Origin of the sequence: Paracoccus sp. S4493, from assembly GCF_000967735.1 — a bacterium.
Lineage (GTDB): Bacteria > Pseudomonadota > Alphaproteobacteria > Rhodobacterales > Rhodobacteraceae > Paracoccus > Paracoccus marcusii.
In genome coordinates this window covers 1-42,283 of the sequence record NZ_JXYF01000045.1, presented here as the reverse complement: position 1 = coordinate 42,283, position 42,283 = coordinate 1, and the positions used below count along the sequence as shown (strand labels likewise).

Genomic DNA, 42,283 nt, shown 5'->3' with positions numbered 1-42,283 from the left:
CCGTCTGCGCCATGCGCAGGTTCTCCTGCGTCAGCAGGAACAGCGCGTCCAGTTCGCGGAACCCCTCGCCTGAAAAGCGCAGGCCCAGGCCGATCTTCTTGGCCACCTCGGGGGACAGGCCCCGGTCGATGATGTCGCCGATATGTTCCAGGTTGATGACGTAATCCAGGATGTCGATGGCCTGCCGACGCTCGGCCTCGGTCGCGTCGCCGGTCAGGCGCGACAGATAGTTCTTGACCTGCTGCTGTCGCCGGTCGACCTGATCCTCGATCGCGCGGACCTCGGCCAGGGGGGCGGGATCGTGCTTGCGGAACGCCGCGCGGGTCTGGGCCAGCATCCGCTCGACGCTGTCGCCGATGTCCAGAACCTCGCGCCGGGCGCCGGTCAGGGCCAGAGGCGGCGCGTCCAGAACCTGCGCATCCAGCCAGCGCGGCGCGGTCGAGGCCGCATGCGCGTCCTGCGGCATCAGCACCGCCACCAGACGGCAGACCAGCCCGTTGAAGGGCCAGATCAGCGCCGCCAGCGCCAGGTTGAACGCCAGGTGGGCACTGACCGCCAAGGGCCCCACGGCCAGGGGCATGGCATTCAGCGCGCCCGCCGCCAATCCCGCCAGCGGCAGCGCGATCAGGCAGCCGATGGCGCGCACCGTCAGGTTACCCAGCAGCACCCGCCGCGCGGCGATGTCCAGCGTGGCCCCCGCCAGCACCGGTGCCATCGCGCCGCCCAGGTTCGCGCCCAGCACCATGACCACCGTCAGGTCGGGCGGCAGCAACAGCGACCCGATCAACAGAACCGCCGCCAGCGATGACGAACACAAAAGCGCGATCCCCGCCGCAAAGGCCAGGGCCACGGGCCAGGCCTGATCCAGCATCGGCAGGAAGGCGGCCATCTGCGGAGAGGCGCGCAGCGGCGCGGTCGCCTGGTCCAGCAACGTCAGCGACACCAGCATCAGCCCTACGCCGATCAGCGCCGTGCCCACCCCCGACGTCACCGTCGTGCCCCGGCGGCGCAGGCCGTAACCCAGCAGAACAAGGACCGGCGCGACCGCGGTGATGTCGGTCGACACGATCACCGCCGTCATCGCCGTGCCGACATTCGCGCCCAGCAGCACGATCTGCGCGCGGCGGGTGGCGATCATCTCTCGCTGGACGAAGGACGCGGTCAGCAGGGCGGTGGCCGTCGACGATTGCAGACCCAAGGTGGCGACAAGCCCCGATGCGAAGGCCCGCAGCCCCGTGCGCGTGCCCGCGCCCAGGATCAGCTTCATTCGCAGGCCGAAGGCCTCGACCATGCCGTCGCGCACCAGTCCCAGACCGAACAGCAACAGCGCCACCGCGCCTGCCAGCTGCAGGAAACCCAGAATCGATGCCATGTGCCTTTACCATCCCTTTCAGGGCTGCCCGCGCGGGCCGTCACAGATCCGACTTGAAGCCGCCCCTTGCATCCTGTGAAGGGGATAACGACGCAGCGGGCGCCGCTGTTGCACAAAGCGCACAGGATTTGGGCCGATGCCATGCCGCGCGGCAGGCGGGCACGCCATGGGGCAGGCCGGGCGCGCGCCGACAACCGCAGGGCGGCATATCCCTTTGAGGAAGCCGCGCCGCTCTGATATGGACGGGGTCACGACACAGGAAACCCGTGCGGCCATGAACAGCCTGTCCCCCGATCTTTCGTTCCGCTGGAAATCGAACGCGACGCGGACCATCGTCACGACCGTCAAGAACGAGGGGCCGTTCCTTCTGGAATGGCTGTGCTATCACCGGCTGATCGGGTTCAACCGCTTCGTCATCTATTCCAACGACTGCACCGACGGCACGCACCAGATGCTGCAGCTGCTGGACCAGGCGGGGATCGTCATCCACTTCGACAACAGCGACCTGATCGCCGGCCTGCCCGACGACCCGCAGCGCCGTGCCTATGCCCGCGCCATGGCCCTGCCCGAAGTGACGGGCAGCGACTGGATCGCGGTGCTGGACGGGGACGAGTTCTTTCACGTCAACACCGGCGACGGCACCGTGGACGCGCTGTTCGCGGCCCTGCCCGACCGCACCGACGCGGTCGCCGCGCAGTGGCGCATCTTCGGCAATGGCGGCGTGATCACGTTTAGGGACGAGCTGCAGATCCGCCAGTTCACCATGGCCTCGCCCACGGACATTCCGTTCACGCACAGCCAGTTCGCCATCAAGACCATCTTTCGACCGCTGCCGGTGCAGCACCTGGGCGTCCACCGACCGGTCTTCAAGAACTTCTACGGCCTGCCCGCGCATCCGCTGCTGATCGTGAACGGCTCGGGAGAGGACGTGACCCGCGACCTTCTGCGGCAGCGGTGGACCACCTCCCCGAAGATGGCGGGGTATGATCTGTGCCACGTCAACCACTACATGATCCGCGCCAGCGAGGTCTTCCTGATGAAGCGCTGGCGCGGCACCGCCAACAGCGCGGATGCCGACCGGATCAACTTCGACTACTATGACCAGCACAATCTGAATGTGGTCGAGGAGACCGGCATCACCGCATGGGCCGACCGCGTGGCGCAGGCGCGGGCCGAGCTGGTCGGGCTGATGCCCGCCCTGGGCGCGCTGCATGCCGAGGCGGTGGGCCGGTTCCGCCGCCAGATCGATGTCCTCTCTGCACAGCTGCTGGCCGAGGCGCCGGACCAGCACGCCCGCCTGTTCGACCCCGCGGTCCTGCAGGCCGAGACCGAACGCCGCCAGGCCGAACTGGCCGCCCGCCGTGCGCGGCAGGCGTCGATCGCGGCCGCCCCGCCCCCGCCGCCCCCGGCCAAGCTGCCCGCGCGCCCGGTGATCGCATCGGCCATCCTGCTGGCACCTCTGCCGGACGGCCCGCCGGTGCCGACCATGCCGCTGCTGTCGATGACGCCCTGGGCCACCATCCCCGAGACGCCCGAACCCGCCGCCCCCGCCGATCCACCCGCCCCCGAGGTGCCGCCGCAATGGCTGGTCGACCTGCGGCGCTCGCCCTACCGCCGGGGCTTCTACCACTCCGAGGAGGAGTTCGCGGCGCTGCACGTCGAACGCGAACGGGCGCATCTGTTCGTCAGCTTCGACAACCTGTCCCAAGTGAGCCAGGACCAGATCGACCGCGAGGCCTGGGGATACGAATTCGCGCGCAAGTCGGGCTGGTCCCAGCTGGGCATCTTCGCGTTCCGCGCCAACTGGTTCCGCAATCCGACGCTGTTCGCCTATCTGCGCCAACTGCGCGACAACGGGCTGTTCGCGCGCTATCAGACGGTGACCTTTGCGGGAACCTCGATGGGGGCCTATGCGGCCTGCGCCTTCTCCTCGGTCGCGCCGGGGGCGCAGGTGATCGCCTTTTCCCCACAGTCGACGCTGTCCCCGGCCCTGGTCCCGTGGGAGGCGCGCTTTCCCAGCGGCCGCGCCGCGGACTGGAGCGGCGATTTCGCCGATGCCGCGGCCGAGACCGCCTCCGCGCGGACGGTCTTTCTGGTCTATGACCCGACGGAACCCGCGGACGCCGCCCATGCGGACCGGTTCACCGGGGACAACATCGTGCGGCTGCGGACTCCGCGGGCAGGCCACAAGACCGCGCTGCGGCTGCGCCAGACCGACATGCTGTCCACGGTGGTCCGCGGCCTTGCGACGCGCACGATGGATGCGGCGGCGTTCCACGCCCTTTATCGCCAGTCGCGCCTTCAGCCGTGGTACCTGGACACGCTTGGCCAGCGCCTGCAGGCGCGGGGCCGGACCGCCTGGCTGCGGCGGCTGTCCGACATCGCGGCCCGCAACGGCCGGCCCGGCATGGCCAAGGCGCTGGAGACGCGCGCCGCCGCCCCCGTGCCGCACCCGTCCTGACCCACGCCGCAACCGAAAGCGCCCGCATGCCCCGCAAGACCGCCCCGCAGCCTCAACCCGTCCCGGCCGGCCCGGACATCGCGCTGCACATGCTGATGAACGACAGCGCGCCGGTCCTGCTGGACTGGGTGCTGCATCACCGTCACGCGGGCTTTCGCAGCATCACCGTCCACGGCGACGGCGCCAACGCGCAGGCCACGACGCTGGCCCAGGCCCTGGCCGCGGCAGGCCTGATCGACTTCGTGCCCACGACCCGTCCCGGCATCGCCCATGACAAGGCCCGCCAGATCCGCGCGCTGGACCTGGCGCTGGAGACGGCGCTGCGCGATCGCCACGATCACCTGCTGTGGCTGGAACCGGACGATTTCGTCATGATCGACACCGGGGCCGGCACCCTTGCCGACCTGGCCCAGGGGCTGGAACGGTTCCCCGACCTCCTGTCGCTGACCGTTCAGGTCGCGGGCGGGTCGGGTCAGAACCGCTATGCCGATCTGCCGCTGGTCGAGCGCTTTCGCCGCGGCACCGGCGGGGCGGCAGGGCGGATGACGGTGGCCACGCCCCTGCGCACGATCTTTCGCCCGCAGCTGGCCCGTGGGCTGAAGCCCGCGCGCCCCACGCTGAAGCCCAAGTTCGCCCGCGGCAAGGAGCCCGTGACCTGGTTGAACGGCGCGGCCGAGGACGTGGCCGACCGCTATTTGCAGAAGGGCTGGATGACGATGCCCGACCAGCCGGGGCTGGGCCTGGCGCATGTCATCGCCTTCATGGCCCAGGACCGCGAGACGTTCCTGCTGCGCCGCACCGGGGCGGGCAAAACGCTGCCCTTCGTCACGCCCGACCACCTGCGCATGACCATCCAGCAGTATCAGCGCCTGAACTTCACGATGGCCGATACCGGTCCTGACCAGGCGTTCGTTCAGGCCCACCGCGCGCGGCGCGCCGAGTTCCTGGCCAGCCACCCCAAGGTCGCGGCGCGCCATGCGGCGGTGGTGACCGAATTCGCAGGGCGGCTGGACCGCCTGCTGGCGCATCAGGACCCACAGGCGGCCAGGATCATCACCGCCTTCGTCGAGGGGCGCCCGATCCAGGGCCTGGCCTTCGACTGGTCCGTGCCCTTTGGCGTCGCCGCGACGCCCCCCGCCCTGTCCGAGATGGATTCGGCTTGGGCTGAACGCCTGTCCCGCCCCACCGAGGAGGATGCCCCGCCGGAGGAGGACTGGGACGACACCGATGACGACACCCAAGGCCACGACGCCGCGCCCCAACAGCCCGGCACCGCCACCCCCGACGGCGCGCCCCAGATCGCGGCGCCCGCGTGGCTCAGCGACTTGCGGCTGTCGGGACAGGCGCACGGATTCTATCATTCGATGCCCAATTATGCCTGCACCTACGTGGCGCGGTCGCGCGAACATCTGCTGGTGTCCTTCGACAACCTGGCGTCGGTGCGCGAACACCCGGTGACCCGCGAACCCTGGGGTTACAAGTTCATCCGCAAGGAGGGCTGGTCGCATATGGGCATCCTGTCCTATGTGCCCGGATGGTTCCGCGACGCCGCGCTGCACCGCTATCTGATGTCGCTGCGCGACAGCGGCTTTTTCGAACAGTTCGACCAGGTGACGCTGTTCGGGACGTCGATGGGGGGCTATGGGGCGGCGGCCTTCGCCTCGTTGGCGCCTGGATGCCGGGTGGCCGCGTTTTCGCCCCAGTCGACGCTGTCGCCGCGTCTGGCAGGATGGGACCAGCGCTATCCGACCGGCAAGCGGGCTGACTGGACCGGACCGTTCGCCGATGCCGCCGCCGAATCGCGCAGGGCGTCCCAGGTCTGGCTGTTCTATGACCCTGCGATCGACCATGACCGCCGCCACGTGCAGCGCTTTGACGGTCCGAACGTGACGCGGGTGCCGCTGCGCCATGCCGATCACAAGACGGCGCTGATGCTGCGCAACGGCCGCGTGCTCAGCGACGTGATGCGCGACATCGCGACCGGCCGGGCGACCCTGCCGCGGATGATGCAGCACTACCGCGCCTGTCGGCACCTGCCCGACTATCTGGCAGGCGTCCGCGCGCGGGCCGAACGCGGCGGCGACCCCGCCCGCGCCGCGCGCCTTGACCGCGCGATCGCGCGCCTGGCACCCTGATCAGAGACCTGCGCCGTGATCCCGTGAAGGCGGTGATGAACCGGCCGCCGGACCCTGATCGGATCCTTCTGTCGCGCATGCCGGTCCGCGGGCAAAAGATGGGCGGATGCGGCAAGCAGTGGATCTCAAAGCACCCGCCTTGCTGTCTGGCGGTTGCATGGCACACGTCTGGCAGAAGGGAGGCGGCCGCGACGATGATTTGCCCTGTGGCATGCTGATCTGCTTATCTTGGCCGGCACATCAATGACATGGCCCTGGTTCGGCGTGACATCCCTTGGAGAGGGAAAGCCCAGGGCCATGATCGTCACCGTCACGCGCCACGGGGTTGGTCTTCACCGCAGCCCGGGATCGAAAGCACCTGCCCCTGTCTGATCGGCACAGCCATGGCAGCGACAGGCCTTCCAAGAAGGGGTTCGACCACGCGGTTCGAAACTGACCCTATGTTTCACCTTGGCGGCAGAGCCGTCGATCTGCTGACCAACGTCGCACCTGAGGCTTGCCTTGCGCCCCGCCTGCCGGCTGTGGGTGACAGCCTCGGACCTGCGCAGGACCGGTCAGCCCCAGGCTTTACCGGAACGCGGTCCAGCCCTGGTGCCACCGCAGGATCGTGGTGACGCCGCAGGCCGCGGCAAAGATCCAGGCCAGCAGCGGAAAGGACGCGGGAACCAGGCACATCGCCAGGAACAGGACGATCGTCTCGAACCCCTCGGTCAGGCCGCCAAGGTAGTAGATGCCCTTGGTCGGAAAGGCCGCCGCCCGGTCGCCGCGCCGGGCGGCGATGGCGGCAAAGGCCAAAAACGACGATCCGGTCCCCACGAAGGCCGCGATCAGCACCGCCGCGGGCAGCGCGTTGGCCGCGGGATCGTGCAGCGCGAACCCCACCGGCACCAGCGCATAGAAGACGAAGTCCAGCGCGATATCCAGAAAGGCGCCGCGGTCGGTCGGGCCCTGGATGCGTGCGACCGCGCCGTCCAGCCCGTCCATGATCCGGTTCGCCGCGATCAGCACCAGCGCCGCGGTCCACCACCCCAGGGCCAGCGCGGCCACCGCCAGCAGACCCACGGCAAAGCCCACGATGCTGATGGTGTCCGCCTTGACGCCGCGGGCAGCCAGCATCTGCGCCGGGTGCCGCAGGGCCGCGCGCTGCAGCGGTTGCAGTCGGGCGTCGATCATCCGCGCCTCCATCGATGATAGCGTTCGACCAGTGCCAGCAGGCGCGGGTTCACATGGGCGCGCCGCCAGGTGCCGGCGACCGCCTTGTTGGCCTCGGCCCAGGTCGGATAGATGTGGATCGTGGCCAGAATTTTGTTCAGGCCCAGGCCGTGCTTCATGGCCAGGACGAACTCCGCGATCAGGTCACCGGCGTGATCGCCCGCGATGGTCACGCCCAGGATGCGGTCGCGCCCCGGCGGGGTCAGCACCTTGACGAAGCCGCGCGCCGCCCCGTCGGTGATGGCGCGGTCCAGGTCGGCCAGGTCATAGCGGGTGACCTCGACCGCGATGCCCCGGTCGCGGGCCTCGGTCTCGGACAGGCCGACGCGGGCGATCTGCGGATCGGTGAAGGTGGCCCAGGGGATCACGCGGTCATCGACCCTGAACCGCCTGAGGGTGCCGAACAGCGCGTTGACGCTGGCGAACCAGGCCTGGTGGGATGCGGCATGGGTGAACTGGAACGGTCCGGCCACGTCGCCCGCCGCCAGGATGTGGGGAAAGCGGGTCTGCAGGAAGGCGTTCGTGACGATGGTGCGGTCGGTCTCGATCCCCAGAAGGTCCAGTCCGAACCCCTCCAGCCGGGCGCTGCGGCCCACGGCCACGATGATCTGGTCAAAGCCGATGCGGCGGGCCGCGCCGTCCCGTTCGACCTCGATCCACCTGCCCCCGTCGATGCCGCAGCGGATCGCGCGGTGCCCGGTCAGCACCGTCACCCCGTCGGCGCGCAGGGCGTCCGCGACCAGGGCCGACACCTCGGGGTCCTCGCGCATCAACAGGCGGGGGGCCATCTCGATCTGGGTGACGTCGGACCCCAGCCGCGCAAAGGCCTGCGACAGCTCGCAGCCGATCGGCCCGCCGCCCAGCACGACCAGCCGCCGCGGCGCGTGGTCATGATCCGCCAGCCGCGACCACAGCGTCTCCGAGGTCAGCGGGTCGACCAGGTCCAGCCCCGGCAGCGGCGGCATGACGGGCCGCGCACCGGTCGCGATGATGATCGCCCGCGTGGTCAGCCGCCGCTCGGCGCCCTGCGGGTCGGTGACCGCGACCGTCCAAGGGTCGATCAGGCGGGCGTGGCCCTGCAGCACATCGACCCCCAGCCCGGCATAGCGGTCAACGCTGTCATGGGGCGCGATGTCGGCGATGATCCGGTGGATGCGGTCCATGACCGCGCGAAACGGGACCGCGGGCGGTGTGTCGGCCAGCCCGAAGCGCGCGGCATGGCGCATCTGATGCGCCAGGGTCGCGCTGCGGATCAGCGCCTTGGACGGAACGCAGCCATGGTTCAGGCAGTCGCCGCCCATCGCGCCGGCCTCGATCAGGGTCACCTTGGCCTTGGTCGCCGCGGCGATGTAGGCCGAGACCAACCCGGCCGAACCCGCGCCGATCACCACCAGATTGCGGTCGAACCGCCGGGGTCGGGTCCATCCGGCACAGACGCGACGGCGGCGAAGGATGCCCACGATGGCGCGGGCGATCCACGGAAACACGGCCAGCGCCGCGAAGGACGCCAACAGGGGCGGCGACACGATCTCGGACAGGCTGTCCAGTGCGGCCAGCTGCGTGCCCGCGTTCACATAGACCGCGGTGCCCGCCAGCATGCCAAGCTGGCTGACCCAATAGAACGTCCGGGTACGGATCGGCGTCAGGCCCATCAGCAGGTTCGTGGCAAAGAACGGCATCACTGGGATCAGCCGCAGCGAAAACAGATAGAACGCCCCGTCCCGTGCCAGCCCGGTCTCGATCCCCCTGGCACGCGCGCCCAGCCGCGCCCGCACCCAGTCCCGCAGCAGGTACCGCGCCGCCAAAAAGGCCAGCGTCGCCCCGATGGCCGACGCGAACGAGACGATCACCAGCCCCACCCAGAACCCGAACAGCGCGCCCCCGGCCAGCGTCAGCCAGACCGCGATCGGCAAGGACAGCGCGGTGATCGCGACATAGGCGGCGGCGAACAGCGCCGCGACCAGCACCGGCCGCTGCTGCTGATACTCGGCCACGGCGGCCAGATGCCCGCGCAGCGACTGCAGCGTCACGTCCTGACCGCCCAGCAGCCACGACCCGGCCAGCACAAGCACCGTGATAAGGATCAGCAGAACGGGTCTGGTCACGGCATGTCCTTCCTCACGGCCTCGGGCCACCTATCCGACAGGTCGTCAGGATGCCCGAAGTCTTACCGGACCGCCGCGACCCGCCCGGTCACGTCCCCGTGTACACGCGGCCCCGTCATCTCCGTCGGAGCCGGATGGGTCTTTTGGCCTGTCATGTCCACACCTGAAGACACGGCTGGTCAATAGCGGCTCGATCCGATGCATCTACGGAACGGTAACGCCCGGCGGAAACCGGCCTCCAATGCCCCTTGGCATGACCGATCACGCCCCTGCCCGGCCCCAACGCGCTGCGATGGTCTGCGCCAGTCCGGCAAGGTCGGGGGCCGTCACGTCAGGCTGCGGCACGCCCGGCAGCACCAGCGCCGCGTTCACGCCATGGGTCACCAGCGCGCCCTTGCCGCCCAGCGCCTGCATCCCGATCGTGTCCCAGACATGGCAGGCCACCAGGCACAGATCGGACAATGGCACCGCCAGTGCCTCGGCCACCAGTTGATAGGTCTGGGGCGCGGGCTTGAAACGGTTGGTCGGCTGGACGCTGAAGCTGGCCTCGAAATGCTGCGCCAGGCCCGAGCGGTCCAGCGCGGTCCCTCCCCCAGAGGGCGGCGAGTTGGTCAGTGTCACCAGACGGAACCCCCTGTCCCGCAGATGGACCAGCGCCGCCTCGGCATCGGGATGGGCGGGCAGCGTGCCCATCGTCCGGCGCAGCGCATCCTCATGCCCCTCGGTGATCGCCACGCCCCTGATCTCTCCGATCATGCGCAGCACCGCGACGGCCAAGGTGCCGAAATCGCTGCGCAGTCCGGTGATTGTCAGGGTCTGGGAATAGAGGATCAGCTGCGCGAACCAGTCGCGCATGACGGCCCCGTCGCCGAAGATGTCATCGAACAGCGGACACAGGTGGTCCAGGTCCAGCAATGTCTCGTTGACGTCAAAGACGAGGATGGGGCGCAGGGACATGGGGGCGATCCTGATCGGTTGACGATCATGCAGAACCATCGGTCGCGATTATCGTTCCTTGCGACTGCCCTTCGGCGAAGTTCTGGCCAATGCAGGTTGGACGCCCCTGCTGACCACCATCGCAGGCGGCAGCCGATGCAGCCTTTCCGGTGGTGAAAGGCGCGCCGTAACCCACGTTTTTTCATTGTCACCCGCATGATCCACTGCGTCTGGCTCTGACCGAACACTTGTCCACGTATGGACGGCACTGGGTGCCGCCGGGTCGGCAAAGGCGGTGCGGAACGCCATCGGACCGTCCATGGCCGGGTCTATCACCATCATTGGACGTTCGTGCCACGCCGGGCCTGGGTTGATCGAGCATCGGCCGTGCATTCGCCTCAGCACCAGAAGGGTGCTGAGACCGTCCGCCATGGCGGTCCCGGTCATCGGCCTGTGGGGCCGCCTCGCCTTTGCCAATCTGCCGCCGCGTAAGGTGTAGGACGGGCGGACGATCAGCCCGAACGTGGTCGATGTACCGCATGCACTGAACATCCGGGCGTTCAACTTGGGCGTTGCGTTGCGTTCCGGGATCGTCGGCATGGTGCAGAGGATGCGGGTCTGACCGCCGCCCCCTGTAACCGTCCAGTGACACGCCAGTCGGGTCTCCATTCCGGATCAGGTGCGATCTCCCTCCCCCGACCACCCGTCCACGCCAAGGTTTGGCAATCCCGGCACGCTCATGCCACAAGGCCCCTGCCGCAACGGGATCGGAAGGGATGCCATGTCGTCGTTCATGCAGCAGATCGCGGGACTGGACGCCGTGGCCCTGGCCCGTCGGCTGATCGGTGCGCGGCTGACCGTCCGCGGCGCCGGCGGGACCATCATCGAGACCGAGGCCTATGCCCCAGACGATCCCGCCTCGCACAGCCATCGGGGGCCGACGCCGCGCAATGCCTCGATGTTCGGGCCGGCGGGCCACGCCTATGTCTATCGATCCTACGGCATCCACCTGTGCCTGAACGTCGTGGCGACCCCCGGCGCGGCCGTGCTGATCCGCGCGCTGGACCCCGACACCGGCCTGGACCTGATGCGCGCCCGCCGCCCCGCCCCCCCGCTGTGCAGTGGGCCGGGGCGGTTGACGCAGGCGCTGGACATCCGGCCCGACGATGACGGCGCCGCCTTCGACGGTCCCGATTTCGGCATCGTCCTGGCGGCGGCGGTGCCCGATCTGCTGGTCGGGCCGCGGATCGGGATCAGCCGGGCGCAGGACCTGCCATGGCGGTTCGGCCTTGCCGGGGCGGCGGGGCTCAGCCGGCCATTCCCGCGGGCGCGCCCGGATCGCTGACGGCGGGGCTGCGGAAAAGACACTGTGCATTCCCGCCGCCCTGCAATACAGATGCGGGCCGACAAACCGTCCAATGCCGGGGATCATCGATGGATTTGCACAGCAGCGACCACCCCAGGCAGGACCACGCGGCCTATCAGGCCGGACAGCATGATTTCCAGTCCGACATCCAGCGCCTGGCCGAGAACGAGCTGGTCGGGACGATCCTGGAGACGGTGATGCTGGCCACGCGGATGCGCTTTGCCGGGGTGGCGCGCGTCACCGCCGACCGGTGGGTCGCCTGCCGCACCGTCGACGACCTAAAATTCGGGATCGCCGCGGGCGACGAGATCGAGATCGGGTCGACCTTCTGCCAGACGGTCCGCAAGACCTCCGAGATGATCATCTTCAACGAGGCGTCGTCCGACCCGGTCTATCGCGACCATCCCATCGCCGCGGCCTTCGGCATCGTCAGCTATGCCTCGGTGCCGATCTTTCGCGGCGACGGCAGCTTCTTCGGCACGCTGTGCGCCATCGACACCGAAACCAAGGACGTGAACAACGCCCGCACCGTCGCGATGCTGAAGATGTTCGCCACCATCATCGGCGGCACGCTGGACACCGCCGAACGGCTGGACGCCCAGGAACGCATGATCGAACAGGAACGCAAGCTGGTCCGCATCCAGGAGGCGTTCACCGCCATCCTGGGCCATGACCTGCGCAACCCCGTCACCGCCCTGCGGTCGGGCATCCGTATGCTCGGCAAGGAGCCGCTGACCGAACGCGGCCGCGGCCTGATCGGGCTGATGCAGTCCTCGCTGCACCGGATGGGCGAGTTGGTCGAGAACATGATGCTGCATGCCAAGGCGCGGCTTGGCGACGGGATCACTGTCGCGGCCACGCCCGACGCCCCCCTGGGCGACGCCATCGCCCAGGTCGTGGCCGAGATCCGTCTGGCCGCGCCCCAGCACCGGGTCACGACCGAGCTGGATTTCGGCGGGCCGGTCTGCTGCGATCCGTCACGCATCGCGCAGGCGGTGTCGAACCTGGTGTCGAACGCCATCAACCATGGCGACGCCGACACCCCGGTGACCGTGCGTGGCCGCCGCACCGACGGCGCCGTCGTGATCGAGGTCCAGAACGAGGGCGAGCCGATCCCTGAGGCCGCCCAACGCGCCATCTTTCAGCCGTTCCAGCGGGGCCGGACCGCCGAAAGTTCCGGGCTGGGCTTGGGCCTGCACATCGCGTCGTCCATCGCGCAGGCGCATGGCGGCACGATCGCGGTCGCCTGCGGGGACGGCACGACGACTTTCAGCCTGACCTTTCCCGTCCTGCCCGCCTGACCGCGCGCGCCATCCGAAACGGTTGCCCCCCGTCGCCCCGATCGGCCATCCTGCCCCCTGACGCAATCGCCAGTCGGGACGATCGATGACCAGACCCCAAGGACGCCACCGGCTGCCCCCCATCGCGGTGATCGCGATCGCGCAGCTGTTCGGGACATCGCTGTGGTTCAGCGCCAACAGCGCGGCAGAGGGGCTGATGCAGGCCTGGGGCGCGACCGCGGCCGATATCGGCCTGCTGACCAATGCCGTGCAGGCGGGCTTCATCGTCGGCACGCTGGTCATGGCGCTTGGCGGCCTGGCGGACCGGTTCGCCGCCAGCGCGATCTTCGTCGTCTCGGCCCTGGCGGGGGCGGCGTTCAACCTGGGTTTTGCATGGCTGGCCCAGGATGTCGCGACCGGCGCGGGGTTCCGGTTCCTGGTCGGGCTGTCGCTGGCCGGGATCTATCCCATCGGCATGAAGATGATCGTCAGCTGGGCGCCCGACCGCGCGGGGCAGTCGCTGGCCCTGCTGGTGGCGATGCTGACGCTTGGCACCGCGCTGCCGCATCTGCTGCGTTCGACCGCGGGGGCGGTGCCGTGGCAATGGGTGGTCGCGACCTCGTCGGGTCTGGCCGTCATCGGCGCCGCCATGATCCGCGCCCTGGGCGACGGCCCGCATCTGGCGCGCCCCGCCCATCGCGGCGGCGCCGGCGCCCTGCGGGCCTTTGCCATCCCCCGGTTCCGTGCCGCCGCCTTCGGCTATTTCGGCCACATGTGGGAGCTTTATGCCTTCTGGACCATCACCCCCCTGCTGGTGGCCGCCACCGGTCTGGCGGACGCCTATCCGGGGCTTGGCGTGTCGGGCCTGTCCTTCCTGATCATCGGTGCCGGGGCCGCGGGGTGCCTGGCGGGCGGCAGCCTGGCCCGTGTCCTGGGCAGCGCGCCGACAGCCCTTGCGGCGCTGATCCTGTCGGGGGCCAGCGCCCTTTGCGTGGTTACGCTCTGGCCGGTGCTGCCGCCGGGCTGGCTTCTGGTCCTGCTGGTGGTCTGGGGCGCCACCGTCGTCGCGGATTCGCCGCAATTCTCGGCCCTCTCCGCGCGCGCCTGTCCGCAGGATGCGGTAGGGGCCTCGCTGGCCATCCAGAACGCCATCGGCTTTGCCATCACGGTCGCATCGATCGCGCTGACGACGGCGCTGTTCCAGCGCATCGGCCCCGCGGCCGTCTGGCTGCTGATCCCCGGGCCCGTCGCGGGTGTCCTAGGCTTCCTGATCGCCACGCGACCCCGGCGCTGAGCCCGGTCACCCCGGCAGGGCAAAGCGGTCGATGCGAAAGCCGTCATGCACCGTGCTGTCCGATGGTCCCAGGACAGCCTGCAGAATGGCCACGGCCCTTGGTCCGTCCAGCGCCTCGTCGGTCGGGCCGGTCCAATTGACGGCGATCACCGGGCCCGTCGCCCGGGCCCGCAGCCAGCCGCCAAGACCGGTGATCTCCTGGGGGGTCAGGAAATACAGCACCTCGGACAGCAGGACCAGATCGGGGCGCAGGTCCGGCAGGTCCTGGGGCGCGCAGCCCTGCAGGACGGTGACCTGCGGCAGGGGGTCCAGCACCTGCCGTGCCGACCGGATCGCGGCGGGGATGCAGTCCATCACCGTCAGGCGGTCGCACCGGTCGGCCAGCCGCCGCGCCAGCGTGCCGTTGCCGCACCCGATCTCCAGCGCGGCCCTGAACGGGCCGTGCCCGATGGCGTCAAGCGTGGCGGCGTACTTGCCGGCCTCATAGGGGCTGGTGCGGTGATCCCAGGGATCGTCGCTGGCGGCATAGAGGCGGGCCAGATGGTCCAGCGTTTCCCTATGGGGCAATGACGATCTCCGGATGGGTCAGGAAATGGGCCTGATGAGTGTCGGTCATGACGAACCCCGTCGGGTCGTCGTCGATCAGCCCGGTCATCTGCGACCTGTGACAGGCCAGCGCGCGCCGCTTGGCCGCCACCGCCGCATCCGAAGCCGCGATCAGCCGGACCTCCGCCGCGCGGTCGGTGAACCGCCCCCAGACCGGATAGAAGGCCAGCGCGAGATCCGCCCGCTTGGCGGTAAGGCGCATGGCAAGACGCGCGACCTGCTGATGATCGACATGCGGGTCGTGTTCCCAGGTCGCAAGCACCAGCGCGTCGGACGCGATCAGCGCCGACACCCGTTCCGCCGCCTGCGCGTCGTCGGGGGCGGCACAGTCGGGATAGCCAAGACATGTGACCCGCGCCGCGGGCGCCAGGATCGCGCAGGCGGCGCGCAGTTCCGCCGCACGCGTCGCGGCCAGCACCGGGGCGGGCCAGCGCCGCGATCCGGGATGCGAGCGCGTGCCGTCGGTCACGCAGATGACGTGACACGGGGCGCCCTGCGCGGCCGCATCGAACAGCAGCGCGCCGCAGCCCAGCGTCTCGTCATCGGGATGCGGGGCCAGGATGACCAGTGGGCGGCCCTGCACCAGCGAAGCGGGCGTCAGCGACGGGGCAGATGCCGCATGGTCCAGAAAGCCGCTCATCCGATCCACCGCCGGTGCAGGTCGGGGTCGGCCAGGATCCGGTCCACCGATGACAGGGCCAGGGCATCCGGGCCAGCCTGCCGCAGGTACAGGCCCAGATCCCGCCGGATGCGGTCGGCCGGATGCGCCGTGGCGAATGACGCGGCCCCCAGCGCCTGGTCCATGTTGGCCAGCAGGGCCACGGCCTCGTCTGTCGTGCGCAGGCGGGCCAAGATCGCGGCCTGGGCATCGGCTGCGGTCGCGGCGGGACGCTCGATCCGGCAGGCGGCCTGGGCCAGCCACAGTCGGGCCGTCTCGCAGGCCGTGATCATGCGGTGCAGGCGCATCGCCTGAAGGGGGGCATCCTGCTGGCCGCGGGCGCGCAGCTGATCGGCGGTCAGGGCCGTCAGCCTGCGCATCGCCCCCAGTTGGACCGCGGCATAGCGCCAGACGCCGCCGTGGAAATGCGGCTCGGTCAAATAGGCGTCGGGCGCGCCCAGGGTCACGGCCTCCGCCACGGCCAGCCCGTCCAGGTCGCAGCGACCCGATGCGGTGGCCTTCATCCCCGACATGTCCCATTCGCCGGGAAACAGCCGCCCGTCCAGCTGGTCGCGCGCGAACATCAGCAGGTGCAGCCCGGCATCCGACCGCACGGTGACGATCATGTGGTCCAGCACGTCCGCACCGCTGGCGAACAGCTTCTGCCCGCGGATGACCGAACCCTCGATCCGCGCGGGGTCAGGACCGTCGGCGCCCCAGATGCCGTAAAGCGCCCCCTGCGCCACGGGCGCGGTCGGACCGTCATGCAGCATCAGCAGCTTGACGGCGTTCACATGCCCCTCGAACAGCCGCCCGGCGGACAGGTTCGCGCCGCCCACCCGCTGCAGCGCGTCAAGCAATACCAGCGGATCACGCGGGTGATGGGCCAAGGTCAGACATTCCGCCAACAGCCCGCTGTCACGCAATGCGGCGGCCAAGGCAGGGCCCGACGGGCCGTCGGGCCCGTCGGGCAGGGCATCGGCGATCATCCGTTCGGCACGGTCGATGGCGTCGGTCATCCGACCACCATCGCGGCGTGCCGGTCGGACCACCGGGCAAAGTCCGGATCGACGGTCCCATCGACCAGCGCCGCCAGATCCGCCAGCCGCGCCTCCAGGTCCGAGGCGCGCAGCGTCGGGCCGGCCGGAACGCTGCGGTCGGGATAGGCGCGGATGGACCCTGACATCGCCTCGTCCCACATCGCGCGCAGCGCGTCGGGCAGGATCATGGCCTGATCGGCCAGCGGATCGGCATCCTGCATCCGATGGCGCAGGCAGGCAGCCATGCCGCCATCGGCGCGGCCCTGCAGTCGCCCGGACACGCGCGCCGTCATATCGCAGGAATAGCGGACGGCCAGCCCATGCGCCTCGGCCCGAAAGACCAGGGCGCGATCCTCTCCGAAATCCAGCGCCGGCAGGCCGCCGATGGCCCGGTACAGATCCGCGCGGATCGCCATCGACGCGCCGGATTCCATGTAATGCGGGGTCTGCGACTGCGCGGACTGGCGCCCCGCCACCTGGTCCAGCCGGTGGCGGACCCTGCGCAGCAGCGCGCTGTAGGCCTCCTCGGCCCGGGTGATGCGCGCGCCCGAAGGGGTGGCCAGAACATGCGGGACGTCGGCACTGATCGATCCGCAGACCAGATCGGCCCCGTCACCCATCGCGTCCAGCGCGGCCCGGATCCAGCCCTGCGCCGGGATCGCGTCGGCATCCGTCGTCATCAGCAGCCCGCCGGTCCTGGCGGCCAGGTCCATCGCCACCCGCCGCGCGCGCCCGGCACTGGCGGTCGATACCGGAAAGGTGACGGAATGCACCGACACCGCCAACGAAGGGCTGCGGAAGGACCGGGCGATCCGTTCGCTGGCATCCGTGCAGTTGTTGGCCAGCACCAGGGCCGTGACGGGCAGATCACAGGCTTGGGCGGCCCCGGCCAGCGCCTCCAGCAGCCGGTGCAACCGCTTGGCCTCATCGCGCACAGGGATGGCGACAGTGACGTGGTGCAGTGTGGGACGGGTATCGTGCCAAGGGGTCATGAGCATCCGTATCGTGCAGGAAGGTCCGGCCGGGGCGGTCGACCGGCGACGGATGCATGACCGGATTGTCCTGCGCATCCGCCTGCAAAACGGACGCATGACAGGGCAGTTCCTGAACCTGCGCCTGATAAAGATCAGGCTTCATGGCATCGGTTCCCTGAAATCGGCGTGATTTCAGCAGGCTATGGACAAGTGCAGGACGGCGACTTTCTTCAGGCGCAGTGTCCCGCCTTCGTTCCATCAGCCGGTGATGGCCTCTCCACCTGTCCAGGCGTCTTCGGCCGCTGTCCTGACCGACCGCAACGGGTGGGACAGGCGAGGACCGACAGGTCTTACCTCAAGCCCCGGTCCATAGCCCCATGCCGCGGCACGCTCTGCCTGCGACGGGGTCATCTGCGGCGCCGATCCGTAGTCCAGATTGCCGTCCCGGACCGTCGCGCCCATCCGGGACGGGGAAAGCGACATGAAGGCGTGAACGGTGTTCACCACCGCCGCGGGCGATGCCACTAAGTCCTCGTACCGGATGACCATGGCCGCGTGCAGGTGGGACAGGTCCTGCTGCATCTGAGAGTGCGCGTCCAGCCAATGGTCGATCAGATGATGGGCTGGTCCATCGACCCATTTCGCGACCGCCGCCGCCACGGCCTCGGGGTGGCGGATGATCAGCAGGAATTGCGACAGCGGGAACAACTGTTGGTACAACCGTGTCCGCGTCAGGTTCACCGGCGACTTCTCGACCCGCCACGGACGATCGCCGTCGAACCATGGGTTCCAGTCGTATTCCAGGCGCAGGCGGGTCTCCAGCCGGTCCAGCGTGTGGCCCTCGGTCAGGTGCTGACGCGGATCGGTCGCGAAATGCATCGGTCGGCCGTGCTGCGCGGTATGGGGGATGGCGCCCTGCAGATAGCACCCCTCGTTCTCGGGCACCGGCGCATCGCTAATTGCAGCCACCGCGTCATGCGCCGCCACCAGCCGCGTCAGAAGCGATGTCCCGGACCGGTGCAGGCCACCGATGAACAGATAGCGGTGAAGCTGCATCAGAATGCCGTTCCCCTGTCGAAATATCGCTTGATCATCTTCAGGCCGAGGTCGTTGAAAGACCCGCGGAGGGCATGCCGGCCCGCAGGTCTTTCGGGATTGCGATGGGTCAGGCCCGGGGGGCGACCTCGCCCTCTTCCTCGCCGTCCCAGTAATGAATGCGCACGGCGGCGACCTTGATCAGCGCCATGCCCGGCGTATCGATGCCGTCCGGAAACCACCGTTCCAGATCGCTCGTCCAATGGTCGGCGAACGTGGCCTTGTCGCGGATGATGCCGGCCTCGCCCTCGACGGCCACGAACAGCGGCGGCGCGCCCAGAATGCCTGCGCGCCCCTGGAACGACAGGGCGACATGGGGGTCGCGTTCGATGTCGGACACGGTACGCGTGTCGTCATAGGTGAAGTAATAGCTGTCGCCATCCCATTCGACATCGGAATTGTTGCTCATGGGCCGGGTTGCAAGCTGACCACCCTCGGTCCGGGTGGTCAGCATGGCAAAGTCGATCTTTCCCATCGCCTTTGCCAGATCGCCTATGGTTCTGTCCGACATGTGAACTCCTGACTGCCGTATCGGCTTCTGGCACATGAACGCGCGGCCGTGGTCATTCGATCCATGCCCCGTGCATCGCGGTGATCCTTCGCGCGATCACCGGCATTCACATGACCGGCAGGGTGCGGCAACCCACGCGCCGGTCGGAGGTTGTCCTTTGCTCCGTTGTCGGAGCCAGCATCAGGAGCATGACGATGACCCCAACCTTTCCAGGGATTGCCTTGGCGACCGCGCTGACACTCGCCTTGGTCGCACCCGTCGCGGCCGATCCGGGCCGCGGGCGCCATCACGACAACGACCGCAACCACGCCCATCAGGGGTGCCCGCCGGGCCTTGCCAAGAAATCGCCGTCCTGCGTTCCGCCGGGTCAGGCAAAGCGCGATGACATCCGCTATGGTCGCGGCGTCGGCGACAGGCTGCGCGTCGAGGACTATGTCCTGGTCCGCGACCTGAACCGTTACAATGTCGAACGCCGAGAGGGTTGGCGCTATTACCGCAGCGACGATCAGTTGTACCGGGTCGATGCCGAGACGCGTCAGATTCTGGCCGTGATCAACCTGGCCCGCGCGCTTTTCAACTGAAGATTGCATTTTATGCATTTGTGAACGGTCCGGTTCGGAACCGCCGATCGGTGCGGCAAGTTTGCACCGCATCATCGGGCAGCATGCCCGAGAGACAGGAGATTACCATGAAAGCGTATCTTGTTCCGACCTTCGTTGCGGCCCTGACGGTGGCAGGGGCCGCCTCGGCGCAGACGATGGCCACCGTTGCCACGGATTTGAACGTCCGGTCCGGCCCGGGCGTCCAGCATGGCGTGATCGGCGCCATCGGCGCGGGGGACGAGGTGTCGGTCCTGGGCTGCATCGACAGCGCGAACTGGTGCCAGGTCAGCGGCGACGGTCTGGAAGGCTGGGCCTATGGCGACTATCTGAACGTCAAGGCGGGCGACGAGGTCGTGTCGCTTTATCCCAACCGCGAGACGGTCGGCGTGACCATCATTGAGGCCCCCGTCGAGGACCCGACCACCGGGCAGGACGCCGCCGTGGGCGGTCTGGGCGGCGCGGCGATGGGTGCGCTGATCGGCGGCCCGGTCGGGGCGGTGGCCGGTCTTGCCATCGGCGGCGCGACCGGAGCTGCCGCAGCCGAGGAGCCCACGACCGAAGTGACCACCTATGTCACGTCGAACAAAGTGGATCCCGTCTATCTGGACGGCGAGGTCGTGATTGGCGCGGGCGTTCCGGAAAACGTGACGATCTACGAGATCCCGGATCAGCCGGATTATCGCTATGCGCAGATCAACGGCCAGACGGTGCTGGTGAACCCGCAGGACCGTCAGATCATGTATATCTATCGCTGACCTTCGCGGAAACGGCGGGCATGGCTGTTGGCTCGTGCCCGCCGGACAGAGTGTTCTGAAAGCGTAGGGCTGACGGTCGCGGCCCATTCACCCAGTCATTGGGTCTACCGGCAAGGGCAATTTCGCGTTTCAGCCTGTCCACGACAGATCGACCACGTCAGCCCGATTTCGCGGAACCTTACAGGTCGCAATCTGAAATCGGCTAACGCCCATCGCCACCGTCCGCTGTTCCACAGTCACCGCTGCGCCCTGATGACGGGCGCAGCGTGTCGTCACATCGCCTCCAGCTGGTCGACCGCTTCCTGACAGGCAGCCTCGTCCCCTTCGGCAAGGGCACGCTCCGCATCGGCGATCAAGCTGTCGCGATCGGGCATGGCCTCGTCTCCCTCGGCCTCTTCCGCGGCGGTCGGTTCGCCTTCCTGCTGCGCCTGGACGTCGCTGCCGGACATGGCGACGGCCGTTCCGGGCTCTGCCTCCGTTCCCTCCAGCGGCGCAAGCGAGCCGTCCTTGGCGATGCCCTCGCCCGAGGCGCTGTCGGCCCCATCGGCTGCGGGCATGTCGGACGACGCATCGGCCGACGCCTCGGGGGCATCCGCCTGGGCGTCATCGCCCGCCGGCTGCTCCAGCGGCGCCAGCGATCCGTCCTTGGCAATGCCCTCGGTCCCGCCTGACGCAGCACCCGCGCTGTCGCCGGTCATCGCGGCGGTATCGGTAAAGCGTGCCAGATCGGCGGCGCAATCCGCCTGCGCCATGCCGGCAAATGCGCAGATCGCGCAGCCGGCCATCCAGGTCATCGAATACTTCATGTCTCGTCTCCCATGATGCAGCGTCTCCTCCTCAGAAGACGTAATGAAGCTCCTGCCTGCGCCCGATGTTCCAGCAGATGACCTATAACGTTTGCTAATCAGCACCTGTCCGGCCGGGCGGTCGGCACCGAACGCCGCAACCCGCCAAGCCGATGAAAGGCAACGGGTTCGGCCGAACGGCGCATGACACAGAGTGCAAAACCTGCCCCAGCAACGCTGACATTAATCAAGTTGCGTGGTCGTTAACCCTGATCTTAGCTGAAACATGTCGTGAACATCGCAATGTCCTACGGCGTTCTCTTTCAGCGGCGGCCCCATGCATTCTCGTCGTCTTGTCGTCATCTCGGATCATTGCAGCGATGGTCCGCCGGTCCCGGTGACGCATCCGGCGCAGATCGACACCATCCTGCCGCCGCCCCCGACGGGACAGGTCTCCGTCACCGGCGGCTATCTGGAACGCCTGCCCTTGGCAGCGATCGCGGCGGGCATCGTCGATACCGCCGAGATCTGGAGCTTTGCCGGGCGCTGCGGCGAATCCGATGCCAGCCTGGGCCTTGCCGCGGGCCGGGCCGATCCGGACCGCCCCGGCCTGACGCGGCGCGTCTTTCGCGCCGATGCGCATGAACCCCCGTACGGATCGGCCGAGGCGGTGCGCCATCTGCAGCAGACCGGCGCGCCCGACATCCTGTGCGTCTGGGGCCTGGGGGTCGGGCACGACATCATGGATGCGGCACGCGGTGCGGTCACCATCTACAATTCCATCGACGCCCCGGCACTGCGGATCCCCGACGATCTGGCGGCGCGGTTCGATCTGTTCCTGACCGGCGCCCCTTGGCAATCGGCCGAAATAAGGGCGCGTATCCCCGGCGCCCGCACGCGCGTGCTGCCCATCGGCCCGAACTTTGCGTCCGACGTGACCTTTCATCCGACCGGTGCGGCCAAGGATCGCGACGTGGTCTATGTCGCCTGCGCGCAGCCCTACAAGCGCCACGACATCCTGTTCGACGCGATGGAGCGCCGCCCCGGCACCACGGCCCTGCTGGTCGTCGGATACGGCGACGACGACCTGCGCGCCGACGCCGACCGCCGCGGCCTGGACGTCGAGATCGTGGGCCCCCCGGGGGTGGATCATGATGCCGTCAACCGGCTGATCAACCGCGCCCGCGTCGGTGTGGTGTGCGGTCAGCATGACGGCGCCCCCGCGATCCTGACCGAATATCAGCTGGCTGGCCTGCCGGTGCTGGCCAATGCGGACCTGGTCTGCGGGCTGGACCACGTGCCTGCATCGGCCGGGACCATCGCATCCCCCGGCGCGCCCTTTGCCGCCGCGCTGGACGGGCTGCTGGCATCGCCGCCCGCCGATCCCCGCCCCGACGCGATCGCCCGATGGGGCTGGCGCGCCAGCATCGCCTGCCTTGGCCAAGACATCGACGCGATCCGCAGCGGTCGCCGGAAGGAGCCGTCATGACGCCCCGCGACCTGTCGCACCCCGCGACGACCGACAAGCCCGCCCTGATCTGCCTGTCGCATCTGCGATGGGATTTCGTGACCCAGCGGCCTCAGCACCTGATGGACCGCTTTGCCCGCGATTACCGCGTGCTGTTCTGGGAGGAGGCAATCCCCACCACGCATCACCTGCCCTATCTGGAGTTCCACGCCTTTCACGGCACGACCGTCCAGGCCGTGCGCCCCCGCATTCCCGACCGCTGGTCGCCCCAGGATCAGGCCGCGGGCCTGGTGGGTCTGTTCGACCAGATGCTGGCCCTGAACGGGATCGTGCGCCCGGTCCTGTGGCTGTACACGCCGATGATGTGGCCCGTCGTGCAGCATGTCGATGCGGCGGCCGTGGTCTATGACTGCATGGACGAGCTGGCCTCGTTCCGCTTTGCGCCGCCCGCGCTGGCCGGGCTGGAGGCCGCGCTGATGGCATCGGCGGATCTGGTGACCACCGGCGGCTGGTCCCTGTGGGAGGCGCGGCGCAACGATCACGCCAATATCCACGCCTTCCCCTCCTCGGTCGAGACGGGGCATTTCGCGACCGCACGGACGGGACTTGCCGAACCCGACGATCAGGCCGGCCTGCCCGGCCCGCGGCTTGGCTGGTACGGGGTGATCGACGAACGCGTCGATCTGGACCTGATCGCGGGACTGGCCGCGGCGCGGCCCGACTGGTCGGTGGTGATGATCGGTCCGGTGGTCAAGATCGACCCCGCCAGCCTTCCCCAGGCGCCCAACCTGCATTGGCTGGGCCAGAAGAGCTACGACCAGCTGCCCGCCTATCTGGCGGGGTGGGACGTGGCGCTGATGCCCTTCGCGATGAACGAGGCGACGCGATACATCTCTCCGACCAAGACGCCGGAATATCTGGCCGCCGGATGCCCGGTCGTGTCCACCCCGGTGCGCGACGTGGTGCGCCAGTACGGCCATCTGCACGCGGTCCGCATCGCCGACGGCCCGGCGGCCTTTGTTGCGGCCTGCGCCGATGCGCTGGCGGATGCCCCGGCCGACACCTGTACCGAGGCCGACGCGGTGCTGGCCCGCCAAAGCTGGGACCTGACGCAGGCCCGCATGGCGGCGCTGCTGGACCGGGCGGTCGACCGACGCCGGCGGCCTGCCGTGCCCCGCCCCCGCCGCGCGCGGCCCCGTCCCGACGTGACCATCTGCGGCGCGGGGTTTGCCGGCGCGGTCATGGCGCGCCAACTGGCCGAACAGTCGGGCAAGCGGGTGCTGGTCGTCGACCGGCGCGACCATATCGGCGGCAACGCCTTTGACGAACGCAATGCCGACGGCCTGCTGATCCACCGCTATGGCCCGCACATCTTTCACACCAACGCCACCGAGGTCGTCGATTTCCTGTCGCGCTTCACCGAATGGCGGCCCTATGCGCACCGCGTGTTGGCCGATCTTGGCGATCGCCGGGTGCCGATGCCGATCAACCGCACGACGCTGAACATGCTCTATGATGCCGGGCTGACCGGCGACGCGGACACCGCCGCCTTCCTGGCGGCGCGCGCCCGGCCCGTGGACCCCATCCGCACCGCGCGCGATATCGTCGTCTCGGCCGTGGGGGACGATCTGTACCGGCTGTTCTTCGAGGGTTACACCCGCAAGCAATGGGGGCTGGATCCGTCCCAGCTGGACCCCTCGGTCACGGCGCGGGTGCCAACGCGCACCGATACCGACGATCGCTATTTCACCGACCGGTTCCAGGCGATGCCGCGCGACGGCTATACCGTGATGTTCGCGCGCATGCTGGACCATCCGGGGATCGACGTGCGCACGGGCACCGATTTCCATGACATCGACCCGGCCGATCGCGGCGCGCTGACCGTCTATACCGGGCCGATCGACGCCTATTTCGGCCACCGCTTCGGCGCGCTGCCCTATCGCAGCCTGACCTTCGCGCACGAGACCCTGCCCCAGCGCCAGTTCCAGCCGGTGGGCGTCGTGAACTATCCCGACCCGGACGTGCCCTTCACGCGGATCACCGAATACAAGCACCTGACCGGGCAGGACCACCCGATGACGGCGATCACCCGCGAATATCCGTCGGACAGGGGCGATCCCTATTATCCCATCCCCTGCCCAGAGAACCAGGCGCTGTTCCGCCGCTATCAGGCGCTGGCCGATGCGGAACCGAACGTGATCTTTGCCGGTCGTCTTGGCAGCTACCGCTACTACAACATGGACCAGGTGGTGGCCCAGGCCCTGGCGCTGCACAGGCGCATGATGGCGGTCCCCGTGCATGCCTGACCGGTTGCTGCTGGTCACCGACAGCGCCGAGCCGTCGGGCGTGGGCGCGCATATGGTCGCCCTGGCCGCCGCGCTGGCGGAGCGGGGCCTGCGCCCTGAGACGCTGTGGCCCGACCATTCGGCGGGCCGCGCCCTGGCTGCGCAGGTCACAGCGGCGGGCGGCATGGCCGCGGTGACGGATACCGGGGCGATGGCCCGGGCGGTCGCGGACTGGGCGGGGCAAGGCCGCGGAACGGTCCATGTGCACGCCGGCATCGGGTGGGAGGGGCACGCCCTGACCCGCGCCGCCCATGCCGCCGGCGCGACCGTGCTGCGGACCGAACATCTGCCCTGGCTGCTGACGGACCCCGATCAGATCGCCGAATACCGCGCCGCGCTGGCCGGGGTGCATGGCGTGATCGCCGTGTCGCGCCAGGCCGCGGACGGGTGGCGCAGGGCGCTTGGCCCGGGAACATCCGTCCGCGCGGTGCCCAACGGCATCCACCACCGCCCCGCGCCACAGGCGGACCGCGACGACCGGATGATCCTCTGCGTCGGTCGCCTGACCCCGCAAAAGGCGCAGCGCGTCCTGTTGGGGGCGCTGGCCCGGCTGCGGCGGGGCGGCGGCGACGCACGGGTCGTGATCGTCGGCGACGGTCCGGGCCGGCTGCTGCTGGACCGCGCGATCCGCCGGTTGGGCCTGCAGGACCATGTGACCTTGGCCGGGCGACGCGACGACGTGCCCGCGCTGATGGCGCAGGCCGGCATCCTGGCCCTGCCCTCGTGGTTCGAGGGGCTGCCGCTGGTCGTGCTGGAGGCGATGGCCGCCGGCCTGCCCGTCGCGGCCAGCCGGATCGGCGGCACCGTCGAGGCGCTTGGCCCCGATCACCCCTGGCTGCACCCGCCGGGCAACAGCCGCGCCCTTGCCGACCACCTGGCCGCGGCGCTGCGCGATCCGCAGGCGCGCGCACGCGTGGCACAGGCGCAGCAGGACCGTTTCACCGCGCATTTCACCGCCGCCCGCATGGCCGGCGACACCCTGGCCGCCTATCGCGCCGCCCGCGCAAGGAAGGAAAAACCGCCTATGGACCGTATCAGACTGGGCTTCATCGGGGCGGGCGGCATCGCGCATCGCCATTTCGGCGTGCTGCAGACCATGCCCGACGTCCAGGTCGTGGCCATCTGCGACACCGACCCCGCCCGCGCGCAGGAGGCCGCAGACCGCATGGGGGCCACGGCCCATCACGATCACGACGCGATGCTGGCCGCGCATGATCTGGACGCCGTCTACATCTGCGTGCCGCCCTTTGCGCATGGGGCGCCCGAACGGGCCTGCATCGCCCGGGGCCTGCCGTTCTTCGTCGAAAAGCCGATCACCCTGGACGTCAATCTGGCCCAGCGGATCGCGGCAGAGGTCGAGCAGGCGGGGCTGATCACCGCCGTCGGCTATCACTGGCGCTATCTGGACACGATGGACGAGGCGCGCGCCCATCTGGCGACCAATCCCGCGCATCTGATGCAGGGATTCTGGATCGACCAGACGCCGCCGCCGGAATGGTGGTGGCGGGCCGACGGATCGGGGGGCCAGGTCGTCGAACAGGCGACCCACATCATCGACGCGGCACGGTTCCTGGCCGGCGACGTGACCGAGGTGTTCGGCCTGTCCGCGCGGCGCGACCGCGACGACTTTCCCGGCCTGACCGTGCCCACCGCCACTGCGGCCACGCTGCGCTTTGCGTCGGGGGCGGTGGCCAACCTGTCGTCGACCTGCCTGATGCGGTGGAACCACCGCGTCGGCCTGCATGTCTTCAGCGACGCCATGGCGATCGAGATCACCGACCACGACCTGATGGTCGACGTGGGCCAGGGCCGACCCGTCCGGCAGGCCAGCGGCGATCCGGTCTGGCGCGAGGACCGCGATTTCGTCGAGGCCGTCATGGGCCGCGAGAACCGCATCCGCTGCGACTATGCCGAGGCGCTGCTGACCCATCAGGTCGCGCTGGCCGTGGGCTGGTCGGCCGAAACCGGAACCCTTGTGCGGATGGAGGGGCTGCGGGCCGACCCGCAGCCCACCTTTTGTCCTGCCGCTGCGGCGGGCGCCGACGATGCCGCATGAACATCGCCACATCCGGTCGCTGGCCATCCTGGACCAGGGCCGTCCGGGCTTCTTCAGCTATGACGAAGGGCCGGCGGGGGACGGGCAGGTTCGGCTGGACCTGCTTTATACCGGGCTGTCGGCGGGGACCGAGCTGACCTTCCTGAAGGGGACCAACCCCTATCTGCACAGCCGGTGGGACGATGTCGCGGGCCGCTTCGTGCCCGGCGAGCCGTCGGCCCGGTTTCCGGTCAACTTCCTGGGCTATATGGAAAGCGCCCGCGTGATCGACGCGCGCGCGCCGGGCTGGCGGAACGGTCAGGTGGTCGGCACCGCCTTCGGTCACAAGACCGGACATACCGCCGATCCGTCGCACGACCTGCTGACGGCGCTGCCCGACGGGATGGACCCGATGCTGGGCATCTTCGTGGGCCAGATGGGACCGATCGCCGCGAACGGCATCCTGCATGCCGATGCCGAGGCCTTCGGCGCCGCCGTCCCGCATCTGGGCGCCAGCCTGGACGGGCGTCCCGCGCTGATCTGGGGTGGCGGCACGGTGGGCCTGTTCTGCGCGCTGTTCGCGCAGGCCGCCGGCGCATCCGAGGTGGTGGTCGTCGATCCGTCGCCCTTCCGCCAGGACATCATCCGCAAGCTGGGTATGATCCCGATGGACGAGGACGCGGCCGTGGCCCACGCCAAGTCCGCATGGCACGATCGTCACGGCGGCCGCGGCGCCGAGGTGGTGTTCCAGACCCGGGCCCATTCCGACAGCCTGCACCGCGCGCTGGCCGCCCTGCGCCCGCAGGGCACGGTGATCGACCTGGCCTTCTATCAGGGCGGTCTGCCGGACCTGCGCCTGGGTGAGGAGTTCCACCACAACGGCCTGCGCCTGATCTGCGCCCAGATCAACCGCATGCCGCGCCGTCTGGCCGCCGACTGGAACCAGCGGCGGCTGGCCGCGGAAACCGTCCGGCTGCTGGAGCACATGGGCCCCGCCATCCGTCAGCACCTGATCACCCATGTCGTGCCCTTCGACGAGGCGCCGCGGTTCCTGGAACGCCTGGTGGCCGAGCGGTTCGATTTCCTCCAGGTCGTCTTCGCGACCTGATCCCGCCAAGGAGCGATCCGATGAACGACGATCTGAACCAGCCCTGGGGCGTTCAGCCGCCCCAGGACCTGCCCGTCCCGCACCCTGACGCCGGCAAGATCCGCATCCTGTTCGTCCTGGCCTGGCTGGTCGTCGGCGGAGAGGAGACGGAACTGCGCCTGCTGGCCCGCACGCTGCCGCGCGACCGGTACCGGATCGACGTCATCCCCTGCTTTCGCAAGGAGGGGATGCCCGACCAGACGACCGACCAGCTGCGCGCGCTTGGCATCCATGTCGACACGACGCCCTATGCGCTTGGGTTCGACGACACCATCGACTATCTGCGCCGCAAGATCTGCGGGGCCGACGTGGTGGTCAGCTGTCAGAACGTTGCCGACATCTATCCCGCGATGGAGCGTCTGGCCCTGCGCCCGCCCCTAATCGAACATGGCGGGCTGGTCAGCGAGGCGCTGGCCGGGCCCAAGCACCTGACCGCGCGCTATGTGGGCGTCTGCGACAGCATCCGCGCGGCGGCGGCGGGACGCATGCGCGACCGGCCCGACCATGCGGTCGAGATCCCGTCGATGGTCGATCTGACCGAGTTCGATCCGGCACGCCGGGCGCCCATCCGCGCGGCGCTTGGCATCGCCGACGACCAGGTGCTGATCGGATGGGTCGGGCGCCTGGACCGCAAGAAGCGGGTCGAGGATTTCCTGGCCGCCGCGATGCGCGTCGCCGCCAGCCATCCGCAGGCGCGGTTCGTCGTCATCGGCGGGCCGGACGCCTTCATGCCGGAATACGCGCTGCAGCTGCAGGCGCTGGCGGCACCCCTTGGCGACCGCGTGATCTTTACCGGCGACCGGGCGGACGTGCCCGACCTGCTGGCGGCGATGGATGTCTTCTGCTGGCTCAGCCGGGGCGAGGGCATGCCCCATGTCATCGCCGAGGCCGGGGCCGCGGGCCTGCCCGTCATCGCCACCCCCGACAACGGCGCCCTGCAGCAGATCCGCGACGGCGTCAGCGGCCTATTCGTGCCGCACGAGGATCCTGCGGCGGTTGCCGCTGCCATGCGTCGGCTGATCGGCGATCCGGCCTTGCGGCACGGCCTGGGGTCGGCGCTGCAGGCCCATGTTCGCGCAACCTATTCCGCCGCGGTCGTGGTGCCGCAATGGCAGGCGCTGATCGACACCGTCCTGGCCGAACAGGCGCCGGCGCCGGCGCCCACGCTGTTCACCAGCGTGATCCAGGGGGGATGGGAATCCTCGACCCATCGGCGGCGCGACGGGCGGCGGCTGGATGTCATCGCGGCCATCGGTCACGACACCCATGCCGCCCAGGATTACCTGCAGCTGCAAGGCCTGGGCATCCGCACCTGCCGCGATGCCCTGCGCTGGCCGTCGATCGACGCGGGCGGCGCGCTGGACCTGGGATCCTGGACCCCGATGCTTCAGGCGGCGCGCGACACCGGCACGCAGGTGATCTGGGACATGATGCATTACGGCTGGCCGGACGATCTGGACGTCTGGTCCCCGGCCTTCGTCGACCGCTTTGCCCGGCTGGCCCGCGCCGCCGGTCGGCACCATCGCCAGGTGACGGATGCCGTCCCCTTCTGGTGCCCGGTGAACGAGATCAGCTTCCTGTCCTGGGCCGGAGGGGATGCGGGCTATCTGAACCCGTTCGCCGGGAGCCGCGGGTTCGAGCTGAAGGTCCAGCTGGCCCGCTGCTATCTGGCCGCCCGCGCGGAGCTGTTGGCCATCGATCCGCGGGCGCGCTTCGTCACCGCCGAGCCGCTGATCGCGGTCCAGCATGCCGACTGGACCGGCCGCCCCTTGTTCGAGGCGCATGGCTGGCACGACGCCCAGTTCCAGGCCTTTGATCTGATCGCGGGCCGCATCTGGCCGCAGATCGGCGGATCCGAGGCCGCGCTGGACGTGGTCGGCGTCAACTATTACTGGAACAACCAATGGATCCATGGCGGCCCCCCCATCGACCTCGATCATGCGCTGCACCGCCCCCTGTCAGATCTGCTTGTCGAGGTCGCGGCGCGCTATGACCGCCCCGTGATGCTGGCCGAGACCGGGACCGAAGGCGCGCGCCGCGCCGCGTGGTTCGATCATGTCATGACCCAGACCCATCACGCCCGCAGTCGCGGCGCCCGAATCGAGGGGGTATGCCTCTACCCCGTTGCCGACCACCCCGGATGGGACGACGACCGCATGTGTCCGAACGGCCTGCTGGGCGCAGACCCCAGCAGCGGCGCACGCGACGTGTACGCTCCATTGGCACGCATGTTGCAAGGAGTGTCACAATGGTAATGTCGAGGAATATAGGCACAAACCCGCAGCAGCGCTGGTTATCCAGTTTCAGCGAAATGTGCTTGTTTGGAATGTGTTTGCTTGGTGTCCCAGGTGAATCATCGCTAGAAGTGGCGCTGACCTATCAACCAGTCTGAATTGGTTCGGCAAGGTTTACCGGTAGAAGCGATATCTCACGCATCTGTTTGCAGATAAGAGGCTGACTGGAACGCAGCCTCTGACACCTTGTGGACTACGTTTATTGCGATCCCGTCATGCGTTTCAGCTGCTGATCATCAGTCAGCCGTTCAATGCCAAAGGCTTCCAATGCCTTGACGATGATGTCCGTGGGCGAATCCCCCGCTTCGGCTGCCGCGGTCTCCAAGCCACGGCGAAGGTCGTCGGGAAGGTCAATTGGTGGGGTCGAACCGGTCATGTTCCGCTCTCCTGTGTCGTTCCATTGAACATGTCAGTGCGTCATGCGGTTCCCAAGCTTGCACGTCCTGTGAGGTCTCCCCACCAATAGTCCAAGCGCCGCTTCCGGGGTTACAGGTACACTAGAAAGCAACGTACTGCGTCCAAGTTTCCAAGTACGGTCGGGAATGGATCGGTCGTCGCTGGTGGCCCGACGCCTTCGAACCATCGCTTTGCCCGAAACGATGACGTCGTCATGGCCAGGAACATTTGCTGCGGCTGCCGGTTGGCGGACCTCCACCGACAAGGAGGATCCGATGAACCACCCACGCGTCTTCGCAGTCACATCCGCCGACGCCATCCCGAGTCCGTCGAGGCTCAGGCTCGCTCCCCCTGTCATTGACGCCACGCCGCCAATCCTGCCGGCAAGCGACCTTTTCGGGTGGAACGTTCATATGGCAAGCAGGCGTATGACAGCCGGCACGGCAAGCAGCTGCGTCAGCCGGCACCTCTGCCAGCATCAGACTGCCGCCGTGACTGCTGACAGAGTGCCACGCGTCGATGATATCGCCAACCATGCCGCCACCGCCAAACCCCTGCGCGCCAGGCAGGCAAGACCAACGTTCGATCTCACCTTACCGGCCAGCCAGATCTCCGACCATGAGCCGCCCCTGATCGTGCGTACAGCCCATGCCCCCGACATCACCGAACAGCTGCTTTGGAGCGTGCCTATGGGCACCACGCCAACCATCGGCACGCCTTTGAACGGACAGTAAATGGGAAATGACGGAATGCAGACCTGGTTGTGCCTGTCCGGCGGAAACGCATTGGGGGCCTTTCATGCCGGCGCATGGAAGGCCATTCAGGACGCAGCGCTGAACGTCACACGCATCTCGGGCGCCTCGATCGGGGCGATCGTCGCGGCGGTCATCGCGGGCAATCCGCCAGACCGGCGTGTCGAAAGCCTGGACCGCTTTCTCAACGACATCGCTCAGTCTGCCTTGTCCGGAAGCGGGCGCCGCCGGTTGGTCACGGGCACGTTGCTGTTCGGAAACCCTGCGCTGTTCAGCCCATCGGTCCCCGGATTGGCCGAAATCCTGCCCGGCGTGCCGCCCGACAGGGCAGTCTTCCATCGCAGGGCGACCCGTCGGCTGATCGAGGACTATGTGGATTTCGATCTGCTGAACGCGGGCGGCATCGAGGTCACCGTGACCGCGACGGATGCCGAAACCGGCACCGTGGCGGCGTTCCGCAATACGGTGGAACCGCTGACGGTGGATCATCTCATGGCCAGCAGCGCGTTGCCGGTCCTGTTTCCCCCTGTCACCCTGAACGGTCGGCATTTCATGGATGCGGGCCTGGCCGAGAACCTGCCCCTGCGCCCGCTGCTGGATCGCGATGACGACGCCCTGATCCTGGCCTGCGATCTGTATAGTGCAGCGGGGCCGCTGCGCCAGACGATGGACGGCATCGCCGACCGGGCGCAGGAGCTTGCCTTCGGGTGCCAGTCGCGCCGTGCGATTGCGGCGTGCGACCTGACCGGACGTCGCTTTCATCATGTCATCCTGTCGGACCCCGAGGACGACTTTTCCGGAAAGTCCTTCGACTACAGCCAGGCGTCACTGCGCCGCCGATCCAAGCTGGGACATATGCTGATGGCCCAGGCGCTTGAGAGCATCATCGCTGAACCCCCGACATGAGAGGCCCATCATGATCCCACCCCGACTGCACGCCGCGCTTGATGCCGTGTCCGCGGCCCTGCTGGTCCTGGGGCCGGCATCCATGAAACGAAACGCCGGCCTTCGGGCGCCGTTGACCGCGATCGGGTTGGGGGTGGCCGCGTATTCGCTGGCGACATCCTATCGCGGTCGCTCGCCCCGGCGGCCGATCCGCATGGACCAGCACCGCCTGCTGGATGCCGCGCAGGGTGCGGCCTGCCTTGCCTTGGCGCGCGACGTGGACGATCCGGAAGCGCGCAAGATGCTGCGCGGCTATGGGGCGTTCTCACTGGCGGTGGCGGCAGCGTCCTCGCCCCCCGGACCGGCCGGCATTGCCGTCCCTGCGGACGCTTGGGCGACTGATCTTGGCGACGATCTGGCCTGTTTGCGCTGCGGCATCGTCAATGTCGCGTTCATCGGCGCTGCCGGTGCCGGCGACCGGAACTGGTATCTGGTCGATGCGGGCGTGCCGGGTTCGGCCGCGGCCATCCTGCAGGCGGCACGACGGCGCTATGGCGCAGGGCGGACCTGGAGCCCCGGATCATGGTGACAGGTCATGGCCCGGCACTGGAGGGAGATGCGCTGTCAGAACGGCTGCATGCGCTGGCGACGACATTCCGTCAGCGTGCACTGCCGAACGACAGCCGCTATCTTCGCCAACCATCGTAAGATGGTGGAGTGCCGTTTGTGGATAGCAATGATTGCCGGTTGGATTCTGGCCGAATGTACGGGCAGGCGCGAGTTGTTGATACACAACAGATATCGGCGCGGAGCGGTATTCTTGGCGGTACGACGACGGCACGTCCGTGTCGCACCTTGACCGGTAGGGATCACATGTCCGAAGATCCCTTCAATACCAGCGTAACTGAAGCCTAGCTGAAAGCCCCCGAAATTCGTTGTTGCCCAAGGAGGGTACCCCTACAGTTCAAGCCGCCCTCCGTCACAGCAACCACAGCACGGCACCCGTTCCCCAAATGCCAATGGACAGCAGCACAATGAGGAATGCGATCCGGATTGCGGGTTGAGCCCGGGCCGCATGCACGGACAGTCTGCGCCGGGATGTGCGGTTGGCCCACCAAGCGAACAGAAGCATCATCTGTGCTGCGAGAAGAAACACCGTCGCCACGGCTTTCGGAACCCAGGTGGGCTGAAACGGGCCGAAGACGGCCTGCATCCCGATTGCGACCGCAGCAGTCGCCAAACCAGTCCTGATCCAGCCAGAGAACGTGCGCTCCACCGCCAGAATGGTGCGATCTTCGGCAAGATCCGTGCGGTCTTCGGCGGGGTGGTCCTTGCTTGCCATGATATGCGCGCTGTCGTTTGCAATGCTGCCGGATAGCTGTTGAGACCGCTTGCATTGAAGAGGGAGCCACGGCCTCCCCGTGCCTCTGTGCGGTGCCTTTGCAGTGGGCTGACCGGCCAGCGCCTGCCATGCTCGGAAAAGAGCGTATCTTGAAAGCAAGTGTCACCATCAGGTTCGCCAAACAGTGCCTTGGAACACTGCAGCCTGGTATCCGGTGCCGCACTTCTTCTTTGGTAAAGATAACGCCGACGATCACGACAAGCTCGGGTCGGAACAGAGCGTCGCGAAAACGACAGCCCCGCTGATGCGGGGCTGCCAAAGATGCTTTGGACGCTTAGACTTTTGCCGACCCTGGCATACCTGTTGGAGAACTGACTGTCCCGGGGGCCGTGGAGGATTGGGAATGGCCGGACCCGGAAGATGCCTTGCCTTCTTCCGTATCGGTCAGCTCGTCCTGTGCGGCGGCCACGGCGCTGGATGCGGCTGACTTCGCCTCGTCCAGCCCGGCTTTTACGGCGCTACTGATGCGGCTCTTCTCCTCCGCATAGATCGCCTCCGCCTCGTCGAACAGCTGATCACGATAGTCGCCCATCAGCTTGTCCTCCTGCCGCGTGCCGGGCAACAGGGCGCCCAAGGCTGCGCCCCCGATCAGTGCAAGCGCACCGAACAGCAAGGGTTCGTTGTCATAGCTGCGGGCGACCTGCCTGTTCGCCCGCGCCATCTGGCGGCTGGCCGCGTCGCTGGCATCCAGTGCCTTGCGGCGTGCCGTCTCGATCCGGCGACGGGCCTCTTCGCTCATCCCCTCGGTGCCCTCTCCAAGACGGTCCCGAAAATGGCGCGCGCGATTGCCCAATGCCGTCGAGCCGTCACTGACGCGGTCCTGCAGGTGGCCGGCGGTCTCTCTGGTTCTGTCCATCATGCTATGTTCCTTGTCGGATCCGGTGCTCTGGTCGAAGGACGATCCGGTCGTCATCGGGCGACGGTCCGAACTCCAACCCGTGGTCGATGCTACACCGCGCGGGGGCGGAGTGCCGTAAGCCCGCATCGGTACGGTCCGGTCGTCGCGCCGTCTGGAAGATTGGCCAAGGCCATGGACCGGGTCATGCCCGCGACCGAAGATCATCCATGCCAGCCCGATACCCGTCAGGCCCAAGGCAACAGGGTTGGCACGGGCGGCTGCGCTGGCCGATTCCGCCCATTCCGCACCGTTCCGACGAACGGAGCCTGTCAGGCGGCGCGACAGGCCGTCCAAGGACAGTTCGTCCTGCAGGTCGTTCAGCGTGCGGCGCAGGGCGTCACGGTCCTTCTCGATCTCGCGTTCGATATGGTCCGGGTTGTCTGCATCATGCGTCATGATAGGCCTCCTTGACCGTATTCGCGTCGCGCTGGACGTTCTCGACCGTACGCGTCGGCATCAGGTTTTCGGGTTTCAGGCCGGCCATGCCCTTGCGCAAAAGGCCATAGGCAAGGATCGCAAGCACGACCCCGACGATGACCGCACTCCAGATCGGGCCAAGATCGGTTTCCGCCAGGGCGGCCACCAAGGCGGCCGTCAGCACGTTCAGCGTGACGATGCCGATGACGGCGGCAGCCACGATCATCCCCAGCCCGGCACCGGCATGGCTAAGGTTCCGGCGCATCTCTGCCTTGGCAAGGGCGATCTCCTTGCGGACAAGATCCCCTGACAGCCGCAGTGCATCGGTCGCAAGTGTGGCGGGGTTCTGGGAGCGGACAGGATCAGTCATACGAACCTCCGATCGTGCGGCTGCCCGAGAGGCCAGGGTTGCCGGATGACGCTGCGCCGGTGCCGGACACAGGCTTGGCCCCCATGCCCAAGTGATGATCAGGGTTTGCAGCACCCGTTTGGGCGACGGCAGCGCGATCACCGGAGCCGGTCGGCCGGGTCGTACTAGTCATGCCGTAGCCCCCGCACCTGGTCATGTCTGACGAACTGGCGGACCCTGCCCGCAGAAAACGGACCGCGGCAAAGCCTGCCAAGGCCGACAGACCCAGAAAGGCGCCCGGCTGGCGACGCGCAAAGCGACGCACATCACCCAGCATCTGTGCGGGGTCCGTCGAATTCAGGCTGTCCGCCAGTCCGCTGACACTGTCGGCCGCACGGTCGAACATCTGTGCGACGGTCGAGTCCGGATCGATCTCGGATCTGGCCTTGCGCAGGCCTTCGGCCACGCTCTCGGCACGGTGCGCAACGCCGGAACGCAGGTTCTGCTCGCGGCGCGCGACCTCGTCCTTGACCGTTCCGGCCAACCGCGACGCCTGTTCGGAGGCCTCGGCCCTGATGCTGCCCTGTTCGGACGTATCAGTCTCCCTAAGGTTCGGATCGTTGATGGTCATCTGAGATCTCCCTTGTCTGGCTGAAGACGAGCATTACAGCGACCCGCCGACAGGTTTATCGGAGCCCCAACCAAGCGACGGAGATGATGTTCCAGTAACGTTAATTAAGTTGAATATTTTTCATGCGGCAACCATGCCAGAATAGTGAAATTATCCTTCTATTACATTGTCTTGAAATTTTTTAAGTTATCAGCCTAATTTTTTATTTCGCAGAAGGCGCCATGTCGAAACGGACCGTTCTACGACTATATGGCTTCGGTCTCTTGACCCGCGGGAATAATGACTCGGATTATCTATTAATGAGGGATAGACATCTATATAAATCAACCGAAGATTGCAAAAAAGAGGTAGGCCGTCCACCCAGTGATATCGAAACACCCCGCAGCACACTTGATCATATCCGTATCAGATATGGCAGTGCACAGATTTCGACTGCCCCGCATTTAGTACGCCATGTTTTCATCAGCATTTATTGTGATCGCAGAACGCTGACCACCCGTTGCACCCCGCGACTTCGTAAGCAGTCGTCCTAATGTTTTGCCCTTATAGAGAACAGGCGGCATCATCTTCAAACATCATTGAAAACATCGCCTGACTTACGACGCCGTTGCGAGCATCGGCAAACTTTACAGCCATAACAGGCCGCGGGCGAGGCACCAATCCTTCGATCCAGAGCCAACGCCACCGTTGATCTTTCTCTTAGTCTTTTCCGATATGAAATAGCCGATAGAATTTACGCTATTTGTACTGATAATCGCGTGGAAAAAACCATACAGCAAAACGGTCAGCATAGCGGCTGCAATTGACACTGGAAGCGGGAGCGCAATAGCAACTGCCTCCGTGAAACATGGCCTTGGAACCAAGGCCATGAATCTGAAATTCGCGCTTTCATAAGCAAGGCAGAACAATAGAAATTTTCAAAGGGACAAGAATTCGCGTCAACCCTTGATTAAATGAATTACTCTACATTTTGAGAAACGGTGAACGCTAGTTGCCTCTCTCTGCAAACATTGCTGCGGCCGCCGGATGCAAGGGGGCGGCCAAGCCCGACTCCTGCATGTCGCGAACGGACAGCTTCTCCAGCACGGCCGCTGAGACCCCGATCGAGGGAAGGTTTGCGATGGTATTCTTGATGATCGCGGCAACAATGTCATCCGGCATGTCCGTGCGTGTCACCAGCGTCGCCAAGACTCCGATCGACAGGATCCTGCCCTTTTTTCCATAGACGCTGCGCGGAATGGACGAGTAGACATAATCGTCGTTCGCCTCGATGAACGCGCGCACTTCGGGTCCGGAAATGTTGACCAGCCGCGCATCGCACTCGTTGATGGCACGATCGACGACTGAACTGGGATGACCCAGGATCAGCACGGTCGCGTCGATCCTGCCGGCGCATAGTTCATCCAGTCCGGTGCCGGTGGTGAGTTCAAGCAGCGCCCTGAAATCCGTCCGATCCAGACCCAGGGCCGTCAGCAGGCGCATGGCCGTCGCCTGCCTGCCCGATGCAGGCAGACCGATATCGACCCGCTTGCCGACAAGCCCCCCCAGGCTGAGGATATGGGCGTCGGGGCGCGCCAGGACCGTCAGCGTTTCCGGATAGAGCGACATGACGCTGCGAAGATCAGAGAAGGCCGGTTTACCCACGAACGGGCCTTCGCCGGTCAGGGCCATGGTCTGCACGTCGGACTGCACGATGGCGAAATCAAGCTGGCGGGTCCGCAGCGCCTCCATGTTGTAGATCGAACCGGGGGTGGCCTCGGGGCTGCAGCGCAGTGCCGCCTCAGCCCGGTTCGTCTCCTGACACAGGGCGGTGGCGGCGGCGTAATAGCTTCCGTTAACGTCCCCGGAGCCGATGGTGTACAGCCGTGGATCCTGTGCCTGCGCAACTGTCGACACGGACAGAAAGGCCACTGCCATCCAACGGAACATCGACGACCTCCGCACCCTGCTGTCGCCATTAGCGCATGACGGCGATTCATCGGCAAGCACGTAAAATCTTCTCGCAGAAACGCGAAGTCGCAGTCACCATGGAAAGGGGGACCTTGCGAGGGAAGCGATGCCGGATTTCCTGTACGACATTCCGCTGCGCGACCTTGCCTTCTATTTCTCGCTTGCCGCCGTCCTGTCGATCTTCGTCGGGATGCTCGTCCTCAAGCCGATCCTGCGCCTGCTGATCGGTTCAGGCCCCGACCTGAACGAGGCGATCACGCACGGCACGGCCGGCTTCAACCTGTTCTATGGTCTGCTGCTGGGCCTGCTGACCGTGTCGGCCTATCAGAACAACGAGCGCGTGAACGAGGCGGTGCTGAACGAGGCCACGGTGCTGGGCGCGCTGTATTCCGACATCAACGGTTACCCGGAACCCGTTCGATCCGAGACCAAGGCGATGATCCGCGACTATGTCCTGTTCACACTGTACAAGGACTGGCCCGCCCATGCGCAGGGCTCCTATCTGGATGGCGGTGGCAATCGCGTGAATGCGATGCGCCAGAAGTTGTCGGGGTTCGAGCCGACCTCGGCCGGGCAGGAAATCCTGCATGCGCAGATGCTGTCGGCGTTCCAGGAGTTCACCCGCGCCCGGCAGCTGCGCCTGAACGGTGTCTACACGGAAATTCCCAACGTCCTGTGGTATGCCGTCCTGGTGGGCGCGGCGATCAACATCCTGCTGATCGTCCTGCTGCGGATGCGCCCCGTGCGTCAGTTCGTGCTGGGCACCATCACGGCGTTCTTTCTGGGCGTCATTCTGTTCGTCATCGTCGCCCTTGACGATCCGCTGCGCGGCGAGGCGAGGCGGCGATCCAGCCCGACCCGCTGGAGCGCCTGTGGCAAAGGGTCATGATCTGGGACGAGCCCTGAGGAGGCGACATGGCGCAGTTTTCCATCCGGGAGGTCGAGGGAATGCGGCAGGTTCGCATCGAGATCGACCAAGAGACCATCCGCGCCCGCCGCGGGGCCCTGTCGACCATGCGCGGCGACATCGCCCTGACACCGCGGCTGCCGGCACTGGCGGATGTCTTTCGGTCGATGTTCACCAGCGAAGCTCGGATCAGGCCCTATTACAAGGGCAGCGGCTCGATCGTGCTGCAGCCGTCCTTGTCCGGATATCACCTTCTGACGGTTCAGGACGGCGAGACATGGGTTCTGGAGCCCGGCGTCTATTGGGCATCCGAAGGCGGCGTTTCCCTGGGCATGCGCCGTGAACGCTTCTGGCCCAGCCTGTGGGCGGGTGATGGCGGCCTGGTCTGGAAGACGACGCTGCACAATGCGGGCCAGGTCGCGATCAACGCCCCCGGCCCTGTCGAGACGATCGAGGTTCAGGACAGCGACCTGCGTGTTCAGGGTCGACTTGTGCTGGGCAGGACCGAGAGCCTGCGGTTTTCATCACAAAATCCGGCGTCATTTCCGCGCAACCTTATCTCCGGGCAGAAACGCCTGCGGGTCTTCAGCGGCACCGGAAAGGTCCTGGTTTGCTGGACGCCTTATTGGAACGAACATCTGTATCGCAGAATGACCGGGGAAAGCATCGATGGATCCTTGCTGGAATGATCCCTTGGTACGCCCATGTCATGCGCATCGGTCAAGATGCAGTGCCCTGCAGTCTGCCGCAGTCCCGCATGCGCGGTGACCAAACGATACGTAACCCTTTCACGGTCAGTTCCGTGATTTGCATATCCTTGAGCGGCTTCTCCCCGCAGTAACCGCGACCAATATCGCTTTGTGGCGTCGCTGGCCGTCGGCTGTTCAAACGAAATCCACCATGATGAAGGTCATCGACTGGGTCGATTAGTCGATCAAAAAATTGATGATCATGCGTGGCGCATATCTGAATGTCTTCTACCTGATTTGGTTTCACTGGTTCAATGATATGCCGCCCACCCGTTCATCGTGGGGCGCTGGGGGCTTAGATCCTGATCTCACCTCATTGCATCCACTGAGCCGCTCTGTCCTTTCCGGAAGTGTGTCGCGACCACGGTGGCCAGGCTTGCAATGATCGTGATGGGCTAAATTAGCCAATCCCTGACGCCGTTCGATCAATTCAGAGCGGAGCAGATGCCTGCCGTATGAAACCGGGCATTTCGATGCCATAAAGACCGGCTGACCTCATTTGCCCACTATTGACCGGACAAAAAATGGCGCGAGACTATTGTTTGTGCCATAGTTATGGCGGTCATACACTAAACGCTTATTCCTGCTGCGGACCTGCAGCCGGCGGTTTCCCGTAATAAGACGATACCCACCTCGCTGCCAAGACCACGCGCACTAGACCTTCTGTTCACGACCTGACCGGACCTTGAGAGCGGGGAGATAGGGATCCAAACACCATGATCCCCTCCTCTCTGATGTCCCTAGAACCGGGTGATGATCGTGGCGCCGACGGACTGAAACCTGTCCATGTTCACCAAGGCCGCGGGGGCTTCGGCAAGGCTGATCCGGTCACCCACCAGACGCGCGGGATCGAGCTTGCCACTGGCCACCATGTCCAGCATCGCGCCATAGCGATGAGACTGCATCCCATGCGAGCCCAGGATCTCGATCTCTTGACCGACGATCCTGGGCATGGGCACGGCCGGTGCCGCGTGATCGCCCAGCATCAGGCCCACTTGGATATGCTTGCCGCGCGGCCGCAGACAGAGGATGGAATTGGTCATCGTCACCGTATGCCCAAGCGCATCGATCGAGACGTTCGCGCCACCACGGGTGATCTCCCGGATCGCTTCGGCGACATTCTCATGCCTTCCGTCGATCACGAAAGCCGCACCAAGCGCACGGGCCAGATCCAGCTTTGCCGGATCAAGGTCCACGCCGATGACGTTCGCCCCGGCCGCTGCAGCGATCATCACCGCGGATAGACCCACCCCGCCACATCCGTGAACGGCCACCCATTGCCCCGCACTGACTCGCCCCTGATCGACGACAGCACGAAAGGACGTGGCGAACCGGCAACCCAAGCTGGCAGCGGTGGCAAAATCCATGCCGTCCGGCAGGGCAACCAGGTTCAGGTCGGCTCTGTGGATGGCAACATATTCGGCAAACGAACCCCAATGGGTGAAGCCCGGCTGCTCCTGGTGCAGGCAGACCTGCTGATGTCCGGCATAGCACTCCGAGCAGCTGCCACAGCTGCAGATGAACGGGACGGTGACCTTGTCCCCCACTGCCCACCTGGTGACGTCCTTGCCGACCGCCACCACAACCCCTGCCAATTCGTGGCCCGGAACATGCGGAAGCTCGATGTCGGGATCATGCCCCTTCCAGCCGTGCCAATCGCTGCGGCAGACGCCCGTCGCCTCCACCTTGAGAACAACGCCATGCGCGGCAGGGGTCGGGTCCGGAAGGGTGACGAGCGTGGGCATTTCCCCGAACGTCTCAAACATCACGGCTTTCATGGGGTCAGCTCCTTCAGGTGGTGAACCATCGGCTGTCATCCTAGCCAAATAGCGGGAAAGAGCTTTGCCAATCTTCTTGTCATTTGCCATCATTGAGGCAGACTCTGCCCCTTTGATGGACCAACCGACGGATACTCTGCCCGTGACCAAGATTGACGCCGTCAGTATGCAGATGCTCACGTTGCTTCAGGACGACGGCCGCATGACAAATGCCAAACTGGCCGAGACGCTGTCGATGAGCGAAACGCCATGCTGGCGCCGTCTGAAGCGGCTGGAGGAAAGCGGCATCATCGAGGGCTATCAGGCCCGGTTGAACCGCCGGAAAATCGGACTGGGCGTGATGGCATTCGTCCAACTGCGCTGTTCCGAACACGATGCGACAGCGACCGCTACGTTTCAGCGCATCATCGAAACCTCGCCCAATATCCTATCCTGCCACAACACGACCGGCGCTGACGATTTTCTGCTCATCGCCGTCGCGCGAGATCTGGATGACTACAGCACCTTCGTCGAGACCACGCTTCGACGGCTTCCCGGCGTCACCAGCATCCGGTCGAACCTGTCGTTGCGAGAGATGAAGTCCTCAAGCCGGCTACCAATCGTGCGAAGCGACGGCTGACGCCTTCTCCAAGCGTGATGCGTCGAGCACCAAGGCGTATAGCCCCGAATGCTCCGTAAGCGCGACGTCGCGGC

At 66.9% G+C, this 42,283-nt stretch carries 37 protein-coding genes; 19 read left to right on the top strand and 18 right to left on the bottom strand.

The genetic code is table 11. The annotated features are described in order from the left end of the window. Window positions 1–1,372 (bottom strand): Na/Pi cotransporter family protein (locus TW83_RS08775; protein WP_045982381.1); only part of this gene is annotated, 1,372 nt, incomplete at its 3' end. Between the two features lie 274 nt (window positions 1,373–1,646). Between TW83_RS08775 and TW83_RS19320 the strand changes: the two genes are divergently transcribed. Both TW83_RS19320 and TW83_RS19315 read left to right on the top strand, forming a co-directional pair. Then, window positions 1,647–3,833 carry a glycosyltransferase family 2 protein gene (locus TW83_RS19320; protein WP_052714776.1) on the top strand — a complete coding sequence of 729 codons (2,187 nt, stop codon included), beginning with the start codon at window positions 1,647–1,649 and terminating at the stop codon, window positions 3,831–3,833. 26 nt (window positions 3,834–3,859) lie between these two features. Then, window positions 3,860–5,968 (top strand): glycosyltransferase family 2 protein, encoded by a 2,109-nt coding sequence (locus tag TW83_RS19315; protein ID WP_052714774.1) that lies wholly within the window; start codon window positions 3,860–3,862, stop codon window positions 5,966–5,968. 567 nt (window positions 5,969–6,535) lie between these two features. Here TW83_RS19315 and TW83_RS08760 read toward each other — a convergent pair. From TW83_RS08760 to TW83_RS08750, 3 genes are all read right to left on the bottom strand, one after another. After that, on the bottom strand, window positions 6,536–7,141 hold the full coding sequence (locus tag TW83_RS08760) for a CDP-alcohol phosphatidyltransferase family protein (protein WP_045982392.1): 606 nt from the start codon (window positions 7,139–7,141) through the stop codon (window positions 6,536–6,538). After that, window positions 7,138–9,285, bottom strand: coding sequence for a bifunctional TVP38/TMEM64 family protein/FAD-dependent oxidoreductase (locus TW83_RS08755; protein ID WP_045982380.1), 2,148 nt, complete (start codon window positions 9,283–9,285; stop codon window positions 7,138–7,140). Before TW83_RS08755 ends, TW83_RS08760 begins: the two co-directional genes overlap by 4 nt. Before the next feature lie 261 nt (window positions 9,286–9,546). Beyond that, window positions 9,547–10,242, bottom strand: coding sequence for a haloacid dehalogenase type II (locus tag TW83_RS08750; protein ID WP_045982391.1), 696 nt, complete (start codon window positions 10,240–10,242; stop codon window positions 9,547–9,549). Window positions 10,243–11,002: 760 nt separating this feature from the next. On the opposite strand from TW83_RS08750, the gene TW83_RS08745 reads away from it, so the two are divergent. The 3 genes from TW83_RS08745 to TW83_RS08735 all read left to right on the top strand — a co-directional run bounded on the left by TW83_RS08745 (window position 11,003) and on the right by TW83_RS08735 (window position 14,161). Continuing rightward, window positions 11,003–11,566: a DNA-3-methyladenine glycosylase gene (locus tag TW83_RS08745; RefSeq protein WP_239441310.1), complete on the top strand. Its 564-nt coding sequence runs from the start codon at window positions 11,003–11,005 to the stop codon at window positions 11,564–11,566. A gap of 89 nt (window positions 11,567–11,655) precedes the next feature. Further along, on the top strand, window positions 11,656–12,888 hold the full coding sequence (locus tag TW83_RS08740) for a GAF domain-containing sensor histidine kinase (RefSeq protein WP_045982379.1): 1,233 nt from the start codon (window positions 11,656–11,658) through the stop codon (window positions 12,886–12,888). An 85-nt stretch (window positions 12,889–12,973) separates the two neighbouring features. Further along, window positions 12,974–14,161 (top strand): MFS transporter, encoded by a 1,188-nt coding sequence (locus TW83_RS08735; RefSeq protein WP_045982378.1) that lies wholly within the window; start codon window positions 12,974–12,976, stop codon window positions 14,159–14,161. A 6-nt stretch (window positions 14,162–14,167) separates the two neighbouring features. On the opposite strand, the gene TW83_RS08730 is transcribed toward TW83_RS08735, so the two are convergent. The 4 genes from TW83_RS08730 to TW83_RS08715 are packed head-to-tail and all read right to left on the bottom strand — an operon-like array spanning window position 14,168 to window position 17,457. Continuing rightward, a complete protein-coding gene (locus TW83_RS08730) occupies window positions 14,168–14,728 on the bottom strand; it encodes an SAM-dependent methyltransferase (RefSeq protein WP_052714772.1) in 561 nt (186 codons plus the stop codon). Beyond that, a complete protein-coding gene (locus TW83_RS08725; RefSeq protein ID WP_045982377.1) occupies window positions 14,718–15,407 on the bottom strand; it encodes a PIG-L deacetylase family protein in 690 nt (229 codons plus the stop codon). The genes TW83_RS08730 and TW83_RS08725 overlap by 11 nt, the downstream gene beginning before the upstream one ends. Next, on the bottom strand, window positions 15,404–16,444 hold the full coding sequence (locus TW83_RS08720) for an acyl-CoA dehydrogenase family protein (RefSeq protein ID WP_052714770.1): 1,041 nt from the start codon (window positions 16,442–16,444) through the stop codon (window positions 15,404–15,406). Before TW83_RS08720 ends, TW83_RS08725 begins: the two co-directional genes overlap by 4 nt. Next, complete coding sequence (locus TW83_RS08715) at window positions 16,441–17,457, bottom strand: glycosyltransferase (protein WP_045982376.1); 1,017 nt, start codon at window positions 17,455–17,457, stop codon at window positions 16,441–16,443. Before TW83_RS08715 ends, TW83_RS08720 begins: the two co-directional genes overlap by 4 nt. Between TW83_RS08715 and TW83_RS21100 the strand changes: the two genes are divergently transcribed. After that, window positions 17,456–17,629 (top strand): hypothetical protein, encoded by a 174-nt coding sequence (locus TW83_RS21100; RefSeq protein WP_162198033.1) that lies wholly within the window; start codon window positions 17,456–17,458, stop codon window positions 17,627–17,629. The genes TW83_RS08715 and TW83_RS21100 overlap by 2 nt on opposite strands. Before the next feature lie 68 nt (window positions 17,630–17,697). Here the strand turns inward: TW83_RS21100 and TW83_RS08710 are convergent, their stop codons facing one another. After that, window positions 17,698–18,495 carry a sulfotransferase gene (locus TW83_RS08710; RefSeq protein ID WP_045982375.1) on the bottom strand — a complete coding sequence of 266 codons (798 nt, stop codon included), beginning with the start codon at window positions 18,493–18,495 and terminating at the stop codon, window positions 17,698–17,700. A gap of 109 nt (window positions 18,496–18,604) precedes the next feature. Then, complete coding sequence (locus TW83_RS08705) at window positions 18,605–19,045, bottom strand: pyridoxamine 5'-phosphate oxidase family protein (protein WP_045982374.1); 441 nt, start codon at window positions 19,043–19,045, stop codon at window positions 18,605–18,607. Between the two features lie 194 nt (window positions 19,046–19,239). Here TW83_RS08705 and TW83_RS08700 point away from each other — a divergent pair, with 194 nt between their 5' ends. After that, entirely contained in the window at window positions 19,240–19,626 is a 387-nt protein-coding gene (locus TW83_RS08700) for a hypothetical protein (RefSeq protein WP_157001455.1), read from the top strand. A 107-nt stretch (window positions 19,627–19,733) separates the two neighbouring features. Continuing rightward, window positions 19,734–20,402, top strand: a complete 669-nt coding sequence (locus tag TW83_RS08695) for a DUF1236 domain-containing protein (protein ID WP_045982372.1) — start codon at window positions 19,734–19,736, stop codon at window positions 20,400–20,402. 272 nt (window positions 20,403–20,674) lie between these two features. Here the strand turns inward: TW83_RS08695 and TW83_RS19310 are convergent, their stop codons facing one another. After that, window positions 20,675–21,208 (bottom strand): hypothetical protein, encoded by a 534-nt coding sequence (locus tag TW83_RS19310; protein WP_052714768.1) that lies wholly within the window; start codon window positions 21,206–21,208, stop codon window positions 20,675–20,677. A gap of 316 nt (window positions 21,209–21,524) precedes the next feature. Between TW83_RS19310 and TW83_RS19305 the strand changes: the two genes are divergently transcribed. The 5 genes from TW83_RS19305 to TW83_RS08670 are packed head-to-tail and all read left to right on the top strand — an operon-like array spanning window position 21,525 to window position 30,437. After that, window positions 21,525–22,676: a glycosyltransferase gene (locus tag TW83_RS19305; RefSeq protein WP_052714766.1), complete on the top strand. Its 1,152-nt coding sequence runs from the start codon at window positions 21,525–21,527 to the stop codon at window positions 22,674–22,676. Beyond that, a complete protein-coding gene (gene glf / locus TW83_RS08680; protein ID WP_045982371.1) occupies window positions 22,673–24,961 on the top strand; it encodes a UDP-galactopyranose mutase in 2,289 nt (762 codons plus the stop codon). Before TW83_RS19305 ends, glf begins: the two co-directional genes overlap by 4 nt. After that, on the top strand, window positions 24,954–27,056 hold the full coding sequence (locus TW83_RS08675; RefSeq protein WP_204245736.1) for a glycosyltransferase: 2,103 nt from the start codon (window positions 24,954–24,956) through the stop codon (window positions 27,054–27,056). Before glf ends, TW83_RS08675 begins: the two co-directional genes overlap by 8 nt. Beyond that, window positions 27,046–28,143: a zinc-binding alcohol dehydrogenase gene (locus tag TW83_RS21810; RefSeq protein WP_204245735.1), complete on the top strand. Its 1,098-nt coding sequence runs from the start codon at window positions 27,046–27,048 to the stop codon at window positions 28,141–28,143. The genes TW83_RS08675 and TW83_RS21810 overlap by 11 nt, the downstream gene beginning before the upstream one ends. A 20-nt stretch (window positions 28,144–28,163) precedes the next feature. Next, window positions 28,164–30,437 (top strand): glycosyltransferase family 4 protein, encoded by a 2,274-nt coding sequence (locus TW83_RS08670; RefSeq protein WP_084697343.1) that lies wholly within the window; start codon window positions 28,164–28,166, stop codon window positions 30,435–30,437. Window positions 30,438–30,675: 238 nt separating this feature from the next. Here the strand turns inward: TW83_RS08670 and TW83_RS20525 are convergent, their stop codons facing one another. Further along, window positions 30,676–30,852 carry a hypothetical protein gene (locus tag TW83_RS20525; protein ID WP_157001453.1) on the bottom strand — a complete coding sequence of 59 codons (177 nt, stop codon included), beginning with the start codon at window positions 30,850–30,852 and terminating at the stop codon, window positions 30,676–30,678. A gap of 295 nt (window positions 30,853–31,147) precedes the next feature. On the opposite strand from TW83_RS20525, the gene TW83_RS08665 reads away from it, so the two are divergent. From TW83_RS08665 to TW83_RS08655, 3 genes are read left to right on the top strand one after another with little or no spacing between them, the layout of a single operon-like run. Then, window positions 31,148–31,606, top strand: a complete 459-nt coding sequence (locus TW83_RS08665) for a hypothetical protein (protein WP_045982370.1) — start codon at window positions 31,148–31,150, stop codon at window positions 31,604–31,606. After that, window positions 31,607–32,530 (top strand): patatin-like phospholipase family protein, encoded by a 924-nt coding sequence (locus tag TW83_RS19300; RefSeq protein WP_084697341.1) that lies wholly within the window; start codon window positions 31,607–31,609, stop codon window positions 32,528–32,530. A gap of 10 nt (window positions 32,531–32,540) precedes the next feature. Next, on the top strand, window positions 32,541–33,098 hold the full coding sequence (locus TW83_RS08655) for a hypothetical protein (RefSeq protein ID WP_045982369.1): 558 nt from the start codon (window positions 32,541–32,543) through the stop codon (window positions 33,096–33,098). Window positions 33,099–33,488: 390 nt separating this feature from the next. Here TW83_RS08655 and TW83_RS08650 read toward each other — a convergent pair whose 3' ends face one another. The 5 genes from TW83_RS08650 to TW83_RS08630 all read right to left on the bottom strand — a co-directional run bounded on the left by TW83_RS08650 (window position 33,489) and on the right by TW83_RS08630 (window position 38,135). After that, entirely contained in the window at window positions 33,489–33,851 is a 363-nt protein-coding gene (locus TW83_RS08650) for a DUF202 domain-containing protein (RefSeq protein ID WP_045982368.1), read from the bottom strand. A 334-nt stretch (window positions 33,852–34,185) separates the two neighbouring features. Further along, entirely contained in the window at window positions 34,186–35,205 is a 1,020-nt protein-coding gene (locus TW83_RS08645) for a DUF3618 domain-containing protein (RefSeq protein ID WP_045982367.1), read from the bottom strand. Next, the gene (locus TW83_RS08640) at window positions 35,195–35,596 is read right to left on the bottom strand and encodes a phage holin family protein (RefSeq protein WP_045982366.1); all 402 of its coding nucleotides are present in this window, start codon (window positions 35,594–35,596) and stop codon (window positions 35,195–35,197) included. The genes TW83_RS08645 and TW83_RS08640 overlap by 11 nt, the downstream gene beginning before the upstream one ends. Then, window positions 35,589–36,206 (bottom strand): hypothetical protein, encoded by a 618-nt coding sequence (locus tag TW83_RS19295; protein ID WP_052714763.1) that lies wholly within the window; start codon window positions 36,204–36,206, stop codon window positions 35,589–35,591. The genes TW83_RS08640 and TW83_RS19295 overlap by 8 nt, the downstream gene beginning before the upstream one ends. 987 nt (window positions 36,207–37,193) lie before the next feature. Next, window positions 37,194–38,135 (bottom strand): TAXI family TRAP transporter solute-binding subunit, encoded by a 942-nt coding sequence (locus TW83_RS08630; RefSeq protein WP_045982365.1) that lies wholly within the window; start codon window positions 38,133–38,135, stop codon window positions 37,194–37,196. 127 nt (window positions 38,136–38,262) lie between these two features. On the opposite strand from TW83_RS08630, the gene TW83_RS08625 reads away from it, so the two are divergent. Together TW83_RS08625 and TW83_RS08620 are read left to right on the top strand one after the other, a co-directional pair. Further along, window positions 38,263–39,045, top strand: a complete 783-nt coding sequence (locus TW83_RS08625; protein ID WP_045982364.1) for a DUF4239 domain-containing protein — start codon at window positions 38,263–38,265, stop codon at window positions 39,043–39,045. A gap of 26 nt (window positions 39,046–39,071) precedes the next feature. Further along, window positions 39,072–39,752, top strand: coding sequence for an AIM24 family protein (locus TW83_RS08620; RefSeq protein ID WP_045982363.1), 681 nt, complete (start codon window positions 39,072–39,074; stop codon window positions 39,750–39,752). An 800-nt stretch (window positions 39,753–40,552) separates the two neighbouring features. Here TW83_RS08620 and TW83_RS08615 read toward each other — a convergent pair. Continuing rightward, complete coding sequence (locus TW83_RS08615) at window positions 40,553–41,590, bottom strand: zinc-dependent alcohol dehydrogenase family protein (RefSeq protein WP_045982362.1); 1,038 nt, start codon at window positions 41,588–41,590, stop codon at window positions 40,553–40,555. 142 nt (window positions 41,591–41,732) lie between these two features. Here TW83_RS08615 and TW83_RS08610 point away from each other — a divergent pair, with 142 nt between their 5' ends. Beyond that, window positions 41,733–42,209, top strand: coding sequence for an Lrp/AsnC family transcriptional regulator (locus TW83_RS08610; RefSeq protein ID WP_157001450.1), 477 nt, complete (start codon window positions 41,733–41,735; stop codon window positions 42,207–42,209). Window positions 42,210–42,283: the final 74 nt, after the last annotated feature.

Excerpts from the sequence above, each read along its gene's own strand:
- TW83_RS21100 (WP_162198033.1), top strand. The coding sequence starts at position 17,456 with ATGAGCATCCGTATCGTGCAGGAAGGTCCGGCCGGGGCGGTCGACCGG.
- TW83_RS08620 (WP_045982363.1), top strand. The coding sequence starts at position 39,072 with ATGGCGCAGTTTTCCATCCGGGAGGTCGAGGGAATGCGGCAGGTTCGC.
- TW83_RS20525 (WP_157001453.1), bottom strand. The coding sequence starts at position 30,852 with ATGACCGGTTCGACCCCACCAATTGACCTTCCCGACGACCTTCGCCGT.
- TW83_RS08715 (WP_045982376.1), bottom strand. The coding sequence starts at position 17,457 with ATGACCCCTTGGCACGATACCCGTCCCACACTGCACCACGTCACTGTC.
- TW83_RS19315 (WP_052714774.1), top strand. The coding sequence starts at position 3,860 with ATGCCCCGCAAGACCGCCCCGCAGCCTCAACCCGTCCCGGCCGGCCCG.
- TW83_RS19295 (WP_052714763.1), bottom strand. The coding sequence starts at position 36,206 with ATGACCATCAACGATCCGAACCTTAGGGAGACTGATACGTCCGAACAG.
- TW83_RS08700 (WP_157001455.1), top strand. The coding sequence starts at position 19,240 with ATGACCCCAACCTTTCCAGGGATTGCCTTGGCGACCGCGCTGACACTC.
- TW83_RS08720 (WP_052714770.1), bottom strand. The coding sequence starts at position 16,444 with ATGACCGACGCCATCGACCGTGCCGAACGGATGATCGCCGATGCCCTG.
- TW83_RS08745 (WP_239441310.1), top strand. The coding sequence starts at position 11,003 with ATGTCGTCGTTCATGCAGCAGATCGCGGGACTGGACGCCGTGGCCCTG.
- TW83_RS08665 (WP_045982370.1), top strand. The coding sequence starts at position 31,148 with ATGAACCACCCACGCGTCTTCGCAGTCACATCCGCCGACGCCATCCCG.
- TW83_RS08705 (WP_045982374.1), bottom strand. The coding sequence starts at position 19,045 with ATGTCGGACAGAACCATAGGCGATCTGGCAAAGGCGATGGGAAAGATC.
- TW83_RS19310 (WP_052714768.1), bottom strand. The coding sequence starts at position 21,208 with ATGAAGTATTCGATGACCTGGATGGCCGGCTGCGCGATCTGCGCATTT.
- TW83_RS08725 (WP_045982377.1), bottom strand. The coding sequence starts at position 15,407 with ATGAGCGGCTTTCTGGACCATGCGGCATCTGCCCCGTCGCTGACGCCC.
- TW83_RS08630 (WP_045982365.1), bottom strand. The coding sequence starts at position 38,135 with ATGTTCCGTTGGATGGCAGTGGCCTTTCTGTCCGTGTCGACAGTTGCG.
- TW83_RS08710 (WP_045982375.1), bottom strand. The coding sequence starts at position 18,495 with ATGCAGCTTCACCGCTATCTGTTCATCGGTGGCCTGCACCGGTCCGGG.
- TW83_RS08670 (WP_084697343.1), top strand. The coding sequence starts at position 28,164 with ATGAACGACGATCTGAACCAGCCCTGGGGCGTTCAGCCGCCCCAGGAC.
- TW83_RS19300 (WP_084697341.1), top strand. The coding sequence starts at position 31,607 with ATGGGAAATGACGGAATGCAGACCTGGTTGTGCCTGTCCGGCGGAAAC.
- TW83_RS08655 (WP_045982369.1), top strand. The coding sequence starts at position 32,541 with ATGATCCCACCCCGACTGCACGCCGCGCTTGATGCCGTGTCCGCGGCC.
- TW83_RS08760 (WP_045982392.1), bottom strand. The coding sequence starts at position 7,141 with ATGATCGACGCCCGACTGCAACCGCTGCAGCGCGCGGCCCTGCGGCAC.
- TW83_RS19320 (WP_052714776.1), top strand. The coding sequence starts at position 1,647 with ATGAACAGCCTGTCCCCCGATCTTTCGTTCCGCTGGAAATCGAACGCG.
- TW83_RS08640 (WP_045982366.1), bottom strand. The coding sequence starts at position 35,596 with ATGACTGATCCTGTCCGCTCCCAGAACCCCGCCACACTTGCGACCGAT.
- TW83_RS08625 (WP_045982364.1), top strand. The coding sequence starts at position 38,263 with ATGCCGGATTTCCTGTACGACATTCCGCTGCGCGACCTTGCCTTCTAT.
- TW83_RS08740 (WP_045982379.1), top strand. The coding sequence starts at position 11,656 with ATGGATTTGCACAGCAGCGACCACCCCAGGCAGGACCACGCGGCCTAT.
- TW83_RS08695 (WP_045982372.1), top strand. The coding sequence starts at position 19,734 with ATGAAAGCGTATCTTGTTCCGACCTTCGTTGCGGCCCTGACGGTGGCA.
- TW83_RS08645 (WP_045982367.1), bottom strand. The coding sequence starts at position 35,205 with ATGACGCATGATGCAGACAACCCGGACCATATCGAACGCGAGATCGAG.
- TW83_RS19305 (WP_052714766.1), top strand. The coding sequence starts at position 21,525 with ATGCATTCTCGTCGTCTTGTCGTCATCTCGGATCATTGCAGCGATGGT.
- TW83_RS21810 (WP_204245735.1), top strand. The coding sequence starts at position 27,046 with ATGCCGCATGAACATCGCCACATCCGGTCGCTGGCCATCCTGGACCAG.
- TW83_RS08675 (WP_204245736.1), top strand. The coding sequence starts at position 24,954 with ATGCCTGACCGGTTGCTGCTGGTCACCGACAGCGCCGAGCCGTCGGGC.
- glf (WP_045982371.1), top strand. The coding sequence starts at position 22,673 with ATGACGCCCCGCGACCTGTCGCACCCCGCGACGACCGACAAGCCCGCC.
- TW83_RS08735 (WP_045982378.1), top strand. The coding sequence starts at position 12,974 with ATGACCAGACCCCAAGGACGCCACCGGCTGCCCCCCATCGCGGTGATC.
- TW83_RS08615 (WP_045982362.1), bottom strand. The coding sequence starts at position 41,590 with ATGAAAGCCGTGATGTTTGAGACGTTCGGGGAAATGCCCACGCTCGTC.
- TW83_RS08750 (WP_045982391.1), bottom strand. The coding sequence starts at position 10,242 with ATGTCCCTGCGCCCCATCCTCGTCTTTGACGTCAACGAGACATTGCTG.
- TW83_RS08650 (WP_045982368.1), bottom strand. The coding sequence starts at position 33,851 with ATGGCAAGCAAGGACCACCCCGCCGAAGACCGCACGGATCTTGCCGAA.